Raw genomic sequence first — 54393 nt, forward strand, 5'->3', positions numbered from 1 at the left:
CCGGGATCGCTTAGCCAGGCCTAGTATAATCCAAAAGGGAGGTTCGGCAAAGGGCTTTGCGGTGGTTTTGCTTGGTATACTGAGGTCATAAGGTTATGGATAGCACTTTTCGCTTTCTTTACGCGCTAAGCTGGATGGGCCTTGTGGGCGGCCTTATGATTCGGCTTATCACCCTGCCCCCCAGAGGATGGGAGCTCGTGGGTTATTTGGCTGTGGGCGCCGTGTTTGCCTATGCCTTTGCTCAGGGGCCTAGAAGGGCTCCCAGGTACTTGGTTCACGGGGCTGGGCTTTATTTCTTTTTGGAAATCGCCCGCTCGCTACATCGCGGGGTGGAGAGTTGGCAATTCCTGTTGCTTGGCCCTTGGATCCCAGCCCTCTACGTGCTCGCTGCCTTTGCCCATCCCGTGGCGGCCGCCTGGCGATACTCGCTTATCTGGACCCTTTTGCTATACGGCATGGTGTCTTGGGGCCTGGAACGGCGGGAGGGGAGCGCCATTTTGGCGTATGTGGCTACTGCGCTTGTGGGCCAGCTTACGGTGGCTTCTCTTATTATCCTGTTAGCGCGCTTTAGGGAGATGTATGGGCAGACCCGTTTTTGGAGGGAGCAGGCCCTCACGTGTGCCCTTACGGGCTTACCCAACCGCCGGGCCTTTGAGCTCGCTCTTGCTCGGGAGATTTCTAGGGCAGAGCGTTACGGAACGCCTTTTAGCCTGGTTCTTGTGGACCTGGATCACTTTAAGAGAATCAACGATACCTTGGGCCACGACTATGGAGACGAGCTCTTACGCCGGGTAGCCCGGTTGCTTGTGGATCAGGTGCGCCGGGAAGATGTGGTGGCTCGGTGGGGTGGGGAAGAGTTTGCGCTTCTTTTGCCTTCCACGCGGGCGGAGGATGCCCAGCGTATAGCCGAACGGCTTCGCCAAGTTCTTCAGGCGCAAAACCTGGGGCTGACGGCGAGCTTCGGCGTGGCGGAATACGTGCTTGGGGAAGAAGAAGATAGCCTCTTCCGGAGAGCGGATCAGGCGCTTTACCGGGCTAAGGACGCTGGAAGAAACCGCGTGGAGGTAGCGGAATGAGGGCGATGGATCTTGCCTATTACCCTTACCCTTCCCGCCGCCACGTGGTCTTGGGGCGTCGGGGGGCGGTGGCCACGAGCCAGCCCCTGGCGGCCCTGGCGGGGATGGAGATGCTCCTCAAAGGAGGGAGCGCCGTGGACGCCGCCATCGCCATGGCCGCCTGCCTCACCGTGGTGGAGCCCACCTCCAACGGCATCGGGGGCGACCTCTTTGCCCAGGTTTGGGACGGGAGGCTCCACGGCCTGAACGCTTCCGGGAGAAGCCCCATGGCCCTTACCCCCGAGCGGCTTCCTGAGGGGAGGATGCCGGAGCGGGGCTGGCTTCCCGTGACGGTGCCCGGGGCGGTTTCGGGGTGGCGGGCGCTCCACCAAAGGTGGGGAAGGCTCCCCTTTCCCGAGGTCCTGGCCCCCGCCATCCGCTACGCCGAGGAGGGCTTCCCCGTGGGGCCGGAGACGGCGCGGGCTTGGAAGCGGGCGGAAGGCGTCTACCTTCCCCTCGAGGGCCCGGAGTTCGCCGCCTTCAAGGAGGTCTTCTTCCCCGGGGGCAGGGCGCCCAACGCGGGGGAGGTGTGGCGTAGCCCCTTCCACGCCAAGACCCTTAGGGAGATCGCCGAAACTTACGGGGAAAGCCTCTACCGGGGCGCTTTGGCCGGGGCCCTGGCCCGCTTTAGCGCCAACACAGGAGGCCTCCTCACGGAGGAGGACCTGAAGGCCCACGCCCCGGAGTGGGTGGAGCCCCTTTCCCTGGACTATAGGGGCCTCACGGTCCACGAGCTTCCCCCCAACGGCCAAGGGGTAGCGGCCCTTCTCGCCCTGGCCATCCTGGAGGGATTTGAACTAAGGCCCGAGGACCCCTTTAGCTACCACCTGCAGGTGGAGGCCATGCGCCTCGCCCTGAAGGACGCCTTCCGCTTCGTGGCCGACCCGAGGCACATGGAGCTAGACCCCCGGGCCTTCCTTTCCAAGACCTACGCCGCCGAAAGGAGGCGCCTCATTGGGGAAAGGGCCTTGCCCAAGGTGCTTCCCGGATTAAGGCCGGAGGGGACCGTCTACCTGGCGGCGGCGGACGGGGAGGTCATGGTCTCCCTCATCCAGTCCAACTACCAAGGGTTTGGCGCCGGGGTCCTGGTGCCGGGGACGGGGATCGCCCTGCACAACCGGGGCCTGGGCTTTTCCCTGGAGGAGGGGCACCCGAACCGGGTGGGGCCGGGCAAAAGGCCCTACCACACCATCATCCCCGGCTTCCTCACCCGGGAGGGGAAGCCCTTAGGGCCCTTTGGGGTGATGGGGGGGTTTATGCAACCCCAGGGGCACGTGCAGGTGGTGGTGGCCCTGGCGGACTTCGGCCTAAACCCCCAGGCGGCCCTGGACCGGCCTAGGTGGCAGGTGGTGCCGGGGCGTGAGGGGGACGAGGTGCTCTTGGAGCCGGGCATCTCCCAGGCCACGGCCCTTTTCCTCAAGGACCTGGGCCACCGGGTGCGCTACGAGGCGGAGTATGGGCTTTTCGGCCGGGGGCAGGTGATCCTGAGGGAGGGGGAGGTCCTGGTGGCCGCCAGCGACCCCCGGGCCGAAGGGCTCGCGCTTGCGCTTTAGCGTGGTATCCTTGGCCCGGGGCCTTTGCCCCTCCCATGCTGCGATTGGAAAACATCACCAAGCGCTTTGGACCCGTGGTGGCCAACCGGGGCATCACCCTCGAGGTGGGCCGGGGCGAGGTCCTCGCCCTTCTCGGGGAGAACGGGGCGGGGAAGACCACCTTGGTGAGCGTCCTCTATGGCCTCTACGCCCCCGATGAGGGGCGGATCCTCCTGGACGGGAAGGAGGTGCGCATCCCCTCCCCCAGGGCGGCCCAGCGGCTTGGCATCGCCCTCGTGCCCCAGCACCCCGAGCTCATAGAGGCCCACACCGTGGCGGAAAACCTGGCCCTGGGGCTAGACCTCCCGCCCTTTTTCGCCCGGCGGGCCTTGGTGGGGCGGCTTAGGGCCTTGCTTCAGGACCACCCTTTGGGGGTGGACCTCGAGGCCAAGGTGGAAAGGCTTTCCGCCGGGGAAAAGCAACGGGTGGAGCTCCTAAGGGCCCTCCTAAACCGTCCCCGGATCCTCATCCTGGACGAGCCCACGAGCGTCCTTACCCCCAAGGAGGCGGAAGAGCTTTTTCAGGAGATCGCCCGCCTGAAGGCCGGGGGCCTTGCCGTCATCTTCATCAGCCACAAGCTGGACGAGGTCTTGGCCATCGCCGACCGCATCGCCGTGCTCCGGGCGGGGGAGAAGGTGGGGGAACTCCCGCGGCAGGAGGCGGACAAGGAGCGCCTGGTGCGCCTCATGGTGGGCCGGAGCCCTAGTCCCCCGCCCAAGGCCCCGCCGCCCCGGGAGGAGGTGGTCTTGGAGGTGGAGGACCTCCTGGTCCCCCGGCACGGCTTTCCCGTCCAAGGGGTTTCCTTCGCCCTCCGGGCGGGGGAGGTCTTGGGCGTGGCCGGGGTGGCGGGAAGCGGCCAGAAGGAGCTCGTGGAGGCCCTGGCGGGGCTTAGGCCCTATCGGGGCACGGTGCGCTTTTTGGGGAGGCCCCTGCCCAAAGACCCCGCCCAGGTTTTCTCCCTGGGCGTGGCCCATATCCCCGAGGAACGGGCCATGGGCGTGGTGGGGGGGATGAGCGTGGCGGAGAACCTGGCCCTTAGGACGTATCCCGCCTATGCCCGGTTTGGGCTTTTGGACTACCGGAGCTTGGAGGAGGAGGCTCGGGCCCTCATGGCCGCTTACGCCATCAAGGCCCCTTCCCCGAGGACCCCGGTGCGCTTCCTTTCGGGGGGCAACGTGCAAAAGGTGATCCTGGCCCGGGAGCTCAAGGGGGGCCCCCGGCTTGTCCTGGCCATGCACCCCACCTACGGGGTGGACGTGGGGGCGGCGGAGGAGGTGCACGGGAGGCTTTTGGACCTGGCCCGGCAAGGGGCCGCCATCCTCCTGGTGAGCGAGGACCTGGACGAGATCCTGGCCCTCTCCCACCGGGTGGCCGCCTTGTACCACGGAAGGCTGGTGGGGCCCGTTCCCCGGGAGGAGGCGGACCGGGAGCGGCTTGGCCGCATGATGGCGGAAGGACGGGCATGAGACTGGAGCTAGACCCCGCCCCTACCCCCAGGAAGGTGGCTTTAAGCTACGGGGCTTTCTTGCTCCTGGCCTTCCTCCTTTTGGGCCTTCTCTTCCTCGCCTATGGGGTCTCCCCCCTAAAGGCCTATGGCCTCCTCCTTTCCCCGCTTTTAGACCCCTTGGGCCTGGCGGAGGTGGCCCGCAGGGCCATCCCCCTCCTCCTCATCGGGGCGGGGCTCAGCCTTGCCTTCCGGGTGGGGTTCTTCAACATCGGGGCCGAGGGGCAGCTCCTCATGGGAGCGGTGGGGGCGGCCTACGTGGCCCTTTTCCTGCCCCCGGGGCCCTATACCCTCCTCCTCATGTTCTTCCTTGGGGGGGCGCTTGGGGCCTTGTGGGCGGGGTTTGCCGCTTGGCTTCGGGTGCGCTTCGGGGCGAGCGAGATCCTCACCACCCTGATGCAGAACTACCTGGCCTACTACTTGGTGGTCTACTTGGTGGCGGGGCCTTGGAAGGGGCAGTTCGTCTTCGGCTTCCTCTACACGGACCGCTTCCCCGAGGCGGCCAGGCTTCCTAGGCTTGGGGAAACCCTCGTCCACTGGCCCACCCTGCTCCTTGGGGTGGGGGCGGCGCTGCTTCTCCACCTCCTCCTCTTCCGCACCCCCTTGGGCTTCGCCTTGCGCATCCTGGGGGAGAACCGGGAGGCGGCGCGGTACCTGGGGCTTAAGGAGGGGCGGCTTCTCCTCCTGGTGGCTGTGGCCTCGGGCCTCCTTGCCGGGTTTGCCGGGGTGGGGGAGGTGGCGGGGATCCACGGGAGGCTTTTGGAACCCGCCCAGATCTCCCTGGGCTACGGCTTCACCGCCATCCTGGTGGCCTGGCTCGCCCGGGGAAGGCCGGGGCTTACCCTCCTCACCGCCCCCCTCCTCGGGCTCATCCTGGCGGGGGGGGACGCCTTGAAGCTGGCCTTCTCCATGCCCTTTCGGGTAGTGGACGTGGTGGCGGGGCTTTTGCTCCTGGCCTGGATCGGGGCGGAGGCGGCAAGCCGCCACCGGATCCTTTGGAGGCGCTGATGGAAGAGGCGTTGGTGCGTGCCGTGCTTTTCGGTACCCCTATCCTCCTCGCCGCCTTGGGGGCCCTCCTGGCCGAGCGGAGCGGGGTGGTGAACCTGGGGGTGGAGGGGATCATGGCCCTTTCGGCCCTCGCCGCCTTCGCCGCCGCCTTGGGGGCGGGGCCTTGGGTGGGGGCGGTGGCCGGGGTGGGGGCGGGGGTGCTCCTTTCCCTTTTCCTGGGGCTTTTCGCCATCACCTTGAGGGCCAACCCCTTCGTGGCGGGGTTGGCGGTGGCTGCCCTGGGCCTTGGGGCCTCGGGGATCTTGGGGAAGCGCTACGAGGGGGTGCCCCTAGAAAACCCCTTGCCCGAGGTGCCTTTGGCCCTCCTTTCCCTCCTCTTGGCCTTTCTCCTCCACCTCCTCCTCTACCGGAGCCGGTTTGGCCTTTACCTGAGGAGCGTGGGGGAGAACCCCAAGGCGGCGGACCTCTTTGGGGTGGGCGTGGAGGGGGTGCGCTACCTGGCCTTGGGGCTTGGGGGTGGGCTGATCGGCCTTGGTGGGGCGTACCTTTCCTTGGCTTACCGCCCTTCCTGGACGGACGGGATGACCTCGGGGCTTGGCTGGGTGGCCATCGCCTTGGTGATCCTGGCCGCCTGGGAGCCCCTGCGGGCGGTCTTTGGGGCCTACCTCTTCGGCCTCCTCTTCTTCCTGCAGTTTCGGCTTCAGGGCAGTGTACCTATACCGTCCGAGGCCTTCGCCGCCATGCCCTACCTTCTGGTTATCCTGGTCCTGGCCCTCTCGGGCCGGTCCCGGGCCCCCAGGGCCCTGGGCCAGCCCTTTGAGCGGGGGAGGTGAAGGATGCGGAAACTGGTTTGGCTTTTGGCCCTCCTTTTGGGGATGGGCCTGGCGCAAGGGGAGAAGCTCAAGGCCTGCTTCATCTATGTGGGCCCCGTGGGGGATGCTGGCTGGACCTACGCCCACGATGTTGGGCGGAAGAAGGCGGAGGCGGCGCTCCCTTGGTTGGAGACCCGCTACGTGGAAAGCGTTCCGGAGGCCCAGGCCTTGCCCGTCATTGACCGCTTCGTGAAGGAGGGGTGCCAGGTCATCTTCGCCACCAGCTTCGGCTACATGGAGGCGGTACTCGAGGCGGCCAAGAAGTACCCGGACGTCATCTTCGCCCACGCCACCGGGTTCAAACGGGCCCCCAACGTGGCCACCTACATGGCGGACTTCTACCAGGTCTACTACCTGAACGGCCTCGCCGCCGGGGCCCTCACCAAGACGGGCAAGGTGGGGTACGTGGCCGCCTTCCCCATCCCCGAGGTGAAGCGGCACATCAACGCCTTCGCCCTGGGGGTGCGGGCGGTGAACCCCAAGGCCCAGGTCCTGGTGCGTTGGATCAACGCCTGGTACGACCCCGCCAAGGCCCGGGAGGCCACGGAGGCGCTCCTTTCCCAAGGGGCGGACGTCTTCGCCTTCACCGAGGACACCCCCACGGTGATCCAGACGGCCGCCAAGAAAGGGGCCTACTCCTTCGGCCACTACACCCCCATGCTCAAGTTCGCCCCCGACCACGTGGTTTCCGGGCAGATCGTCCACTGGGACGTGATCTACATTGACTTCCTCAAGAAGGTGAAGGAAGGCGTCTACACCGCCAAGAACCTGCAGAACGTGGACTACTTCTGGCTCCTGCAGCACAAGGCGGTGGAGATGGGGGCGGACTATGGCGTCCCCATCAACCCCAAGCACGTGCCCCTGTTGCAGAAGGCCAAGATGCGGGTGGCGGGGAAGGAGGTTGCGGTCTACGACCGCATCATGGCCCTTCTCAAGGACATGTCCAGCCCCAAGCCCACCTTTGACCCCTTCACCGGGCCCATCCGGGACCGCAAGGGGGTGGTGCGCATTCCCGCCGGGCGCAAGGCCACCTTGGAGGAGCTCCTCACCATGGAGTGGGCCGCCCCTGGGGTGGTGGGGGACTGGCCGGGGGAGCCGAAGTAGGGAAAGCATGGGGGGGCCGGGCCTAGGCCCGGCCCCTTTTCTACAGGCTCTGGAAGACTTCTTCCAGGATCTCTAGCCCGAGGGCCGCCTCTTCCCGCGTGAGGATGAGGGGTGGGGCGATGCGGAGGGCGGAAGGGCCTGCTGGGAGGAGGAGAAGGCCCTTGTGGAACGCCCTTTCCACGGCCTTATCCCGGAGGTCCGGCCGCTCCTCCTCGGGCGTGCCGAAGTCCAGGCCGATCATAAGCCCCCGGCCCCGCACGTCCCCGAGGAAGGGGAAGCGCTTCTGCATGCCCTTAAGCTCCTCCAGGAGGTAGGCCCCCACCCGGGCGGCGTTTTCCATGAGGCCCCCTTCCAAGAGGTCCAGGGTGGCGTGGGCGGCGGCCGCCGCCACCGCCTGGCCGCCGAAGGTGGTGCCGTGGGCCCCGGGGCGCCAGCTCCCGAGCTCCTCCCGGAAGAGGAGGGCGCTTAGGGGGTAGCCCGAGGCCAGGCCCTTGGCCAGGACGTAGACGTCCGCCTCCACCCCCTCGTGCTCCAGGGCGAAGAAGGTTCCCGTGCGCCCGGCCCCGGACTGCACCTCGTCCGCCACCAGGAGGATGCCGTGCCGCTCCAGGAGGGCTTTGAGCCTGGGGAGGAAGCCCTTGGGGGGCACCACGTACCCCCCCTCGCCCTGGATGGGCTCCAGGAAAAAGGCGGCCACCTCCTCCGGGGGAAGGGTGGTGCGGAAGAGGTGCTCCAGGTAGCCCAAGACCGCTTCCCCCACCTCCTCGGGCTTCGCCCCTAGGGGCGGGCGGAAGGGGTTGGGGAAGGGGATGTGCACTACCCCGGGCAAAAGGGGGGCAAACCCCTTGCGGTAGGCGCTCTTGCTGGCGGTGAGGGAAAGGGCCCCAAGGCTCCTGCCGTGGAAGGCCCCGGTGAAGGCGAGGAGGTAGGGCCGGCCCGTGTGGTGGCGCACCAGCTTGATGGCGGCCTCAATCCCCTCGGTGCCGGAGTTGCCGAAGAAGACCCGATACCTTCCGCCAAGCTTCGCCACCAGGCGCTCGGCCAGGGAGAGGGTGGGCTCGTGGGTGAAGTCGGAGAAGCAGACGTGGGCGAAGCGCTCCGCCTGGGCCCGCACCGCCTCGAGGACCTTGGGGTGGGCGTAGCCCGTGGTGTTCACGGCGATGCCCGCCATGAAGTCCAAGAAGACGTTCCCGTCCACGTCCTCCAGGAAGACCCCTTGCCCTTTGGCGGGGACGAAGGGGTAGGGGCGGATGTAGGAAGGGGAGAGGACCCGCTCGGCCCGCTCGGAGAGGGCCTGGGCCATGGGTCCAGGGAGGGGCGTTTTCACTTCGGGTTTCATACGGGGCCAGTCTACCAGGCCCGAAAAGGGCCTCCCACCCGCTCTTTATGCGGGTGGGTGCAAAGCTATGCCTAAAGGAGGCCCAGGGAGTGCAGGTGGGGCCTGGCGTAGAAGAGGGTGAGGGCGGTGGCGGCGTCCTGGACCTCGCCCCTTTCCAGAAGGGCGTAGAGCTCCCGAAGGGAAAGCTCCACGGGTTCCAAGAGCTCCCCGTCCTCGAGGCTCGGGGCCGCCACCACCTCCGCCCCCAGGGCCAGGAAGGGGTGGAAGACCACGGCGGTGAAGGAGGGCTGGGGGTGGAAGGGGGGAAGGGGGATGACCTCCTTGGCCCGTGCCCCCACCTCCTCCAGGAGTTCCCGCCGCGCCGCCTCCTCCGGGGTTTCCCCGGCGTCCACCTTGCCCGCCGGCACCTCCAGGAGGAACTTCCCCGTGGGGTGGCGGTACTGGCGGATGAGGAGGGCGGTGGCCCTTTCCGTAACCGGCAGCACGAAACTCGCCGCCACCGGCCCTGGGCGGTAGATGTAGGTGAGTTCCTTACCCGTGTGGGTCCTTACCCGTTCCCGCACCAGGCGCACGGGCTCGGAAAGGATCTCCTCCAGGGAAAGCCGCTTCCAGGGGTTCATGAGGTCATGCGCTCAATGACCCGCCGGACCCTCTCCCCAGGGGCCCTGGGGCCCAAGGCCTTGGTCACGGCCCCGATGGCCGCTAAAGGGTTTTTGAACTGGGAGAGGTCCAGGTTTTCCCGGATCCAGGCCTCTATCTCCTCCTCGGTCATCTCCTTGGGCAGGAAGCGGTCCAGAAACGCCACCTCAAAGGCGTTCCCCTGCTCCAGGGCGATCTCCCGAAGCGCCTTTAGCACCTTCACCGCCTCGGCGTCGGGGAGGGGCTTGCCGTCCCCTTTGCGGTCCAACTCCGCCTTCACCACCCGGGCGAAGTCCAGGGTCTTCTGGTCCCGGGCCTTCATGGCCTCCTTGATGGTTTCCTTGATGGCCTCGTAGATGGTCATCCCCTTCAGTCTAGCGGGTACAATCCCTCTCATGTGGGCGCTCCTTTCCGTTTCCGACAAGCGGGGGATCGTGGACTTCGCCCAGGGGCTTCTGGCGTTAGGGTTTCGCCTCCTCGCCACCGGGGGCACGTATAAGGCCTTGGCGGAGGCGGGGCTTCCCGTCACCTACATCTCCGAGTTCACGGGCTTCCCCGAGATCCTGGAGGGCCGGGTGAAGACCCTCCACCCCAAGGTGCACGCTGGGCTTCTCGCCCGGCCCGACCAGGAGGCGGAGCTTAGGGCCTTGGGTCTGGAAAGGATCGGGGTCTTGGCGGTGAACCTCTACCCCTTCCGGGAGGCCGTGGCCCGGGGGGCCTCCTACGAGGAGGCCCTGGAGCAGATTGACATCGGGGGGCCCGCCATGCTCCGGGCCGCCGCCAAGAACCACCTGGCGGTCCTTCCCGTCTGCGACCCGGAGGACTACCCGCGGGTCCTGGAGGCCCTGCGGGAAGGGCCAAGCCCCGAGTTCCGCCGGGCCCTCGCCCGCAAGGCCTTCGCCCACACCGCCCGTTACGACGCCGCCATCGCCGAGTGGCTTTCCGGGGAGAAGTTCCCCGAGGAGAAGTTCTTGGCCCTGGAGCGGGTTTCCCCCTTGCGCTACGGGGAAAACCCCCACCAGGAGGCGGCGCTTTACCGGGTGGCGGGGGAGGAGGGGCCTCTCCTTGCGGCCCGGGTCCTCCAGGGCAAGGCCATGAGCTTCAACAACTACCTGGACGCCGAGGCCGCCTGGAACCTGGTTTCCGAGTTCGGTGAGCCCGCCTGCGTGGCGGTGAAGCACCAAAACCCCTGCGGGGTCGCCCTGGGGGAAACCCCCCTCGAGGCCTACCAAAAGGCCTACCAGGCGGACCCGGTTTCCATCTTCGGGGGCATCGTGGCCTGCAACCGGGAGGTGGATGGCCCCACGGCGGAGGCCATGGCGGAGGTTTTCCTGGAGGTGGTCCTGGCCCCGGGCTTTAGCGAGGAGGCCCTAAGGGTCTTTGCCCGGAAGAAGAACCTGCGCCTCCTCGAGGTCCCCGCCCTGGCCCAGGGCCCCTACCTGGACCTGAGGCGCATCCGGGGCGGGGTGCTCCTCCAGGACGCCGACACCCTAGACCCCATAGACCCCAAGGTGGTGACGCAAAGGGCCCCCACGGAAGCGGAGTGGCGGGACCTCCTCTTCGCCTGGAAGGTGGTGAAGCACGTGCGCTCCAACGCCATCGTGGTGGCCAAGGGGGGGATGACCTTGGGCATCGGGGTGGGCCAGACCAACCGCTACGCCGCCGCCAAGCACGCCCTGAAGACCGCCAAGGAGGGGGCGAAGGGAGCGGTCTTGGCCTCGGACGCCTTCTTCCCCTTTGACGACGTGGTGCGCCTGGCGGCGGAGTTCGGCATCGCCGCCATCATCCAGCCCGGGGGGAGCGTGCGGGACAAGGACTCCATCCAGGCGGCGGACGAGGCGGGGATGGCCATGGTCTTCACGGGGGTGCGCCACTTCCGGCACTAGAGGGAAAGCTTGCCCCGGGCGGCCTTAAGCCGCCTTTGCGCCTCCTTGAACCCCACCAGCTTGCGGCTTTCCTCGTCGTGCAGGTGCAGGTCGGCGAAGGCGATTTGGAAGGCGTCCTTCAGGGTCACCGTGGGGGCCACCTTCACCAGGTCCACCTCCTCCTGCACCTTGGGCAGGAGGTAGTTGGGGATCTTGGGGGCCAGGTGGTGGATGTGGTGGAAGCCGATGTTTCCGGTGAGCCACTGGAGGACCTTGGGGAGCTTCAGGTAGGTGCTCCCCTCCATGGCCGCCTTCAGGTGCTCCCAACGGGGGTCGTGCTCCCAGTAGGCGTCTTCAAACTGATGCTGCACGTAGAAGAGGAAGATGCCCACCATCCCCGCCAGGTACTGGATGGGGAGGTAGACGAAAAGGAGGGTTTTGGGGCCCAAGAAGACCCCGATGCCCACGAGGAGAAGGACCAAGGCCAGGTTGGTGAGGGCCACGCTGTTCCGCACCGAGGGGCGGTCCGACCCGTAGCCCAAGGGCAGGCGGTAGGAGAGCATGAAGACGTAGATGGGCCCGAGGAAGAACATGACGAAGGGGTTGCGGTAGAGCCGGTAGCCGAGGCGCTCCCGGGGCGTGGCCCGCAGGTACTCCTCCAGGGTCATGGTGTAGATGTCCCCCACGCCCCTTTTGTCCAGGTTGCCGCTCGTGGCGTGGTGCCGGGCGTGGGAAAGTTGCCAGTGATGGTAGGGCACCAGGGTGAGGACCCCGGCGAAGAAGCCCAAGAGGTCGTTCATCCACTTCTTGGGGAAGAAGGAGCCGTGTCCGGCGTCGTGTTGCAGGATAAAAAGCCTTACCAGAAAAAGCGCCGCCACGAAGTCCAGGGCCAGGGTGAGGAGGAGGGAAACGGAAAGGGCCTTGTGGGCGAGGAAGAAGAGGGCGAGGAGGGGGAGGAGGGTGTCCGCCACCTGGCGGAGGCTTCGCAGGGTGTTGGGCTTGGCGTAGGGCTTGATGAGGGGGATCCAGTCTTTGGGTTCTACCTTATGCATAGGCGCTCCTCTTTCGGGGAGTGCCTTACCTTAGCCTGGAAAAGGATGAGAGGGATGAGCCTACCGGGGTTTTAGGCGGTCTTCCGAGTCCAAGAGGAGGGTCACGGGGCCGTCGTTTACCAGATGGATGCGCATGTGGGCCCCGTACACCCCGGTTTCCACGTGGACCCCTTGGGCCAGGAAGGCCTCAATGGCCTCCTCGTAAAGCCTTCGCCCCACCTCGGGCGGGGCGGCCTGGAGGAAGGAGGGGCGGTTTCCCTTCCGGGTGTCGGCGTAAAGGGTGAACTGGCTCACGAGAAGCACCTCGCCCCCCACGTCCTTCAGGGAGAGGTTCATCTTGCCATCGGCATCGGCAAAGACCCGGAGGTGGACGATCTTGCGGGCCAGGTACTGGGCGTCCTCTGGGGTATCCCTTTGCCCCACGCCCAAGAGGACCAGGAGCCCCAGGCCAATCCTTCCCACCACCTCGCCCTCCACCTCCACGAAGGCCTCCGTGACCCGTTGCACCACCGCCCGCACCCTTACCTCCTTTCCCCGGCGAAAAGGGCCACGGTGCCGGGCCCGGCGTGGACGCTCACCGCCGCCCCGGCGAAGAGGGTGCCTTGGAGCTCCACGCCTTCCGCCCTTACCGCCTCTGCTAGGGCCCTCGCCCCTTCGGGGTTCCCCACGTGGGCCACGTAGGCCAAGGCCCCTTTAGGGAAGCGGTGGCGGAAGAGCTCGGCCACCTTCTTGAGCCCTTCGGCGAAGCCCCGGACCCTGGGGCCTGGCACCACCTCGCCCCCCCGGACCTCGAGGACCGGCAGGATGCGAAGCAGGCTTCCCACCAGGTGCGTGATCCCGGAAATCCGCCCCGAGCGGTGCAGGTAGGTGAGGGTCTTGGGGAGGACGAAGCCCATGACCCGCTCCCGGTAGGGAGCCAAGGCCTCTTCCAGACGCTCCCAAGGGGTGCCCGTGGCGAGGAGCCGCCTCGCCTCCTCCAAAACCAAAAGAAGCCCACCATTTAAGGACCAGGAGTCCACCACCTTCACCCGCCCGCCAAAAGCCTGGGCCACGCTTTGGGCGGTGGCCACGGTGCCGGAGAGCTTCCCGGAAACGTGGACGGAAACCACCCGCTCGTGGGTCTTCAAGAGCGCCTCGTAGGCCCTTCTCAGGTCCTCGGGGGCCACCTGGCTCGTGGTGAGGTGTTCGCCCCTTTCCAGAAGCTGGACCACCTCTTCCGGGGTGATCTCCAGGAGGTCCCGGAAGGCGCGCTCCTTCCAAACCACCTGCTGGGGCACCAGGTGGATGCCCCGGGCCTTGGCCTCCTCCGGGGTAAGCCCCAAGGTGGAGTCGGCCACGAAGGCCACGTTAGAGGCTATAGGCGTAGAAGCCATAGGTTCCAGGCCCCGTGTGGCTAGCGATCACCGCGCCCAGCTCGCTCACCAAGGCCTCCTCCACGGGAAGGCCCGAGGCGAGGACCATCTCCTTGAGTTCCCGCACGGCACCCTCCTCGGCGCTATAGAGGAAGAAGGCCCGGATGCGCCCGCGGCCTTCCCCCCAGGTGCGGAAGTCCTTGACGATTTCCTCCCGGGCCTTCCTCTCCCCGCGGGCCCGGCCTGCCGCCTCCACGCGCCCTTCCTTCAGGGTGAGGATGGGCTTGATGCCGAGGAGGGTGCCCAAGAGGGCCTGCGCCCCGCCGATGCGCCCGCCCCGGCGCAAGAACTCCAGGGTGGCCACGCTAAAGCGCACGAAGTGGTCCTGGCGGATGCGCTTGAGCTCGTCCAAAACGGAGGCAAGGGGCTGGCCTTCCTCTAGGAGCTCGTGGGCCCTCAGGACCATCATGCCGATGCCCAAGGAGGCGGCCAGGGAGTCAAAGACGGTCACCCGGCCCGGGAAGTCCTTGGCGGCGAGCTCCGCCGACTGCACGGTGCCGGAGAGCTTGCTGGAGATGTGAATGGAAAGCATGTGGTCGGCGTTTTGGAGAGCTTCTTGGTACACCTTGAGGAAGTCTTCGGGGGAGGGCTGGCTGGTGGTGGGGAAGGCGCTTCCCTCCCGGACCTTCCTGAAGATTTCCTCCGGGGCAATCTCTTCCCAGTCCCGGTAAACCCGTCCGCCCAAAGACACGTACAGGGGGACGACGCGGATGCCCAGGCGCTCCCGTAGGGGCTTGGGCAGGTCGGCGGTGGAGTCCGTCACCAAGGCTACCCTCATCCAAACCTCCGTGTTGTCCGGGACAGGATACCACAGGGGTGGTGTAGTGTAGCGGGCAAGTTGCCCTGGGCGCTCGTTTTTGCTAGGGTCAAGGGTATATGTGGCGGGTCCTGGTCTCCGACGATATGCGGCTTGGGGACGTGAAATACCCCGGGGTTCTCCTGGACTACCGGCCGGGCATCTCGCGGGAGGAGCTTTTGGAGATCATCCCCGCCTACGATGCCCTCATCACCCGCAGCCGCACCCGGGTGGACGCCGAGCTTTTGGAGCGGGGCAAGCGGCTTAAGGTAGTGGGCCGGGGCGGGGTGGGGGTGGATAACGTGGACCTCGAGGCGGCAAGCCGCCTGGGCATCCTGGTGGTGAACGTGCCCGAGGCCAACACCCGCTCGGCGGCCGAGCTCGCCTTCGGCCTCCTCCTTGCCGCCGCCCGGGGCATCGCCCTCTCGGACCGCAAGATCCGCCAAGGGGAGTGGGACCGGAAGTTTTTGGGGCTTGAGCTTAAAGGGAAGACCCTGGGCATCGTGGGCCTCGGGCGGATTGGAAGCCAGGTGGCCCGCTTCGCCAAGGGGTTTGAGATGCGGGTCTTGGCCTACGACCCCTACATCCCGAGGACCCGGGCGGAAAGCCTCGGGGTGGAGCTACAAGAGCACCTGGAGGACCTCCTCCGCCAAAGCCACTTCCTCACGGTGCACACCCCCCTCACCGAGGAAACCCGGGGGATGATTGGGCGGCGGGAGCTTTACCTCTTGCCCCGGGGGGCCGTGGTGGTGAACGCCGCCCGGGGCGGGATCATTGACGAGAAGGCCCTTTTGGAGGTGTTGGAGGAGGGCCACCTCTTCGCCGCCGGCCTGGACGTCTTCAGCGAGGAGCCGCCCCCCAAGGACCACCCCCTCCTCGCCCACCCCAAGGTGGTCCTCACCGCCCACCTGGGGGCGAACACCCTGGAGGCCCAGGAGCGGGTGGGTGAGGCCATTTTGGAGCGGGTGGTGCGCACCCTCGAGGGGGACCTGTCCTACGCCCTGAACACCGGCTTTGACCCCGAGGCCCTAGAGGCCCTGCGGGGCTTCCTGCCCCTGGGGGAGGCCTTGGGGAAGCTCCTCGCCCAGATCACCAAAGGCCGTCCCGAGGCCTTGGAGGTGAGCTTCCTCGGCCAGTTTGAGAAGGACCCCGAGCCCATGGCCAACGCCGTGGCCAAGGGGTTTCTTTCCCGGGTCCTGGGGGGTGAGGCGGTGAACCTGGTTTCCGCCAGGCCGCTTCTCAAGGACCGGGGGATCCGCCTCGTTACCCGCCGCTCGGAGGAGGCGGGGGAGTACGCCCGCTTGGTGGAGGTGCGCCTCACCACCGACCAGGAGGAGCGCCGGGCCCGGGGGGTGGTGATGGGGGGGAAGCCGAGGCTCGTGGGGATAGACGACTACGCCCTCGAGGTGGTGCCCGAGGGGTACATGCTGGTCTGCGTGAACTACGACCGCCCGGGCGTGGTGGGCCAGGTGGGGACGCTTTTGGGCGAGGCTGGGGTGAACATCGCCGGGATGCAACTGGGGCGGGACGTGCCCGGGGGGAGGGCGCTTTTCGTCCTCACCGTGGACCAGAAGCCCTCGGCGGAGGTGTTGGAGGCCTTGCGGGCGCTCCCCGTACTGGAGCGGGTGGACCTGGCGGAGATGGGGTGAAGGGGAGGTTGGGCTAGGCGGAGAAGACGCTCACGAGCGAGTAAAATCGTGCGGGAATTCACATATAATTGTCGTATGGTTCAGAATTGACCGAACATTCGGAACTTGGTAGCCTAACCCTGTGGACCCCGAGCTCAAGCGCTGGCTAGAGGAAACCGCCCTCCTCTTTGAGGAGGCGGGCCTGCCCCGCATGGCGGGCCGGGTTCTGGCCTGGCTCCTGGTGGCGGAACCCCCGGAGCAGACGGCCCGGCAGATGGCCGAGGCCCTGGGGGCGAGTAAGGGGGCCCTGAGCCCGGCGCTTCACCTCCTCACCCGGCTTCACCTGGTGGAGCGGCAGCGCCGCCCTGGGGAGCGGTCCGACCGCTACAGCGTCCGCCCTGGGACCTGGCGGCGCCTTCTGGGCGAGCAGGTGCGGGTCTTGGGGCGGTACCGGGAACAGGCGGAACGGGGGCTACGTCTGGTGGGGGAGGAGAGGGGTGGGCGGCTTCGGGAAATGGGGGCCTTTTACGCCTTTTTGGAGCGGGAGCTTCCCCAGTTGCTCGCCCGCTTTGAGGAGGAAGTATGACCCTCTTGCGGCTGGCCTGGCGAAACGTCATGCGGCAACGGCGGCGCACGGCGCTCTTGTCCTTGGTGGTGGTCTACGTCACCGTGGCCACGCTTTTCCTCTTCGGTTTCCTGGACGGGTATGGGGAGAGCCTGGTGGACGCCTACGCCGGCTACGTGGAGGCCCCGGTGGTGGTGGCCAAGGAGGCCTGGTGGGAGGACCCTGACCCGGAAAACGGCCTCATGGCCCTTCCCTCCCTGCCCGAGCCCTTCACGCCCAGGCTTTCCCTCTACGCCCTCCTGCGCTCGCCCTACCGCTCGGAGGGGGGCGTGGTGCTGGGGGTGGACCCGGACGGGGAAAGGAGGCTTTCCCGGGTCCCCGCCAAGGTGAAGGAGGGGAGGTGGCTTTCGGGCCCTGGGGAGGTGGTCCTGGGGCACCGCTTGGCGGAGCGCCTGGACGTGCGGCTTGGGGAAAGGCTCGTGCTGGAAACGGGCAAGGCGGCCCTAGGCCTTAGCGTGGTGGGAATTGTGCGTTCCGGGGTTTCCAACGTGGACTTCGCCGGGGTCTACCTCCACCTGGAGGACGCCCGGCGCCTGGCGGGCCAGGGCATCCTCGCCACCCACCTGGCGGTGTGGGCTCCCCGGGGCCGGGAGGAGGCCACCGCCCTGGCGCTCAACGCCTTGCTGCCCCAGGGCCTAAGGGCCAAGGGGGTTTGGGATCTCATGGGGCCCATCCGGGCGGACTACGAGGGAAGCCGGCTCTTCTACATCCCCCTCATGGGCCTTTTCATGCTCCTCGCCGCCGTGGCCGTGGTGAGCACCACGTACGTGAGCGTGCGGGAAAGGCTTAGGGAGTTCGCCGTGGGCGAAAGCCTGGGCCTCACGCCCCTTCGCCTTGCGGTGGGGGTGGCCCTCGAGGCCGCCCTGGCGAGCGGCGTGGGCCTCGTGCTGGGCCTTCTCCTGGGCTACGCGCTCCTCGCCTACACCGCTACCCACGACGTCTTCGGGCCCCTCATGCGGCTTAGCGTGGAGCTCTTGCCGGAGTCGGGGCTTTCCGAGCACCTGTACACCGCCGTGCGCCCGGTTTACGCCCTGTACGCCTTCTTGGTGGTGGCCTTCTCGGGCCTCCTCGCTTGGCTTTTCCCGGGGCGGCTGGTGCTCGGGTTGGACCTGCCGCGATACCTAAAGGGGGAGTGAGGATGAAGCGTGCCTTAGCGCTGGTTGTCATTCTGGCCTTGGTCCTGGCCCAAAGCCCTTTGGCCAAGCTCAAAGCGGCCTTGGACCGCCTTCGGGGCCCCGCCCACCAAGGGGTCTACCTGGTCCAGGTGGAGCGGCCCGGGAGCACGAAGTCCTACCGGCTTCGGGTATACACGGATGGGGAGCGGGCCCAGATCCGGGTTCTGGAGCCCAAGGGCGAGGCGGGGCAGGCCTACCTTTCCCTGGGGCAGGACCTCTACCTCTACGACCCCCGCTTGGGGCGGACCCTGCGCCTGCCCCCCACGGGGCGCACGGAGCGCTTCCTGGGCTCGGACCTCACCTACCAGGACCTCATGGGCCGGGACCTGGAGGACCTCTTTGAGGTCTCGGAGGCGGATGGGGTCTTGGTCCTCACGCCCAAGCCGCAGGCAGCCACCCCTTACGGCCGGGTGGAGGTCTACCTAAAAGAAGGCCTGATAGAGCGGGTGCGCTACCACGACCAGCGGGGCCAGGCGGTGCGGGAGCTCCTCCTCCTGGGCTACCAGCGCCTGGATGGGGCCTTTTTGCCCAAGGTCATGGAGGTGCGGGACCTCCTTAAGGAGGGGTACCGCACGCGGGTGGAGATCGTGGAGGTAAAGGTGGGGCCGGTGCCGGAAAGGTGCTTCAACCCGCTTTACCTGGAAAGGGGGTGCTAGGTGCTTCGCCTTGCCTGGCGGAACCTCTTAAGGACGCCTGGGCGGAACCTCACCACGGGCGGGGTGGTGGCCCTCGTGGTCTTCCTCTCCTTGGTGTTCCTCTCGGTGTACGCCGGGGCCTTTGACGCCTTCTTCCAGACCACCCTGGACCGCACGGGGCACCTGGTGGTGCGGGTGGAGGGCTACCAGGAGAAGGAGGATCTGGAAAGCCTCACCTTCGTGCCCCCCCTCCTTTCCCTGCCGGAAGGGGCCAAGGCGGAAGGGGTGTTGGAAGGGGGCGGGCTCCTCCTCGCGGGGGAAAGGAGCCGGGCGGTGATCCTCACGGGGCTTACCCGGGAAGGTTTTGCCCGGCAGAAAAACCTCCTCAAGGAAGGCCGCTTCCCTGAGGCCTCGGGGGAGACCCTGTTGGGCGAGGCCTTGGCCAAGGCCCTGAAGGTGGGTTTGGGGGGCGAGGTGGTGGCCTACGCTCCCGGAAGCCTGGGGCTTGGGGTCTACGCCTTCCGGGTGGTGGGGCTACTGGACCTACCGGAAACCCACCTGGAGGCCCGCACCGCCATGGTCCTTTTGGAGGACGCCCAGGCCCTTCTGGCCCCGGGGCGGGTGAGCCGGCTAGAGATAAGGCTTCCCTGGGTGGGCCTTTACGACCTTAAGCCCCTGGAAGACCTGAAGGCGCGCCTGGCGCCCGAGCTTCCCGGCCTCGTGGTGGAAACCTGGCTGGAGGCGAACCCTCTCTACGCCGCTCTTCTTCCCCTCTACGACACGGTGATGAGCGTCTACGTGGGGATTTTCTTCATCCTTGGGGGGCTTATCCTCCTCAACGCCCTTTACCTTTCCTTGGTGGAGCGGGTAAGGGAGTTTGGGCTCCTTGCGGCCTTGGGGCTCACGGGGAGGCGGCTTATGAGCCTGGTCTTTTGGGAAAGCTTCCTCCTCGTGGGGGTGGCGGCCCTGGTGGGGGTGGCGGCGGGGCTTATGGTTCACCTGGAGCTCGCCGATGGCTTCCGTTTGCCGCTACCCGCTTGGATCCTGGAGCAGTACAAGGAGTTCGGCCTGCCGGAGGTCCTCTACGGGCGGCTCGGGGTGGAGGGGGTTCTCCTCACCCTGGGCTACGCCGTGGGGGTGGCGCTTTTGGCCGCCTTGTGGCCGGGGTGGCTGGCCTCGAGGCTGGAGCCCGTGGACGCCATGCGCTACGTGCCGTAGGAGGGTGGTATGCCCATCGTGGAAGCCAAGGGAGTGCGGAAGGTGTACCGGGGGGACGGGGTGGAAACCGAGGCCCTGCGGGGGGTGAGCCTGGCGGTGGAAAAGGGGGAGTTCACCGCCTTGGTGGGGCCTTCGGGGAGCGGCAAGAGCACGCTCCTCCACATCCTGGCGGGCCTGGACCTGCCCACGGAAGGGGAGGTCTATGTGGGCGGGGTGCGCCTGGACCGCCTGAACCGCTCGGCCAGGGCCCGCTTCCGCCTGGAACGCATCGGCCTCGTCTTCCAGGCCTACAACCTCTTGCCCGTCCTCACCGCCTTGGAGAACGCCGCCTTCGTCCTGGAGCTTCGGGGGGTCCCCAAGGCCGAGCGGGAGCGGCGGGCCTTGGAGGCCCTGGCCGCCTTGGGCTTAAAGGACAAGGCCCACCGCTTTCCCCGGCAGCTTTCCGGCGGGGAGCAGCAACGGGTGGCGGTGGCCCGGGCCTTGGCGGCCGAGCCCGTCATCGTCTTGGCGGACGAGCCCACCGCCAACCTGGACTCCCGCACGGGCCTCGCCCTCATTGAGCGGATGAAGGCCCTGAACGAGGCCCAGGGGGTCACCTTTCTCTTTTCCACCCACGACCCGAGGCTTTTGGAGCATGTGCGGCGGGTGGTGCGCCTGGAGGACGGGCGCATCGTGGGGGAGGAGGTGCGCTAGGTGCGCTGGCTTTGGCCCTTCCTGCTCCTTCCCGCCCTGGGCCAAGGGTGGGAGGCGGGGGTGTACGGCCTGGGGCCCGCGCCCACGTTTTTCCTGCGCTTCTCGGGGGAGCTAGGGGAGGGGGTGCGGGTTTCCTACGCCCTCGCCCCCTACCTGCGGGAGGGAGAGGGCGGGCTTTCCTTGGAAAGGCTTTACTTGGTGGCGGAGGAGGGGGAGTGGAGGCTTCTTCTGGGGCGCTTTCCCTTGACGCTTGGGGAGGGGCGGCTTTTCCCATACACCTGGAATGCCCCAAGCCCCACCGGGGGCGAGGAGGGGGTGTGGGGCGGTGCGCTCACCTGGTACGGCCCTTGGCGCCTCCGCTTAGGCTACGCCTGGGACCGGGGGGGCTTCCTGGAGGCGGCGTGGCCCGAGGTGCGGGTTTGGCTGGAGAGGGAGGGCGGGGGCGTGGCGGGGAGCGTGCGGCTGGGAGAGGCGGTGGCCTACGGGGAGGGCCGGCTTGGGGCAGGAGGCCCCTTTGCCCTCGTGGGGGCGACCCTGGCCTTGGGGGAGGGGATGGTGACCCTCGAGGGCACCTACCCCTGGGGCGGGGCCTTGGGGGCGGTCTGGCCTTTAGAAGGCTTGAGGCTTGCGGGGGCGTTGGGGTACGGGGCGGGGTGGTGGGGTTCGCTTGCGTTGGAGGGGGAGGAGTTTTGGGTAAGGGTGGGCTGGGGGTCTGGGGTGTGGACGTGGGGCATGGGGTTTAGAGGAGAGTTTTAGCACAAGCAAGTTACATCGTGAAAAGTCTCACTTACGCTTGCCAAACCCGTACACCAACTCATCCCCCTTCCGCACCACCAGGAGGAGGGCCGGCCGTCCTAGGCTGTCCTTGAGCACGTACTTGGTCCGCACCTCCCCGTCCACCACCCGCTCCTCCTGGCTTTCCACGAAGTACCCAGCGGCGGCGAAGGCGGTGAGCACCTGCTGGACGAAGGTGGCGTGGAGCCTGGCGGCTAGGCCCTTGGCGGCGAAGGCCTCGAGGGCGTACCCCTTGGCCTCGGGAAAGCGGGCGAGAAGGGGTTCGGGGCTGCGGGCCTTGTAGGAGCCTGCGGGAAGCCGCACGGCCGGGTCCAGGCTTGAGCTCAGGGCGGCCACCGCCGTCACCTCCACCAGGGTTTGGGCCAAACCTACCCCTAGCGCCAAGAAGGCGAGCAAGACCTTGAGCTTTCCCATAAGGGCATCTTAGCCCAAAAGGAGGTCGCGGGCCCGGAGGGCGAGGTGCACCCGGGCCAGGGTTTCCGGCTGGCCCAAGGGGCCCACCACGGCCTCAATGCGCTTCAGGCGGTAGCGCAGGGTGTTGGGGTGGACGTGGAGCCTGCTCGCCGCTTCCTCCACGCTCCCCGAGGCCATGTAGGCCTCGAGGGTCCGAAGGAGCTTGGGGGGAAGGGGGAGGTAACGCTCCACCAGGGCCCTGAGGTCCTCCGGGGACTGTTGCAGGAGGACGAAGGCCACGGGGTCCAGGCCTGTGAAGGAGAGGGCCTCCCCCGCCCGCGCCGCCTTGAGGGCGATGAGGGCCTCGCGGTAGGCCTCCTGCACCGCCCGGTCGGCGTGGACGGCGGAGTAGCCCAGGCGGCTTCCCGGGATGAGGGCTTTGAGAAGCCCTTCCGCCTCCTTTTTGGGGCTATGCACCTGCCACATGGCTGCCACCCGGTTCCCCCGGGTGGCGAGGAGGTAGGGGACGCCGAGCCGGTCCAGGTAGGCCCCCGCCTGGCGCCTCAGTTCCAGGGTGGCCTCCCTGCGCCTTTCCTCCGCCAGGCGGTGGCGGCCCGGGACCTCGGGGGGCTCGGCCAAGGCCAGGACCCACTCCACCCCCTCGGCGAAGCCGAAGGCGAAAAGCCTTTCCGCCTCCGCCTCCCCCAGGATGAGGCCCTCCAGAAGCGCCGCCCCCAAGGACTCCTCCCGCATCCTTTCCAGGCTTTTCTCCAAGGAGCGCACCTTGAGGAGCCGGGCCGCCACCTCCAGAAGCCCCCTCGCCCGCTTGAGCGCCCCCTCCTCCCCGTAGGCCACCAGCACCCCTTCCCCGGCCTCGAGGGCAAGCCACCCCCGGCCCTCCCCCGGAGCCTCGGGGTGCCTGGGGGGCACGGGGCCGGCGAAGCCCAGGACCTCCCCCCAGGGGGCCACCCGGGCCAGGGGCAGGCCCGTGGCCTGGTGCAGGACCTCCAGGAAGGGGCGGTCCGGAAGCTTCAGGAGGAGGTCCACGAGGCTTGCCAAGGCTAGGCCCGGCGCCAGGGCGAAGAGGCGGAGGGCGAGGGCCTTCTCCACCTCCTCCCGGCCGAGCCAAGGGGGGTAAAGGGCCAGGCCCAGGCCCTCGCTTTGGGCGAAGGCCTCCACCTCGGGGTCGGGCCCGGGGAGGAGGAAGCCCGTGGCCGCCCGGTAACGGAAGAGGCTCCCCTCGGGGCGGAAGAGGAGGAGGGCCCCCTCCAGGGGGAGGAGCGGGCGGGGCTCGGGGAGGACGAAGAGGGCGGGGCGGGAGGTGGGGACCCGGAGGGTTAGGCCCAGGGCCTCCGCCAGGGCGGTGAAGGAGATGGGGTCTTGACCAAACTCTGCCTCGGGCATTGTGTATTTCACCAATACCACCTGCCTTTGTCCGGGGCAAGGCGGAGAAGAGTGTGTATCTAAACAAATGACGCCGAAACTTTGTTTGTCCGTACGATTGCCCGAAGCCCGCCCCCTAGGCATCCTGGGAAACGAAAGGAGAAGCGCATGTTCCAGGGTTCCATACCGCCCTTACCCACACCCTTTCGCAAGGGCAAGCTAGACGAGGAGGCCTTGCGCCGCCTGGTGGAGCGGGTGGTGCAGGGGGGGTCCCACGGGGTGAGCGTGGGGGGAACCACGGGGGAGCCCGGCACCCAGACCCTGGAGGAGCGAAAACGGGCCCTAGAGGTGGTCCTGGACCAGGTGGCGGGGAGGGTGCCCGTCATCCCGGGAACGGGGGCCTTGCGCCTGGAGGAAACCCTGGAGCTCACCCGCTTCGCCCGGGAGGCGGGGGCGCAAGGGGCCATGGTCATCGTCCCCTACTACGTGAAGCCCAACCAGGAGGGCCTTTACCGCTACTTCGCCGAGGTGGCCAAGGCGGTGCCCGACTTCCCCCTCCTCATCTACAACATCCCCGGGCGGGCGGGGGTGGAGATCGCCCCTAAGACCGTGGCCCGCCTCCGGCGGGACTTCCCCAACATCGTGGGCCTCAAGCACTCCTCCAAGGACCTGGAGTACCTCTCCCACCTCTTCGCCGAGGCGGGGCGGGACTTCCTCGTCTTCTGCGGCCTGGAGAGCCTCACCCTGCCCATGATGAGCCTGGGGGCGGTGGGCACCATCGCCGCCACTGCCAACTGGCTCCCCAAGGAGGTGGCCCTCCTCTGCGAGAGGGCCCTGGCGGGGGACTACGAGGGGGCCAGGGAGATGCACTACTACCTCCTCGAGGCCAACGAGGCCATCTTCTGGGACACGAACCCCATCCCCCTCAAGACCGTGCTCGCCTGGATGGGGCTTTTGGAGAAGGAGTGGCGGCCCCCCTTGGGCCCCACCACCCCCGAGGTGGAGATGCGGCTTCGGCGGATGGCGGAGCGCTACGGCCTCGTCCCCGTGGAGGCGGCATGAAGCTCGCCCGCTTTCTCGCCAAGGGAAGGGTGCACCAGGGGGTCTATAGGGACGGCCTCCTCCTGGACGAGGCGGGGGAGGCCCACGACCCCGAGGGGGTGACCTGGCTCCTCCCCTTCACCCCGGGGAAGATCCTGGGGGTGGCCCTGAACTACGCCGACCACGCCGAGGAACTGGGCCTCGCCCGCCCCGAGGAGCCCGCCCTCTTCTGGAAGCCCAACACGAGCCTCCTCCCCCACAAGGGGGTGGTGCTTTACCCCAAGGGGGCGCGGTTCGTCCACTACGAGGTGGAGCTCGCCGTGGTGGTGGGGAGGCCCATGAAGCGGGTGAAGGCCAAGGACGCCCTGGACTACGTCCTCGGCTACACCATCGCCAACGACCTGGTGGCCCGGGACTACGTGACGAACACCTTCCGCCCCCCCATCCGGGCCAAGGGGCGGGACACCTTCTTGCCCCTTGGGCCCTTCCTGGCGGTGGGGGAGGTGGAGGACCCCCAGAACCTCTGGCTAAGGGCCTACGTGAACGGGGAGCTCCGGCAGGAGGGGCACACCTCGAGGATGCTCTACTCCGTGGCGGAGCTTTTGGCGTTCATCTCCGAGTTCATGACCCTGGAGCCCTACGATGTCCTCCTCACCGGCACCCCCAAGGGGATCAGCCAGGTCCACCCGGGGGACGTGATGCGCCTGGAGATTGAGGGCCTGGGGGCCCTGGAAAACCCCATAGAGGAGGAAGCATGAGGTACGCCGACGCCGTGGCGGGAATCCCTTGGGAAACCATTGAGGCGGTGCGGCGGCGCCTCCAGGAGAAGCCCGCCCTCCACTTCATCAAGGGGGAGTTCCTCCCCTCGGAAAGCGGGGAAACCTTCCCCTCCCTGGACCCCGCCAGCAACGAGGTCCTGGGCCATGCGGCGAGGGGCGGGGAGCGGGAGGTGGACCGCGCCGCCCGGGCGGCCCACGAGGCCTTCGCCACGTGGAGCCGCACCAAGGCCAAGGAGAGGAAGCGCTACCTCCTCAAGGTGGCGGAGCTCATAGAGAAGCACGCCGACGAGCTCGCCGTGATGGAGTGCCTGGACGCCGGGCAGGTCCTGCGCATCGTGCGGGCCCAGGTGGCCCGCGCCGCCGAGAACTTCGCCTTCTACGCCGAGTACGCCGAGCACGCCATGGAGGACCGCACCTACCCCGTGGACCGGGACTGGCTCTACTACGCCCTTAGGGTCCCCGTGGGCCCCGTGGGCATCATCACCCCCTGGAACGCCCCCCTGATGCTCTCCACCTGGCGCATCGCCCCCGCCCTGGCCTTCGGGGATACCGTGGTCCTGAAGCCGGCGGAGTGGAGCCCCTTCACCGCCAGCAAACTGGCGGAGATCTTCCAGGAGGCGGACCTGCCCCCTGGGGTCTTCAACCTGGTCCAGGGCTTCGGGGAGGAGGCGGGGGCGGCCCTGGTGGCCCACCCCCTGGTGCCCCTCATCACCCTCACCGGGGAGACGGAGACGGGGAAGGTGGTGATGCAGAACGCCGCCCGTCACCTCAAGCGGCTTTCCTTGGAGCTCGGGGGGAAAAGCCCCGCCTTGGTCTTCGCCGACGCCGACCTGGAAAGGGCCCTGGACGCCGTGGTCTTCCAGATCTACTCCTTCAACGGGGAAAGGTGCACGGCGAGCTCCCGCCTCCTGGTGGAGGAGGGCATCTTTGAGGAGTTCGTGGCCAAGGTGGCGGAAAGGGCCAGGGCCATCCGCGTGGGCCACCCCTTGGACCCCGAGACGGAGGTGGGGCCCCTGATCCACCCCGAACACCTGGAGCGCGTCCTGGGGTACGTCCGGGTGGGCCTCGAGGAAGGGGCAAGGCTCCTCGTGGGGGGCAGGCGGGCCACCCGCTCCTTCCGGGGGGAGGACCTCTCCCAGGGCAACTACCTGGAGCCCACCCTCTTCGTGGGGGAGAACCACATGAGGATCGCCCAGGAGGAGATCTTCGGGCCGGTGCTCTTGGCCATCCCCTTCAAGGACGAGGAGGACGCCCTCAGGAAGGCCAACGATACCAAGTACGGCCTCGCCGCCTACGTCTTTACCAAGGACCTGGAGCGGGCCCACCGCCTGGCCTTGGAGTTGGAGGCGGGCATGGTCTACCTCAATAGCCACAACGTGCGCCACCTGCCCACCCCCTTCGGCGGGGTGAAGGCGAGCGGGGACCGGCGGGAGGGAGGGTTCTACGCCCTGGAGTTCTACACCGACCTGAAGAGCGTGGCCCTCCCCTTGCGGCCCCCCCACATTCCGAGGTTCGGCAAGTGAGGAGGTGAAGGATGGCGAGGACGGGAGCGGAGTACATAGAGGCCCTGCGGGAGAGGCCCCCAAACCTCTGGTACAAGGGGGAGAAGGTGGAGGACCCCACCACCCACCCGGTCTTCCGGGGGATCGTGCGCACCATGGCGGCCCTTTACGACCTGCAGCACGACCCCCGGTTCCAGGAAGCCCTCACCTACGAGGCGGAGGGGAAGCGCCACGGCATGAGCTTCCTCATCCCCAAGACCAAGGAGGACCTGAAGCGGCGGGGCCAGGCCTACAAGCTCTGGGCGGACCAGAACCTGGGCATGATGGGCCGAAGCCCCGACTACCTGAACGCCGTGGTCATGGCCTATGCGGCGAGCGCCGCGTACTTCGGGGAGTTCGCCGAAAACGTCCGGAACTACTACCGCTACCTGCGGGACCACGACCTGGCCACCACCCACGCCCTCACCAACCCCCAGGTGAACCGGGCCAAGCCCCCTTCCGCCCAGCCCGACCCCTACATCCCCGTGGGAGTGGTGCGGCAGACGGAGAAGGGCATCGTGGTGCGGGGGGCCCGGATGACCGCCACCTTCCCCTTGGCGGACGAGGTCTTAATCTTCCCCTCCACCCTCCTCAAGGAGGGGCCAGGGAGCGAGAAGTACGCCATCGCCTTCGCCCTTCCCACCTCCACCCCTGGGCTCCACTTCGTCTGCCGGGAGGCCCTGGTGGGGGGGGATAGCCCCTTTGACTACCCCCTCTCTAGCCGCCTCGAGGAGATGGACTGCCTCGTCATCTTTGACGACGTCCTGGTGCCCTGGGAGCGGGTCTTCATCCTGGGGAACGTGGAGCTTTGCAACAACGCCTACGCCCAGACGGGCGCCCTGAACCACATGGCCCACCAGGTGGTGGCCCTGAAGACGGCCAAGACGGAGGCCTTCTTGGGGGTAGCGGCCCTCATGGCCGAGGGCATCGGGGCCGACGCCTACGGCCACGTGCAGGAGAAGATCGCCGAGATCATCGTCTACCTCGAGGCCATGAAGGCCTTCTGGACCCGGGCGGAGGAGGAGGCCAAGGAAAACGCCTATGGCCTCCTGGTGCCGGACCGCAAGGCCTTGGACGGGGCCCGGAACCTCTACCCGAGGCTTTACCCGAGGCTAAGGGAAATCCTGGAGCAGATCGGGGCCTCGGGCCTCATCACCCTGCCCTCGGAAAAGGACTTCAAGGGCCCCTTGGCGCCCCTTCTGGACAAGTACCTCCAAGGGGCCACCCTGGACGCCCGGGAGCGGGTGGCCCTCTTCCGCCTGGCCTGGGACATGACCCTTTCCGGCTTTGGGGCCCGGCAGGAGCTTTACGAGCGCTTCTTCTTCGGCGACCCCGTGCGCATGTACCAGACCCTCTACCAGGTGTACGATAAGGAGCCCTACAAGGAGCGGATCCGGGCGTACCTCAGGGCCTCCCTCGGCGTCTTCGCCCAGGAGGAGGTGGAGGCGTGACCTCCCTGGAGGAGGCCTTCAAGGAGGCCCTAAGCCGCTTCGCCAGCGGCGTCACCGTGGTGGCGGCCCGGGCGGGGGAGGAGCGGGGCATGACCGCCACCGCCTTCATGTCCCTAAGCCTCAGGCCCCCCTTGGTGGCCTTGGCGGTGAGCGAGGGGGCGAAGCTTTTGCCCCTTTTGGAGCGGGCGGGGGCCTTCACGGTGAGCTTTCTGCGGGAGGGGCAGGAAGGGGTTTCCGAGCACTTCGCCGGGAGGCCGAAGGAGGGGGTGAGCCTGGTGGAGGGCCGGGTGGAGGGGGCCTTGGCGGTCCTTAGGTGCCGCCTCGAGGCCCTCTACCCGGGCGGGGACCACCGGATCGTGGTGGGGCGGGTGGAGGCGGTGGAGCTTGGGGCAATGGGCCCGCCCCTCGTCTACTTCGCCCGCGGCTACAGGAGGCTTGTATGGCCATCGTAAGGGTAGGTTTCCTGGAACTTTGGGTTCAGGACCTGGAGAGGAGCCTGGAGTTTTACCAGGGGCTTTTGGGAATGCTCCTGGAAAGGCGGGAGGGCAAGGCGGCCTACCTCAGGGGCTACGAGGAGCGGGAGTGGAGCCTGAAGCTTACGGAGGCCCCTTTTGCGGCGGTGGCCGCCCTAGGCTTCAAGGTGGACTCGGAGGAGGGCCTTTCCGCCCTTAAGGCCTGGGCGGAGAGGGAAGGGCTTTTCCACCGGGAGGAGGCGGACTGGGGCCGTCCCAGGGTCCTCCGGGTGCAGGACCCCTTCGGCTACCCCTTGGCCTTCTACTTCCAGGCGGAAAAGCTTCCCCGGATGCTCCAGGAGTACCACCTCTACCGGGGGCCCGGGGTCCTCCGCATAGACCACGTCAACCTCTTCTCCCCGGAGGTGGACCGGGCCACCCGCTACTACCAGGAGGCCTTGGGGTTCCGCCTCACGGAGTACACGGAGGACGAGGAGGGGAGGCTTTGGGCGAGCTGGCTCCACCGCAAGGGGAACGTGCACGACGTGGCCTTCACCAACGGGGAGGGCCCCAGGCTCCACCACTTCGCCTACTGGCTTCCCGACCCCATGGCGGTGATCCGGGCGGCGGACATCCTGGCGGGGGCGAGGCGCACGGACGCCATTGAGCGGGGCCCCGGGCGCCACGGCATCTCCAACGCCATGTTCCTCTACCTGCGGGACCCGGACGGGCACCGGATGGAGCTTTACACCTCGGACTACCTCACCGTGGACCCCGACCTGCCCCCGGTGCGCTGGAGCCTCAACGACCCCAGGCGCCAGACCCTTTGGGGCCACCGCACGCCCAAGAGCTGGTTCCTGGAGGGGAGCCTGCTTCTAGACCCTTCGGGGAACCCCGTGCCCAGGCGGGCCTCGAGGCTAGCGGGCATCCCCGAACACGTGATCTAGCTTGACGGGACACTTGTCCCTAAGTAGACTGGAAGCCAAACGACCGTTAGTTAGACCCTATCCGGGGCACCCCGGTGGGAAAAAGGAGGTAGGAGATGAAGCGTTGGTTGGCGGTAGCGTTGGCCCTGGCCCTTTCCGCTTGGGCGCAGGGCACCTTGAAGGTGGGGGTGGTGGTCTCGGCCACGGGGCCCGCCGCCTCCTTGGGCATCCCTGAGCGCAACACCTTCCTCATGTTGCAAGAGCTCCTGGACCGCCAGGGAGGGGTGGCGGGGAGGAAGGTGCAGTTCGTCATCCTGGACGACGCCTCGGACACCACCCAGGCGGTGCGGAACACGAGGCGCTTGGTGGAGGAAGGCGTCGTGGCCATCGTGGGCACCACCACCACCCCCGCCTCCTTGGGCATGATCCCCGTGGTGGCGGAGGCCAAGGTGCCCATGATCTCCCTGGCGGCCAGCAAGGACATCATCTACCCGGTGGACGCCCAGCGCTTCTGGGTCTTCAAGACCCCGCAGACGGAGGAGCTCATGGCCCGGGCCATCGTGGCGGACATGGTGGCCCGGGGGGTGAAAACGGTGGGCTACATCGGCTTTAACGACGCCTACGGGGAAGGCTGGGCCCGCTTCTTTGAGGCGGAGGCCAAGGCCAAAGGCCTCCAGGTGGTGGCCAGCGAGCGCTACAACCGCACGGACACCAGCGTCACTGGCCAGGCCCTGCGCCTCATCGCCCGCCGGCCCGACGCCATCCTCATCGGGGCGAGCGGTACCCCGGCGGTCCTTCCCCAGCGCACCCTGAAGGAGCGGGGCTACCCGGGCCTCATCTACCAGACCCACGGGGTGGCGAACCCCGATTTCCTGCGGGTGGGCGGCCAGGACGTGGAGGGGACCCTCCTTCCCGCCGGGCCCATCCTGGTGGCGGAGCAGCTTCCCGGCACCTTCCCCTCCAAGCGGGTGGCCCTGGACTACATCCAGCGCTACGAGGCCAAGTACGGCATCGGAAGCTACTCCACCTTCGGGGCCCACGCCTGGGACGCCTGGCTCATCCTGCGCCCGGCCCTGGAGAGGGCCTTGAAGAAGGTAGACCCCGACAAGGACCTTTCCGCCTTCCGCGCCGCCCTGAGGGACGAGATTGAGGCCACCAAGAACCTGGTGGCCACCCACGGGGTTTTCACCTTCACCAAGGAGGACCACCTGGGCCTGCGCTTTGAGGACGCCGCCGTCATGGTCCGGGTGGAGAAAGGGCGCTGGAAGCTGGAGCGCACCTTCCGCTAAGCCATGGACGCTAGCATCCTGGGCTTCCTCCTCCTAGATGGGCTCCAGAACGGGGTCATCTACGGGCTCTTGGCCATCGCCATGGTGTTGGTCTTCGCCGTGACCCGGGTGATCCTGGTGCCCATCGGGGAGCTCCTCATGTTCGCCCCCCTTTCCCTGGTCTGGCTCCTGGAGGGGAAGATCCCGGGGACGCTCTGGCTGGCCTTGGTCTTGGGGCTCGTCTGGGCGGGGGTTGCGCGGGGGCGGGGGGCTTTGGGGCCCATCCTGGGGGCTTTGGGGCTTTCCGCCCTCTTTTTCCTCGCCCTCTTCCTGAAGCCCCTGGCTTACCCGGCGGCGGTCCTCCTGGTGGTCTACCTGGGGGTGGCCACGTACCGGGTCTTCTTCCAGCCCATGCGGGAGGCCACGGTGCTTTCCCTCCTCATCATGGCAGTGGGCCTACACGTGGCCTACCAGGGCTTGGGCCTCGTCTTCTTCGGCCCGGAGCAGTTCCGCCCCGAGCCCCTCCTTAGGGGAGAGGTGGTGGTGGGCCTTTCCTGGCAGGGGGTCTTGGTCCTCCTCTTCGCCCTCTTGAGCGTCCTTGGCCTCTACGCCTTCTTCCGCTTTTCCCTTTACGGGAAGGCCCTTCTGGCGGCAGCGGAGAGCCGGCTTGGGGCCAGGCTTACGGGCATCTCCCCGGAGGAGGCGGGGATGGTGGCCTTTGGCATCGCAAGCCTGATGGCGGGCCTCTCCGGCCTCCTCCTCGCCCCCCTCATCAACGCCGCCTACTTCATGGGCTTCATGCTGGGGCTCAAGGGCTTCGTGGCCGCCATCCTGGGGGGGCTTGCCAGCTACCCGGTGGCCTTCTTGGGGGCGCTTTTGGTGGGGTTTTTTGAGAGCTTCACCAGTTTCTTCGCCAGCGCCTACAAGGAGGCCCTGGTCTTTCTCCTTTTGGTGCCCGCCCTCTTTTACCAAAGCCTCAAGGCGCGGGCGGTGGAGGAGTGATGCGCCACCTTTGGTTTCTCCTGGTCCTTTTGCCCTTTGCCTTCCTGCCCTTTCCCTTCTACCTCACCCTCCTCAACTTCTTCGCCCTCTCGGCCCTGGTGGCCCTTTCCCTCTACGTGCTCACGGGCCTGGCGGGGATGACCAGCTTCGCCCAGGCGGCCTTCATGGGGATGGGGGCCTACGCCACCGCCCTCGTCACGGTGAAGGCGGGGCTATCGCCCTGGCTTGGCCTCCTTCTCGGCCTCCTCCTCTCCCTCCTCCTGGCCTTGGTCCTGGGGGGGCTCACGGTGCGGCTAAAAGGGCACTTCCTGCCCCTCTCCACCATCGCCTGGCAGGTGGCCCTGTACATCCTGGCGGGGAACCTGGTGGGCCTCACCGGGGGGCACACGGGGATCACCGACCTCCCCCCCTTGACCCTCTTCGGCCTTCCCTTAGACACGGGCTTCCGCTACGCCCTCTTTAGCCTTTTCCTCCTGGTCCTTTTCCTCCTCGCCCTGGACAACCTGCGGGCTAGCCGCCTGGGCCGGGCGCTGCTCGCCCTGCGGGGGGACGCCCTGGCGGCGGCGAGCTTCGGGGTGGACCCGGCCCGGCTCCGCCTCCAGGCCTTCCTCCTGGCGGGGGGCATGGCGGGGCTTGCGGGCTTCCTCTACGCCCACTTCCTGCGCTTCGTGAACCCCACGCCCTTCTCCCTGGAGGCCTCCATCAAGTACCTGGTCATGGCGGTGGCGGGCGGGGTGGGGACCATCCCAGGGGTGGTGCTGGGGGCGGCCTTCTTCACGGGGCTGGAGGACTGGCTCAAGGACCTCCTCCCCCTCCTCCTGGGCCGGCAGGGAAACTACGAGGTCATCGGCTACGGCCTCGTCCTGGCCCTCATCCTCCTCTTGGCCCCCAAGGGGCTTTGGCCCCTCCTTGCCGCGCGGCTTCCCCGGAAGGAAGGGCGCCTCCCCGAGGCCGAGCCCCTCCCCCTCGCCCCGCCCCAAGGGGCCCAGGGGGAGGAGGTGCTCCGGGTGGAGAACCTCAAGAAGGCTTTCGGCGGCCTCCTCGCCGTGAACGGGGTTTCCTTCGCCCTGAGGCGGGGGGAGATCCTGGCCCTCATCGGCCCCAACGGGGCGGGGAAGACCACGGTGTTCAACCTCATCACCGGGGCCCTGGCCCCGGATGGGGGCAGGGTCTTCCTCTTCGGCCGGGAGGTGACGGGCCTGGCCCCTTTCCGCATCCACCGCCTGGGCCTTGGGCGCACCTTCCAACACCCCCACCTCTTCCCCGAGCTTTCCGTCTTGGAGAACGCCGCCTTGGGCACCTACGCCCGCACCCGCGCGGACTTCCTTAGCGTCCTCCTGGGCCTCCACCGGAAGGAGGAGGCCAGGGCCCTCGCCACCGCCTACCGGGCCCTCAAGCGGGTGGGCCTCGAGTCCTTGGCCTGGGAGCGGGCGGAGCGGCTTAGCGTGGGGCAGCAAAGGCTTTTGGAGATCGCCCGCCTCCTCGCCTCGGGGGCGGAGGTCCTCCTTTTGGACGAGCCGGGGGCGGGGCTTCGGGCGGGGGAGAAGCGGGAGCTCGCCCACCTCCTCCGGGCCCTCGCCCGGGAGGGGTACACCCTCCTCCTCGTGGACCACGACATGGACCTGGTCATGGGCCTGGCGGACCGGGTGGTGGTGATGAACTACGGGGAGAAGATCGCCGAGGGAAGCCCGGCGGAGGTGCAGAGGAACCCCCTGGTGCGGGCCGCCTACCTGGGGGAGGAGGTGGCCTGATGCTCCGGGTGGAAGGCCTCACCGTGCGCTACGGGCCCCTGGAGGCGGTGCGGGGGGTGTCCTTCGCCCTGGAGGAGGGGGAGGCCCTGGCGGTGATCGGCCCCAACGGGGCGGGGAAGACGAGCGTCCTCCGCGGGCTCTTGGGCTTGGCCAAGGCGGAGGGCCGCGTCCTCCTGGACGGGGAGGTCCTGGCGGCGCGGAGCCCGGAGGGCCTCCTCAAGCGGGGCCTCGTCCTGGTGCCGGAGGGGCGCGCCCTCTTCCCCGGGCTTTCCGTGGAGGACAACCTCCGCCTCGGGGGGTTCCACCGGTTCCGGAGGGGGGAGGACCTGAGGCCCGATCTGGAGCGGGTCTATGGCCTCTTCCCTAGGCTGAGGGAAAGGCGGGGGCAGCTTGCGGGGACGCTCTCTGGGGGGGAGCAGCAGATGCTGGCCATCGGCCGCGCCCTCATGGCGCGGCCCCGCCTGCTCCTATTGGACGAGCCCTCCTTGGGGCTTGCCCCCTTGATGGTGCGGGAGATCTACCGCATCCTGGCCGGCCTAAAGGGGGAAGGGGTCACGCTCCTCCTGGTGGAGCAGAACGCCAAGGTGGCCCTGGAGCTCGCCGACCGGGGCCTGGTATTGGAGGCGGGGGAGATGGCCCTGGAGGGAACCGCCCAGGAGCTACGGCAAAACCCCAAGGTGGTGGAGGCCTACCTGGGCCTTAGACGGGAGGTGGAGGAGGGATGAGGGACCCCTTCATGGAGGCCTTGGGCCTAACGGTGCTCCACCTGGCCCCCGGGGAGGCCAGGGTGGGGGGCCGGGTGGAGAGGGCCCACCTCAACCTCCACGGCACGGCCCACGGGGGTTTCCTCTACGCCCTGGCCGACAGCGCCTTCGCCCTCGCCTCCAACTCCCGGGGGCCCGCCGTGGCCCTCTCCTGCCGCATGGACTACTTCCGGCCCCTCCAGGCCGGGGCCTGGGTGGAGGCGGAGGCGGTGGAGGTGAACCTCTCCCGGCGCACCGCCACCTACCGGGTGGAGGTGGTTTCGCAGGGCAGGCTGGTGGCCCTCTTCACGGGCACGGTGTTTCGCTTAGGAGGTGAGGATGTACCAACCGGAGTTGGAAACCCTTCCCAGGGAGAAGCTTAGGGCCTTGCAGGAGGAAAGGCTACGCCAGGTGGTGGCCTACGTTTACGAGAGGGTGCCCTTTTACCGGAGGCTTCTGGACGAGGCGGGGGTGAGGCCCGGGGATATCCGGGGCCTGATGGACCTCCCCAAGCTTCCCTTCACCAAGAAGGACCACCTTAGGGAAAACTACCCCTTCGGCCTCTTCGCCGTGCCCCGGGAGGAGGTGGCCCGCATCCACGCCTCTAGCGGCACCACCGGCAAGCCCACGGTGGTGGGCTACACCAAGAAGGACCTCGGCATCTTCGCCGAGGTGGTGGCCCGCTCCCTGGCCGCAGCGGGGGCGAGGCCCGGGATGATGCTCCACAACGCCTACGGCTACGGCCTCTTCACGGGGGGGCTTGGCCTCCACGGGGGGGCGGAGGCCTTGGGGATGACCGTGGTGCCCGTTTCCGGGGGGATGACGGAGCGCCAGGTCATGCTCATCCAGGACTTCCGGCCCGAGGTGATCTCCTGCACCCCCTCCTACGCCCAGACCTTGGCGGAGGAGTTCCGCAAGCGGGGGGTTTCCCCTGAGGCCCTGTCCCTGGAGTACGCCGTCCTGGGGGCCGAGCCCTGGACCGAGGCCATCCGCAAGCAGGTGGACGAGGGGCTTGGGGTTAGGAGCACCAACATCTACGGCCTATCGGAGATCATCGGCCCCGGGGTGGCCAACGAGTGCGTGGAGGAGCGCCAGGGTAGCCACATCTGGGAGGACCACTTCCTGCCCGAGGTGGTGGACCCAGACACCGGGGAGCCCTTGCCCGAGGGGAAGGTGGGGGTTCTGGTATTTACCACCCTCACCAAGGAGGCCATGCCCCTCCTCCGCTACTGGACGGGGGACCTGACCTTCCTCACCTACGAGGCCTGTTCCTGCGGCCGCACCCACGTGCGCATGGGGCCCATCCTGGGGCGCACCGACGACATGCTCATCATCCGCGGGGTGAACGTCTACCCCACGCAGGTGGAGGCGGTGCTCCTGGGCATTCCCGAGGTGGAGCCCTACTACCAGATCGTGGTGCGGCGGGAGGGCACCCTGGACGAGGCGGAGCTCAAGGTGGAGGTTTCCGAGGCCTTCTTCCAGGAGATCGGCAAAAAGGCCCTTTCCGACGAGGTCGTTGAGGCGGACCACCGCCTCCACGCCCTCAGGGAGAAGGTGGCCCACAAGATCAAGGACACCATCGGCGTCACCATGAAGGTGACCCTCCTCGCCCCCGGGGAGGCCCCGCGGAGCGAAGGGGGGAAGCTAAGGCGGGTTTTGGACCTGCGCAAGTAGCCATGCGCCCCATACCCGAAGGCTACGAGGCCACCTTTGAGACGGTGGTCACGGAGGAGATGACCGTGAACTTTGAGGAGCTCGGGCCCGTGCACCCCGTCTACGCCACCTACTGGATGGCCAAGCACATGGAGCTCGCCGGGCGGAAGATCATCCTTCCCTTTTTGGAAGAGGGGGAGGAGGGGATTGGGAGCTACGTGGAGGTGCGGCACCTGGCCTCGGCCCTCCCGGGGATGCGGATCCGGATCGTGGCCCGGCACGAGCGCACGGAGGGGAACCGGGTCCACGCCACCATGGAGGCCTACAACGAGCTGGGGGACCTGATCGGCGTGGGGCGCACGGAGCAGGTGATCCTGCCCAAGGCCAAGGTGGAGGCCCTCTTCCAAAAGCTCAGGGAGCGCTGGGCGAAGGCGGGGTAGGCTTCCCTTTGGGGGTATCCTCGAGGGGGAGGCCGTATGAAGCTCAGCGGCAAAGTGGTGGTGGTCACGGGCGCAGGAAGCGGCCTGGGCCAGGCCCTGGCCCTAGAGCTCCTGAGACGGGGGGCCAGGGTGGCGGCGGTGGACCTTAGGGAGGAGGGCCTAAGGGAAACCGAGGCCCAGGCGGGGAGCCTGGCCCCTGGGCTTAGCCTCCACCCCCTGGACATTACGGACAAGGCGAGGGTGGCGGCCTTGCCCGAGGAGGTGGAAAGGGCGCACGGGCAGGTGGACGGCCTCATCAACAACGCCGGCATCATCCAGCCCTTCAAGCGCCTCCTGGACCTGGACGAGGCGGCCATAGAGCGGGTGATGCGGGTGAACTTCTACGGGACCCTGTACATGACCCGTGCCTTCCTGCCGAGGCTTCTTAAGCGCCCTGAGGCCCACCTGGTGAACGTGTCCAGCATGGGGGCCTTCGTGCCGGTGCCGGGGCAGGCGGTCTACGGGGCTTCCAAGGCGGCGGTGAAGCTCCTCACGGAGGCCCTTTGGGCGGAGCTCCAGGGCACCCCGGTGCGGGTCACCCTGGTGTTGCCCGGGGCCATGCGCACGGGGATCGCCCAGCACTCGGGGGTGGAGGCCCCAAGAGCAGAAGGGGCAAATGTTCCCGTTCTGGAACCCCAGGCGGCCGCCCGCATCCTCCTGGACGCCGTGGAGCGGGATGCCTTCCGGGTCCTTTTGGGCCAGGACGCCCGCACCATGGACCTCCTCTACCGCCTAAGCCCCCTTTGGGCCACCCGGCTCATCCAACGGCGCATGGCCCATCTCCTGGGCTAGGCCCCCTCCTCGCACCCCGAGGGCGGCAAGCCCCATGAGCCCGGTGAGGAGGAGGGCGGTGGCGGCGAAGGCCAAGCCGTGGTGGGGGAAAAGCCGGTAAAAAAGCCCCAGGCTCCCCCCGGCCAGGGCGCTTCCCACAGCCTGCCCCAAGGAGCGGGCCACGGAGAGGGCCCCCGAGGCGAGCCCCTCCGTCCCCGGGGGCGCCAGGGAGAGGACCAAGGCGTTGTTGGCCGCCTGGAAAAGGGCGCGCCCTACCCCCAAGAGGGCAAGGCCCAGGGCCGCCCCCCAAAGGGGATGGAGGAGGGGCAAGAAGGCGAAGGCCACCCCCGCCCCCACCAGGAGGTAGGCCCCAAGGAGGGCCACCCGGCGGTAGCCGAGCCGGTCCGCCACCTTGCCCGCCCACGCCCCCAGGAGGAGAAGTTGCAAGGGCCCCAGGAGGAGAAGCCCCCCGATGGCCCTAGGGGATAGCCCCTCGGCTCCCAGGTGGAAGGCCAGGGCCACCGTGGTCCCTAGGGTGTGGAGGAAGTAAAGGCCCGTGGCCAGGAGGGCCCGGAGGAACCCGGGGGCGAAAAGGAGCCTCCCCAAAGAGCCTTCCTGTTTGGGAAGGTCCGGGAGGTTTCCCGAAAGGAGGAGGGCGAGGAGGGCGGCGGGGAGGGGCAGGAGGAAGACCCAGCGGAGGCTAACCCCGGCGGCAAGCCCTCCCAGGGCGGGGCCCAGGAGGGTGCCCGTGGCCACGGTGCTCGCCACCATACCCAAGGCGTAGCCCCGGGCCTGGGGAAAGGCGGTGGCGGCCAGGCCCGGCACGAGCCCCACCACCATGGCCGTGGCCACCCCCTGGAGGAAGCGGAGGAGGTAAAGGGCCCAAAGCCCTGGGGCCAGGGCGAGGAGGAGGGCGAAGAGGGCGTGGAGGAGGAGCCCGAGCCGAAAGAGCCTTCCCGCCCCTACCCGCCCCGCCAGGCCCGCCATGGGCAGGTAGGCCAGGGCCGCCCCCAGAAGCCCCATGGACACCACCCCTTGCGCCCTCTCGGGCCCCACGGCGAAGGCTTCTTGTAGGAGGGGCAGCGCGGGGGCCAGGCTGCTTTCGCTTATCGTCCCGAGGAGCACGCCGGAAAGGAGGGCGTATAGCCGCCGGTCCATGGGGTAAGCCTACTTCCCTTGGGGGGAAGGGGTGTGGCGGCTTTCCTTGTCCCAAAGGTGGCCTTGGGTGCACCATGGGGCCATGCTGGCCGAGCGTTGGGCCCAGGGGCTCACCTATGGGGCGCTCCTTTCCCGGCTTGGCACCAGGCGGAAGCGGGTGGAGGCCTTTTACCAGGCCCTGGAGCCCTTGCCCCCCCTGCCAGGGGTGGCCCGGGTCCTCGCCCTGGTGGAGGCCTGGTGCCCGGACTGCCTCCAGGCCATTCCCGTGCTGGCGAGGCTTCCCCTCGAGGCCCGCTTCCTCTTCCGGGACGAGAACCCGGATCTGGCCGAGCGCTACGCCAAGGAGGGCAAACGCATCGTCCCCACCGTGCTCTTCTTGGACGGGGCCTTCCAGGAGATCGCCCGATGGCACGGCCCCCCCGAGGAGGCCCGGGCCTTCCTGCGGGCGGCCAAGGAGGCGGGCTGGGAAAGGGCCGAGGCCTTGCGCCGCTACCACGAGGCCTTTCCCCGCTTCGCCCAGGCCATGCTCCAGGAGTGGCACACCCTCCTCGTTCCCCAAGGACGAACGGTGTAGGCTTCTTGGGAGTACACGTTTCCACGTTTCCACAACCCCCCGGATACTTTGGGTGTGGAAGACCGGGTATACCTGTTATCGGAGGCCCTAGGCCTTTCCAAGGACCTCCTAGGGGGTAAGGGGTACGGCCTTGCGGCCATGGCGGGGGCGGGCCTGCCCGTGCCCCCGGCCATGGTCATCACCACGGAGGCCTGCCGCGCCTACCTCCGCGCCGGCCAGGTGCCGGGCCTTGCGGAGGAGGTGCGGCGCAAGATGGCGGCCCTGGAAGGCCTAACGGGGAAGCGCTTCGGCCAGGGGGAGGGGAAGACCCCTCCCCTTTTGGTTTCCGTGCGGAGCGGGGCCCCGGTGTCCATGCCGGGGATGATGGACACCATCCTGAACCTGGGCCTCACCCTCGAGGGGGTGGAGGCCCTGGCCCGGGCCACGGGAAACCCCCGCTTTGCCTGGGATACCTTCCGCCGCCTCCTCGCCATGTACGGGGAAGTGGTCCTGGGGGAGCGGGCGGAGGTCTTTGAAGGCATGCTTTCCGCCCTCAAGCGGGAGCGGGGGGTGGAGGCGGACACCGCCCTTTCCGCCGAGGACCTGGAGGAGCTCGCCTTCCGCTACCTCCGCCACCTGGAGGCCAGGGGCACCCCCTTCCCCATGGACCCTTGGGCGCAGCTTTTCGCCGCCATTGAGGCGGTCTTTCGCAGTTGGCTCAACCCCCGGGCCAAGACCTACCGGCGCATCTACGGCATCCCCGAGGACCTGGGCACGGCGGTGGTGGTCCAGGCCATGGTCTACGGCAACCTGGGGGAGGACTCGGGCACCGGGGTGGGCTTCACCCGCAACCCCGCCACCGGGGAGAAGGGCCTCTACGGGGAGTACCTCAGGAACGCCCAAGGGGAGGACGTGGTGGCGGGGATCCGCACCCCCGAGCCCCTAGAGCGCCTCAAGGACTACGCCCCCGAGCTCCACGCCGAGCTGGAGCAGGTGGCGGAGCGTCTGGAGCGCCACTTCCGGGACATGCAGGACTTTGAGTTCACCGTGGAAAGGGGGCGGCTTTTCCTCCTGCAGACCCGCTCGGGGAAGCGCACGGCCAAGGCGGCGGTGCGCATTGCCGTGGAGATGGCGGAGGAGGGGCTCATCACCAAGGAAGAGGCGGTCTTAAGGGTGGAGGCCAACGCCCTCCCCGGCCTCCTCAAGCCGGCGGTGGACCGCAACCGGGCGCCCAAGCCCCTCCTTAGAGGGCTTCCCGCAAGCCCCGGCGCTGCCCTTGGCCACGCCGTCTTCTCCAACGAAGGGGCGGAGCGCTTCGCCGCCCAGGGCCTGCCCACGATCCTGGTCCGCCCGGAAACCACCCCCGAGGACATCACGGGGATGTACCTCTCCAGGGGCATCCTCACCGCCCGGGGCGGCCTCACCTCCCATGCGGCGGTGGTGGCCCGGGGCCTCGGGGTGCCGGCGGTGGTGGGGGCGGAGGCCCTGAGGGTTTTCCCCGAGGAAGGGCGTGCCCTGGTGGACGGGGTGGAGGTCCGGGAGGGGGACCTCCTCACCTTGGACGGGGGCACGGGGGAGGTCTACCTGGGGGCGGTGCCCCTGGTGGAGGCGGCGGAGGAGGCCCTTTTGGAGAAGCTCTTCGCCTGGGCCGAGCCCTATCGGCGCCTTGGGGTGCGGGCCAACGCCGACACCCCCCTGGACGCCCAAAGGGCCCGGGCCTTCGGCGCCCAGGGGATCGGCCTGTGCCGCACGGAGCACATGTTCTTCCAGGAGGAGAGGCTCCCTTGGGTGCGCCGCCTCATCCTCGCCCAGACCCCGGAGGAGGAGGAAGAGGCCCTGGAGAGGCTTTTCGCCTTCCAGAAGGAGGACTTCAAGGCCATCCTCCGGGTCATGGACGGCCTGCCCGTGACCGTGCGCCTCTTGGACCCGCCCCTGCACGAGTTCCTGCCGCCCATGGCCGAGCTGGAGGCGCGGGCCAAGGAGGGGGATGGGGAAGCCTTGGCCCTTCTGGAGCGGGCCAAGGCCCTTCACGAGGTGAACCCCATGCTGGGCTTTAGGGGGGTGAGGCTCCTTCTCCTTAGGCCCGCCATCTTCCGGATGCAGCTAAGGGCCCTCCTCGAGGCCGCCCGGGAGCTAAGGGAGGAGGGCTTTGACCCCCGGCCCGAGGTCATGGTTCCCCTGGTGGCGGACCCCAAGGAGGTGGAGCGGGCCCGCGCCTTGGCCGAGGAGCTCTTCCGGGAATACGGCCCCATCCCCTTCGGCACCATGATAGAAACCCCAAGGGCCGCCCTCCTCGCCGGCGAAATCGCCCCCTTGGTGGACTTCTTCAGCTTCGGCACCAACGACCTCACCCAGATGGCCTTTGGCCTCTCCCGGGACGACGCCGGGAAGTTCCTGCCCCGGTACGTGGAGGAGGGGCTATTCCCCTTTGACCCCACGGAGCGCCTGGACGAGAAGGGCGTGGGAAGGCTCATCCGGATGGCGGTGGAGGAGGGGCGGCGGGCCAACCCCAGGCTGAAGCTCGGCCTCTGCGGGGAGCACGGGGGCGAGGCGGGAAGCGTCCAGGCCGTGGCCGACCTCCTGGACTACACCTCGGCGAGCCCCTTCCGCATCCTCACCGCCCGCCTTGCGGCCGCCCAGGCGGGGCTTAGGGCCCGCCAGGCTCAGCCGGCTAGCTCGTAGGCCTGGGCCTGGAGGCGCACCGCGGTGTTGGCGGCGCCGTAGGCCTCGTAGCCGCCCCGGCGCTCCACCACCTCAAAGAAGAAGCGCCCCCGGAAGGTGGGGGTGTAGAGGTGGAGGAACTCGGCGCCCTCGAGGGTGCGGTCGTAGAGGAGCTGGTGGGCCTGAAGCCGCTCTACCTCCTCCGGCGAAAGGCCGTGGCGGGCGGCCAAGGCGCGGTAGTAGGAGGCGGGAATGCGTAAGGGGCGGAACCCTTCCTGGGCCGCTCGCCGGGCGAAGGCCAAGAGGTCAGGGGTGCGGAAGGCCACGTGTTGGATGCCTGCATGGCCAAGTCTTTGCAGGAAGCGGGAAGCCGCCGTACCCATGCCTTCGGAGGTGTTTACCGGGATGCGCACCCGGCCATCGGGGCTGCGCACGGAGCGGCTGTAGAACATCCCGTAGGGGTCAAAGACCTCCACCACCGGGTCCACCTGGAAGCCGAAGAGGGCCTTGTAGATGAGAAGCCAGCTGTAAAGCTCCCACCGGGGAACGACGTTGGTGAAGTGGTCCACCTCCAAGAGGGCATCCCCTTGGGGCTCTCCTAAAACCACAAGCCCATAGGCCTCTAGTAGAGGGCCATCCACCAAGTAAAGCCGGGTATGCCCCACCCCCTGGATGGCGGCGTAGCCTAAGGCCTCCTGGGGCCTGGGTAGGAGGGAAAGCCCAAGCTCCCGGGCCCGGGCCGCCACGGGGGCTGCTTTGCCCACCCGGAGGCCTACCCCGTACACAGACGGGAACTCCCGCACCCCATCCCCTTCCTCGGGGGGGTGGAGGAGGACCTGGGCCTGGCCCGCCCGGTAAAGGCAGAGCTCCAGGGCCGGGTGGCGGGCCTCCTGCCGGAAGCCCAAGGCCCGGAGGAGGTTTTGGAGGTCCTCGAGGTCTTCCTCCTCGCCGGCGATCTCCACGAACTCCACCCCCAGCACCGGGCTTCCTTTAGGCAAGGGAGGAAGGAGGAGCCCCAGCCGGTCAAAGAGGAATTTGAGGGCGCGGAGTCCATCCTGGGCCACCTGCTCCGGGTTTGCGCCCCGGAACCACTCGTTGAAGATTTCCAAGGAGATAGGGCCCCGATACCCCGTGGCCAGGACGCTTTGCAAAAAGGCCTCCACGGGCCAGTCCCCTTGCCCCGGCATGGCCCGGTGGTGGCGGCTTAGGGCCAGGGGGTCCATGAGGAGGTTAGGAGCATCGGAAAGCTGCACCAGGAAGATCTTTTCCCCGGGCAAGCGGGCGATGGACTCCAGGGGGTTCTGCCGCACGAAGCAGTGGAAGCTATCCAAAACGAGGCCGAGGTGGGGGTGGTCTGCCCGGCGCACCACCTCAAAGGCCTGGGGCCAGTCCCGGATGTGTCGCCCCCAGGCCAGGGCCTCGTATCCCACCCTAAGACCCCGGCTAGCGGCCTTCTCGGCTAGGGCGTGGAGATCGGCCGCCGCTTGTTCTAGGTCGTCCAGGGCCAGGGGAGAGGTGTTGGAGCAGACATAGGTGAGCTCTACCCCGAGCTCGGCCATCAGGTCAAACCAGCGCTCTGCCCGGACCAGGTTGCGGCTCCGGTAGGGCTCGGGCATGGCCTCATAGTCCCGCAAGGGCTGGAGGGCCACAAGGCGCAGGCCCAGATCCTCCGCCAGGGCCCGCAGCTCCCTGGGGGTTCCCCGGAACCCCGCTAGGTCCTCCTCAAAGATCTCCACGGCCCGGAACCCCGCCTTGGCGATGGCGAGGAGCTTCTCCTCCAAGGTGCCACCTAGGGCACAGGTAGCAATGGCCCATTCCATACTTCACCAAACCAGGACCACTTTGGGTTCGGGAACCCGGCCTTCCAGGAGGGCTGAAAAGGCTTCATCGGCCCGTTCGGCGGGCCAAAGGCGAACGAGGCTTTCGGGAAGCTGGGGCAGGAGGGACAGGGCTTCCTTGAACTCGCCCGGGGTGAAGAGGTAGCTTCCCAAGATGGCCTTTTCCCGGAGGACCAGGTCCTGAAGGTCCAAGGGCGCTTCTAGCCCCGATAGCCCCACCACCTCGGCCCTTCCCCCAGGAGCCAGGGCCCGGAGGCCCTGCACCAGGGTGGCCTCGAGGCCCACCGTATCCAGGACCAAGGGGTAGACGCCAGGAGAGAGGTCGCCCGCTTCCTGCATCCACACCTCCACAAGCCCTAGGGAAAGGAGAATCTGTCCCCGCTGTTCCTGGGGTTCCAGGAGGTGCACCCTCACCCCTAGGGCGTTGAGGAGCCAGGCGGCCAAAGCCCCCATGGCCCCACCTCCCACCACGAGCGCCCTTTCCCCGCTTTGGGGCTTGGCGAGCCTCACGGCGTGGAGGGTCACGGCCAAGGGCTCCGCCACGGCCCCCTTCCAGAGAGGTAGCCCTTCGGGCAAGGGGTAGGCCAGGGCTTCGGGGACCCGGATGCGCTCCGCTAGCCCTCCAGACAGGTGGAAGCCTAGGTGCAGGCGCTTCGGACAGAGATGGGGTTTACCCCCCTGGCAGGCCTCGCAATCCCCACAGGCCAGGGCAGGGTAGAGGGCCACTGGGCGGCCCACAAGGTTACTGGGCCCCTCCTCCACCAAACCCGCCACCTCGTGGCCTAGAACCAGGGGTGGACGCCACCGAGCCCGCATGGCGGGCGTGCCCTTGTACACGCTAAGGTCGCTCCCGCAGATCCCCACGGCCACCACCTTGAGGAGAAGGCCCTCTCCTGCGGGTTCCGGGCGCTCCTCCAGGGCCATTTGGCGGTAATCCTTCAGGACCCAACTCCTCATCCCTCCTCCCGTTGGGCTAGGGCCTCAAAGGCCTTTAACCGTCGGGCCTGCCGCAACCGCAACCAGACCAAGCCCACCAAGAAGAGCAGGTTTACGAGGGCCAGGAGCATGGCCACGGGGCGCTCAAAAAAGCTCCAGACGTTCCAGTGGGTCTTGATCATGCTTACCATGAGGTGTTGCTCCAAAAGGGGCCCTAGAACCATGCCCAAGACTACCTGGCCCAGGGGATAGTCCCCGAGGCGAAGGAGAAGGCCCAAGACCCCCAGTAGGGCCAGCACGTAGAGGTCAAAGGGGTTGTTGTTGATGGCATAGGCTCCAAGGAGGCTGAGCCCGGCGATTCCGCCGAGCAACACCCCTCTGGGCAAGCGGGAGGCCAGGCCCACCAGGAAGGAGCCCAGGTACCCCACCAAGGGCATGATGAGGACGCTGGCAAGGAGGAAGACTCCGTAGATCTCCACCACCAAATCCAGGTGGCGGGCGAAGAGCTCCGGGCCTGGCCGGATGCCCAGGGTGAGGAAAAGCCCAAGGACGATGGCGGTGAGGGTGTCGCCCGGAAGCCCTAAGGAAAGGGCGGGAATCCAGGTGCCCGCCACGGCGGCGTTGTTGCTGGATGCGCCCGCCAACACGACGGTTTCCTTAGTTCCCTTGGCCAGGCGCTGGAAATTGCTGGCGATCCAGGCGGCGAAATCGGAGCCCGCCCCCGGTAGGAAGCCGATAAAGGTGCCTAGGAGGGAAGAGCGCAAAAAGAGACCGCGTTGGCGCAGGATAAGACGAAGGGGCTCCAGGAAAAAGAGGGACGCCGACCCCCTGAGGGGGGCAGGCTGGACGCTGGAAGAACCGGGGCCCTTCAGGAGCTGGTACAACACCTCGCTTAAACCGAAGAGGCCGATCAGCGCCACGATGAAGTTGATGCCTCCGAGAAGGTTCACGTTGCCGAAGGTGAAGCGGGGGTTACCCAGGGCCGGATCGTAGCCCACCGTGGCCAGGAGCATCCCCAAGGCAAAGGCCACCAGCCCCTTGGCGATGTGGGGAGCGGCGAGGACCCCGCTCGTGACCCCTAGGAGGACGAGCCAAAAGTACTCAAAGGAAGAGAACTGCCGGGCTATAGCCGCCATTCCCAAGGACCCCACCACGAGGAGTCCCGTGCCCACCAGGCTTCCCAAGGCGGAGGCCAGGGCGGAAAGCCCAAGGGCGAAGGTAGGGCTCCGCTCCTTGCCCAGGTCATGAATCTCTTCGGCGTAGGCTGCGGAGGCTGGGGTTCCTGGGATGCGGGCCATCACCGCCCCGATGTCCCCGGCAAAGATGGCCGTGGCGCACAGGCTGATGATGGCGGCGAGGCCTACCTCGGGGGGGAGAAAAAGGGCGAAAGGGATGAAAAGGCTCAGGGCCAAGGTGGCGGTGAGCCCAGGGAGGGTCCCGAAAACCGCTCCATAGAGACCCCCGAGGAACATGGCGAGAAGGACTTCGGGAGAAAAGAGGCTCATGCCGGTACCCCCAGCAAGCGGACAAAAACCCCGTAGGCCAAGAGCCACAAACCCAGGGCGGTCAACAAAGCCCTGTACCAGCCTTCACCCGCTAGAAGGGTTCCTACCCCGGCGGCGATGGCCGTGGCCAGGGCGATGCCCGCACGGGGCACCAGGGCGGGAGCCAGGAGAAAAAGAAGGGTCAGAAAGAGGACGCGGAGCCACGCTCCCTCTAACCGGATGCGAAGTCCTTCCGCCTTTTCCCAAAGCAGGTAGAGCCCCCCAAGGACCAAGGCGGTGCCCAGGACCCGGGGAAAGAGTTCGGGGCCCGGCCCCTCCGCCTTGGGAAGCCCTAGGCTAAGCACCCAGGCGAGCGTCCCCAGGCCTGCGGCCAGAACCCCGACGAGGTTTCCCCACCCCATGTCTTCCTCAGAACTTCAGGCCTAGCTCCTGTACGATCTGGTTCATAGCCCGGGTTCTTTCCTGGAGGAAGGCCAGGCTGGCTTTGCGGTCCAGGTGGCGGATGACCAGGTTAGCGTTCTGCATGAATTTTACGAACTCGGGATCCTGCACCGCCTGGGCGAAGGCCTTGTCTAGCACGTCAATGACCGAGGGTAGCGTGAACTTGGGTGCCGCCGCCATGAGGAAGGAGGCAAAGGTCCAGTCCACGCCCACCTCTTTCAACGTAGGAACGTCCGGGAAGGCCGGGAAGCGGCTGTCGGTCATGAAGGCGAGGTAGCGGGCTTGGCCGGAGCGCACCAGGTTGGCTGCCTCGCCAATGGCCACGAAGGCCACGTTCACGCCCCCGGCAACGAGTTCCTGGAGCGCCGCTGCCGCACCTTGGGCCGGCACCCAGGGGAGCGCTTCGTCCTTGAGGCCGAGCTTCCAAAGGAAGCCTAGGCGGGCAAAATCGTAGGAACCCCACTTGGCGGTGCCCGAAGCCTTGTACTTTCCCGGGTTTTGCCGGATATCCTGAATGAGTTCCTGGATGGTCTTCCAGGGCGCATCCTGGCGTACCACCACGGCCACAGGGTTTAGCACCAGGAGGGAGATGGGAGAGAACATGTCCGCGCTGATTTTTGTTTGGGCCACCCACGGGGGTAAGACCACTTCCAGGGTAATGATCCCGATGGTGTAGCCGTCAGGCCGGGCCTGGGCGATGGCCCCGTGGCCCACCGCCCCACCACCCCCGGTGCGGTTCACCACCTGCACCGGAACCTTAAGGATTCGCTCCAACACGGGAGCCAAAGCCCGGGCGGTGAGGTCCGTGCTTCCACCGGGAGACCAAGGAACAATGAGGGTGATGGGCCGCGAGGGATAGCGTTGGGCCCAAACCTTGCCCATGGCCAGGGCTCCGGTGGTGCCGAGAAGCCACTTGAGAACGCGCCTACGCTGGAGCATACATTCACCTCCCGTGAGGGTTTAGCGAAAGTTTACCCGCTCTGGCCGCTGGAGCAAGGGGGGGGTTCAGTATGCCTGAACAGAAAGGTCTAAATATCCGAACCCTAGACCAGGCTTCCCACCCATCGGCCCGTGGTGTATTGCCCTGTGTAGTTGGTGGCCAGGAAGCGCTGGAGGGGCTCTGAGGCCAGTACCTGCTTGAGTTCGGCTTGGCGGAGGCCCTCGAGGAAGGGGTCAGGGTGGGTGTGAAGGAGGTGGGTCATCCAGTAGGAGAAGTACTCCCCCTGCCACACGTGTTCCAAGCAGGTTTCCGTGTAGCGGCTTAGTTTGGCCTCATCTCCCTTTTTGAAGAACGTCCAGAGGGCATGGAACAGGGCCACGGCATCGGATACGGCTAGGTTCATCCCCTTGGCGCCCGTGGGGGGCACCACATGGGCGGCATCGCCCGCAAGGAAAACCCGTCCATGCTGCATGGGCTCGGCCACGAAGGCCCGGTGGGGGGTGAGGCTCTTTTCCAAAAGCGGACCCGGCTTTACCGGAACTGCCCCCTCCAGGCGCAGGTTGAGCTCCTCCCAGATCCGTTCGTCTGGCCAGTCCTCTAGGTTTTCCCCGGGAGATACCTGAAGGTAGTTCCGGGCCAGGGTAGGGGAGCGCATGGAGAAAAGGGCAAAGCCTCGAGGGTGGCTGGCGTAGATCAGTTCCTCCGCTGCCGGCGGGGCCTCCGCCAGGATGCCGAGCCAGGCAAAGGGATAGGCGATTTCTTTAAGGGTGAGGCCAGGGATAAGCGCTCGCATGCGGCTATGGGAGCCATCGGCCCCCACCACGAAGGTGGCTTCTAGCTCCGCCTCTTGCCCCTCAGGGGTGCGGTAGCGAACCCTAGGCGTGCTCGTCAGGTTTTCCAGGCCCACCACCTCGTGTTCAAAAAAAATCTCCCCGCCCTCTTCTAAAAAGCGGGCGATCATGTCGCGTACGAGGTACTGCTGGCCGTAGACCCAGATGCGCCACCCATCGGCTAGGTTGGGAAAATCTATGCGGTGTAGCTCCCCCACATGGGCGAGGTAAATCCCTCGGTGCTCGTAGCCGCTTTGGAGGAGTCCTTCCCCGAGACCCGCCTGGAGCAAGATTTCCCTCGTGCCCCATTCCATGACCCCAGCGCGGATGCGGTGGGGACTGGTTTCTAGGTACTCCCGGGTCTTGGCCTCGAGGACCACCACCCTAATCCCCTCCCGGTAGAGGAGGTGGGCGAGGAGAAGGCCGGCAGGTCCTGCGCCCACAATGGCCACGTCCGTCTTGGCGGGCATACGCTTACCTCCCCAGGGTTCCCCAGTTGGGTAGCCAAAGCGCCAATTGGGGAAAGACGAAAAGAAGCCCAACCAGAGCAAAAAGGGGGATGAGAAAAAGCATCACCCAGCGGAAGATGCTTCCCAAGGGCACCTCGGGCAGCATGGCCTTAACCACGTACACGTTCACCCCCACCGGGGGCGTAATGACCCCCATCTCCGCAGTCAACACCACCAGAACCCCAAACCAAATGGGATCAAAGCCCAATTTCTGCACTACGGGGAAGAAGACGGGAACCAGGAGGGTAATCAAGGCCATGGAATCCATGAAAAACCCTCCCAGGAAGAAGATGAGGACAATGGCGAACAGGATGGTTTCTGGAGCCAAGGGAAGCCCTTCTACCCAGTCGGCAAGGTGAAAGGGTATACGGGTGAGGACGAGAAAGCGGCCAAACAAGGTGGCCCCAGCGATGAGGGTGAGAATCATAATGGACGTGCGCAGGCTTTCCGCCGTGGCGGCTACAAACCCTGCCCAGGTCAATCGGCGATTAAGGGCCGCGAAGGCCAAAGAGCCCGCTGCGCCAATCGCCCCTGCTTGGGTGGGGCTGAACCACCCCCAAAAGAGGCCCCCCACCACCAGGACGAACAAAAGGGGAACCTGCCACGCACCCAATAGGGCACGGAAACGTTCCCCCCAGGACAGGGGTTCTGCGGGAGGGGCCGAGCTGGGCCGCCAAAGAGCCACCCCGTAGGCGGTGGCTGCCAGAAGAAGGGTGAGAACAATGCCGGGAAGCACGCCCGCCAAGAAAAGGTGTCCCACGGGTTGGGTGGTCAGGAAGGCATAGACTAGAAAGACAGTGCTAGGGGGGATGAGAATGCCCAAGGCACCTCCCGCGGCCACGGTGGCCCCGGAAAAGGCGGGATCGTAGCCGTAGCGCCGCATTTCGGGAAGGGCCATGCGCCCCATGGCAGCAGCGGTGGCGGCGCTGGAACCCGAAACGGAGGCAAACCCAGAACAGGCCAAAATGGTGGCCACACCTAGCCCTCCCCGCACAGGCCCCACCAGGGCATAAAAGGCCCGGTAGAGCGCCTCGCCCATGCCCGCCATGGAGGCGTAGTAGCCCATTAGGACAAAAAAGGTGATGGCGCTAAGGCTATAACTGGAAAACTGGTTAAAGACATCGCGGGCGGCCAGGCTGGCGGCCGCATCCAGAGGTATGAGCACCGCCATGCCCCCAAGGCCCACCAACGCCATGGCGAAGGCTACCGGCACACCCAAGGCGAAGAGGGCCAGGAGAACAAGGATCCCTAGCAGTCCAAGCTCTGTTGGGTTCATCGGTGCTCCCTTAGCTTGACGAGTTGATCCAGGAAGAGATAGAGCCCATAGAGGGTACTCAACACCAGTAGCCCCCAAAAGGCATAGGCGAACGGATACATGGGGGTACGAAGGCCCGGTAGGACTTCCCCGGACTGGGCTAGCCCTTGGGCAAAGCGCCAGGTGTAGAGGGCGATGATGGCGAAGAAGATAGCAACCAGAAGGTAGCCCATGGCGCTAAGGAGTCCCCGGACCGGGCGGGGAAGGAGGTGGAGCCCATACTCTACATGGATGTGGCGGCCCAAGAGGAGGGTCATGCCCATACCGGCACCTACCGCCAAAAGCTGGGCAATGCTTACCAGTTCGGTGGCCCCGCTCAAGGGGGACTTGAACACCTTGGCCCCTATGACGTCCCAAAGCGTGGTGCCAAGCATGACCCAAAGGCAAAGCACTCCGAGTGCCTCGCCGAGTTTTCCCAAGGCATAGATGCGTTGCCGCAAGCCCATAAAGCGTCCTTTCGCAGGGGAAAGCCCCGCTTTGGGACTTGCGGGGCTTTCCCCAAAAAGGCTTAGAGTTGGACCCGAACGGAAGCGGGGCCGGTGGAGGACTTGATGCCCCGCCGCTCTTGTTCACGCAACCAGTAGGCAATGCGCTCGCGGATAAAGCGAAGGCGAGCCTGCACCTCGCCTTCGCTTACCCCTTTGGCCGCCAGGCTGCGGGTGTAGTCCTGGATAAGGCGGTCGGCCACCTGGGCGAACCGCGCGCTTTCCTCCTGGGGAAGTTGTATGACATCTACCTTCGTGTCCTTAACGGCATAACGGTAGCCATCAATATCCACTTGATTCCACATGGCGGCAAGCTTTTCCACGAACTCGTTCTTTACGTAATTGCTAATCACGTCCCGCAACTCCTGGGGAAGACCGTTCCACGCCTGCCGGTTAGCCACGATGTAGAAGGTGTGCACTTGGCCCACCTGCCAGATTTCCGTGACGTAGCGGATAACCTCGCCAAGGCGGAAGGTGACGAGGGTTTCGTAAGGGATCATCAACCCATCAATGACCCTTTTGGAGACGTTGTCGTAGGCCTCCGGCATGGGGATGGGGCGGGCCGTGGCACCCAAGGCTTCTACGAACCGGCCAATGTAACCTACGCCGCGGAGGGTCATTCCCTTGAGATCCTCTAGGCGCCGCACGGGCTTTTGTGCGCTGAAGATTTCCATGACTGGGGAGGCGTGCAGGGTGATTACCACGGTGTCGGCCCATTCCTTCGGACGATACCGCTCGTAGAACTCGTGGGCCACATGGGTGGCTACCCAAGCGTTGGGGAAGCCAAGCGGCAGGTCCAGGATCTCGGTTTCGGCGAAACGGCCAAAGTTATAGGCCAGGTTGGTGATACCCAGGTGGGCCACTCCTTGAACTACCCCGTCGTAGATGGCTGCGGGGCCCAAAAGGGTCCCGCCATGGTAGGTTTCCACGCGCACGCGCCCCTCGGTAAGCCTTTGGACATCGGCGGCAAACTGGTCTATAAGCTTGCTCTGGGCTGCGGGCGCCGGAAAGTAGTTGGCAAAGCGCAACGTGTACGTGCGGGGTTGAGCGTAAACGTTTACAAAGCGCGTGGAAGCAGTGGCCCCCAAAAGTCCGAGTCCTGCCTTGATAACCTGTCTGCGGCTTAGCCTGCGCATCTACCCCTCCTTGGATCTCGCGTTTAGCCTAGCATATGGGTGGCCAAAATGTCAACAATTTTGTTCTCACCGAGCCACGCCCTGGGCGACAGGGGGGGTTCCGTAGGTGTAGAAGGTTTCCGGAAGCTGCCCCCCAAACCAGATGGTGCTCTTTTCCAGGTCGTTTACGTTGGTCACGTCCCAGACCACCGTCTTCCAAGTAGGGTCAAAGATGAGGTAGCCGGTGTCGCCGAAAAGCTCCACGCGGGTTCCCCCCGGCTCAAAGACGTACATGAAGTAGGCCTGGGTGGTTCCGTGCTTGCCCGGCCCCGCCTCAATCCGCACATCGTACTCCACGCACAGATCCGCCAAATCCATCAGGTGCTGGGGATACCCGTACCAGAAGGCGATATGGTGGAAGCGCCCCTTGGAACCCGTGGCGTCGCGCATGAGGCCGATCTCGTGGACCAGGGGGCTCACGGAGAGCCAAGCCCCAAGCTCTTCACCTTCCCCGCGCACCTTTTGCTCCCGGAGCTTGAAGCCCAGGACCTCCTCAAAAAAGCGCCGGTTGGGCGTGACCTCGGAGCAGAGGCAGTTCACGTGGTCCAGGCGCCGGACCGGCACGCCCCTGAGGGGCCTTTTGGAGGGGCGGTTCTTGAGCTTGCTTCGCTTCTCAGGGGGCGCTTCGTAGTACGCCACCTCAAAGAGGAGTTCCATCCGGTGCCCGTCAGGGGTGACGAACTGGTAGGCAGGACCGTGGCCCAAGTCCCCTTCTATCCACCCCTTGCCCAGGCCGGAGGCCTCGAGGGCCTTGACCCGCCGTTCTAAGGCCTCGGGGGAGGCGGTCCGCCAGGCGATGTGGCCTAGGCCCGCCTCCTTGGCCTCGGTGATCTTAAGGGTGTGGTGGTACCAGTCCTCGTAGGCCCGAAGGTAGACGGAGCTCCCTTCACAGGCTGTGACCTCGAGGCCCAGAAGTTCCGTGAAAAACCACAAGGTGCCTTCGGGGTTAGGGGTCAGGATCTCTGCATGGGCCAGTTGCACCACATCAAACCCTTCCATCAAAGCCTCCCTTCCTCCTCCATGCGGAGGATCTCCTGGATCACCTCAGCCCCGCGGTTGGCAGCGGGCAGCCCCCGGAAAAGGAAGGCAAGCCCCACCACCGCATTGAGCTCCTCGTAGGTGGCCCCGGCCCGCCGGGCAGCGATGGCGTGGAGCTTGGCGGCATCGGAGAGGTCCATAAGGAGCATGCCAAAGAGCATGAGCTGGGCCGTCTTCACGTCAAAGCAGGGGGGGTACATGAGGCGGGCCCGGAGTTCTTCTTGCATCCGCAAGGTTTCGGGGTCCAGCCGGGCCAGGAGGTCAGTCCGGGCCTGGATTCTCGGGGGGACGAAACCGATGAGTTCCCGGTAGCGGTCGCGCAGGCGCTCTAACTCTTCTGTGGACATGCGGAGTTCCGGCTTGGGCACAGGCTCTACCTCCCTTGTGAATCCCTTGCGGGTGTTTCGCCCTCACCTTAGGCCCATGCGCCGCGGGACCGCAAGGGTGGCGTTCATTTATGCCGAACCGAACGTTCGTATATTCTGAAACAAGGTATCGGCACCCAAGGCAGGAGGGATTACCCTCGGAGGTGAGGCCCATGCTGGGAACGGTACAGAAGGTTGGCGAGGTCCTGGAACTCTTCTCCCAAGACCGCTCGGAGTGGGGGGTAAGCGAGGTGGCCAAAGCGTTGGGTATCCCCAAGTCCAGCGCCCACGCGCTCCTCGCCACCATGAGCCAGATCGGTCTACTCAAGCGGACCCGGGAAGGGCGGTACCGCCTAGGGTGGCGCATTCTGGCCCTCTCCCAAGTGCTTCTCTCCACGAGCTCGTGGCGACAGGAGGCCAGGCGGGCCATGGAGGAGCTGGTGGCCCGCTACGGGGAAACCACCCATCTGGCGGTCCTGGAGTGCGGCCGGGTGGTCTACGTGGAGAAGCTGGAGGGTACCCGGGCGGTGCGGGTGGTGAACACCGGGGTGGGCGTGGAGCTTCCCGCTCACTGTAGCGGCGTGGGCAAAGTGCTCCTTGCCTTCCGCCCATGGGAAGAGGTGGAGAAGATCGTCTCCCAACGGGGCATGCCCGCCTTTACCCCCAACACCATCACCACCTTGGACGAGCTCAAGACCGAGCTCCAGGCGGTGCGGGAACGGGGCTACGCCTACGACATAGAAGAGGTGGTGCCGGAGCTTTGTTGTGTGGCAGCGCCCATCCGGGACCACACGGGGGAGGTCATCGCCGCCATGAGCCTGTCTGTACCCTTTTACCGTTTCCAGCAGATGAAGGAGGAGTACCGGAGGGCCATCCTCGAGGCCACCCGGGCCGTTTCCGAGCGGCTTGGGTACATGGGGGAAACAGCATGGACAAGGTCAAGGTAGCCATCCTGGGGTCAGGCAACATCGGCACGGACCTGATGTACAAGCTTTTGAAAAACCCCGGGCACATGGAGCTGGTGGCCCTGGTGGGGATTGACCCGAACTCGGAGGGCCTGGCCCGGGCCCGGGCCTTGGGGTTGGAGGCGAGCCACGAGGGAATCCAGTACATTCTGGAGCGGCCCGAGATCAAAATCGTCTTTGACGCCACCAGCGCCAAGGCCCACGTGCGCCACGCCAAGCTTCTCCGGGAGGCGGGGCGGATCGCCATTGACCTGACCCCGGCGGCCCGGGGCCCCTACGTGGTCCCCCCGGTGAACCTGAAGGCGCACCTGGAGGAGGACAACGTGAACCTCATCACCTGTGGGGGCCAGGCCACCATCCCCTTGGTCTACGCGGTGCACCGGGTGGTGCCGGTCCTTTATGCGGAGATGGTGTCCACGGTGGCTTCCCGCTCCGCGGGGCCGGGTACGCGGCAGAACATTGACGAGTTCACCTTCACCACGGCCCGGGGCTTGGAGGCCATCGGGGGAGCGAAGCGGGGGAAGGCCATCATCATCCTGAACCCGGCGGAGCCGCCCATCATCATGACGAACACGGTGCGGGTCATCCCGGAGACGGAGGCCTTTGAGCGGGAGGCGGTGGTGGAAAGTGTCCGGGCCATGGAGCGGGAGGTGCAGGCCTACGTGCCGGGGTACCGGCTGAAGGCGGACCCGGTGTTTGAGAGGCTCCCCACGCCTTGGGGGGAGCGGACGGTGGTGTCCATGCTCTTGGAGGTGGAAGGCGCCGGGGACTACCTGCCCAAGTACGCGGGGAACCTGGACATCATGACCGCCTCGGCCCGGCGGGTGGGGGAGGTCTTTGCCCAGCACCTTTTGGGGAAGCCGGTGGAGGAGGTGACGGCATGAGCTGGGACCTTTCCTTGGCCAAGCCTCCCGTGGTGGTGGACACCACCCTTCGGGACGGCTCCCACGCCCACCGGCACCAGTACACGGTGGCAGAG

At 67.0% G+C, this 54393-nt stretch carries 54 protein-coding genes (1 of these 54 cut by a window edge); 33 read left to right on the forward strand and 21 right to left on the reverse strand.

Translation table 11 applies throughout. The features are described 5' to 3' along the window. Positions 1 to 155 precede the first annotated feature (155 nt). Genes LXN00_RS09485 through LXN00_RS09510 form a run of 6 tightly spaced genes read left to right on the forward strand, consistent with a single transcriptional unit; the run spans position 156 to position 7195 of the window. A complete protein-coding gene (locus LXN00_RS09485; protein ID WP_326491136.1) occupies positions 156 to 1076 on the forward strand; it encodes a GGDEF domain-containing protein in 921 nt (306 codons plus the stop codon). A 5-nt stretch (positions 1077 to 1081) separates the two neighbouring features. Further along, a complete protein-coding gene (locus LXN00_RS09490; protein ID WP_234507796.1) occupies positions 1082 to 2668 on the forward strand; it encodes a gamma-glutamyltransferase family protein in 1587 nt (528 codons plus the stop codon). Positions 2669 to 2703: 35 nt separating this feature from the next. Beyond that, the gene (locus LXN00_RS09495) at positions 2704 to 4173 is read left to right on the forward strand and encodes an ABC transporter ATP-binding protein (RefSeq protein WP_234507657.1); all 1470 of its coding nucleotides are present in this window, start codon (positions 2704 to 2706) and stop codon (positions 4171 to 4173) included. Beyond that, the gene (locus LXN00_RS09500; protein ID WP_234507659.1) at positions 4170 to 5219 is read left to right on the forward strand and encodes an ABC transporter permease; all 1050 of its coding nucleotides are present in this window, start codon (positions 4170 to 4172) and stop codon (positions 5217 to 5219) included. The genes LXN00_RS09495 and LXN00_RS09500 overlap by 4 nt, the downstream gene beginning before the upstream one ends. Continuing rightward, a complete protein-coding gene (locus LXN00_RS09505) occupies positions 5219 to 6052 on the forward strand; it encodes an ABC transporter permease (RefSeq protein WP_234507660.1) in 834 nt (277 codons plus the stop codon). Before LXN00_RS09500 ends, LXN00_RS09505 begins: the two co-directional genes overlap by 1 nt. A gap of 3 nt (positions 6053 to 6055) precedes the next feature. Continuing rightward, positions 6056 to 7195, forward strand: a complete 1140-nt coding sequence (locus tag LXN00_RS09510) for a BMP family ABC transporter substrate-binding protein (protein WP_234507662.1) — start codon at positions 6056 to 6058, stop codon at positions 7193 to 7195. 40 nt (positions 7196 to 7235) lie between these two features. On the opposite strand, the gene LXN00_RS09515 is transcribed toward LXN00_RS09510, so the two are convergent. The 3 genes from LXN00_RS09515 to LXN00_RS09525 form a co-directional block, all read right to left on the reverse strand. Continuing rightward, positions 7236 to 8534, reverse strand: a complete 1299-nt coding sequence (locus LXN00_RS09515) for an acetyl ornithine aminotransferase family protein (RefSeq protein ID WP_234507664.1) — start codon at positions 8532 to 8534, stop codon at positions 7236 to 7238. A gap of 71 nt (positions 8535 to 8605) precedes the next feature. After that, on the reverse strand, positions 8606 to 9154 hold the full coding sequence (locus tag LXN00_RS09520) for an NUDIX hydrolase (protein WP_234507665.1): 549 nt from the start codon (positions 9152 to 9154) through the stop codon (positions 8606 to 8608). Continuing rightward, positions 9151 to 9537 carry a GatB/YqeY domain-containing protein gene (locus tag LXN00_RS09525; protein WP_234507667.1) on the reverse strand — a complete coding sequence of 129 codons (387 nt, stop codon included), beginning with the start codon at positions 9535 to 9537 and terminating at the stop codon, positions 9151 to 9153. The genes LXN00_RS09520 and LXN00_RS09525 overlap by 4 nt, the downstream gene beginning before the upstream one ends. A 31-nt stretch (positions 9538 to 9568) precedes the next feature. Here LXN00_RS09525 and purH point away from each other — a divergent pair, with 31 nt between their 5' ends. Then, positions 9569 to 11059: a bifunctional phosphoribosylaminoimidazolecarboxamide formyltransferase/IMP cyclohydrolase gene (purH, locus tag LXN00_RS09530; RefSeq protein WP_234507669.1), complete on the forward strand. Its 1491-nt coding sequence runs from the start codon at positions 9569 to 9571 to the stop codon at positions 11057 to 11059. On the opposite strand, the gene LXN00_RS09535 is transcribed toward purH, so the two are convergent. The 4 genes from LXN00_RS09535 to LXN00_RS09550 are packed head-to-tail and all read right to left on the reverse strand — an operon-like array spanning position 11056 to position 14280. Next, a complete protein-coding gene (locus tag LXN00_RS09535; RefSeq protein ID WP_234507671.1) occupies positions 11056 to 12090 on the reverse strand; it encodes a fatty acid desaturase in 1035 nt (344 codons plus the stop codon). The genes purH and LXN00_RS09535 overlap by 4 nt on opposite strands. A gap of 60 nt (positions 12091 to 12150) precedes the next feature. Then, a complete protein-coding gene (gene dtd, locus LXN00_RS09540; RefSeq protein ID WP_234507673.1) occupies positions 12151 to 12609 on the reverse strand; it encodes a D-aminoacyl-tRNA deacylase in 459 nt (152 codons plus the stop codon). A gap of 2 nt (positions 12610 to 12611) precedes the next feature. Continuing rightward, on the reverse strand, positions 12612 to 13436 hold the full coding sequence (locus LXN00_RS09545; RefSeq protein ID WP_234507675.1) for a DegV family protein: 825 nt from the start codon (positions 13434 to 13436) through the stop codon (positions 12612 to 12614). 1 nt (position 13437) lies between these two features. Beyond that, positions 13438 to 14280, reverse strand: coding sequence for a DegV family protein (locus LXN00_RS09550; protein WP_234507677.1), 843 nt, complete (start codon positions 14278 to 14280; stop codon positions 13438 to 13440). Between the two features lie 98 nt (positions 14281 to 14378). Between LXN00_RS09550 and serA the strand changes: the two genes are divergently transcribed. The 7 genes from serA (at position 14379) to LXN00_RS09585 (ending at position 21028) form a co-directional block, all read left to right on the forward strand. Further along, positions 14379 to 15947 (forward strand): phosphoglycerate dehydrogenase, encoded by a 1569-nt coding sequence (serA, locus tag LXN00_RS09555; protein WP_234507679.1) that lies wholly within the window; start codon positions 14379 to 14381, stop codon positions 15945 to 15947. 121 nt (positions 15948 to 16068) lie between these two features. Next, positions 16069 to 16512, forward strand: coding sequence for a GbsR/MarR family transcriptional regulator (locus LXN00_RS09560; protein ID WP_234507682.1), 444 nt, complete (start codon positions 16069 to 16071; stop codon positions 16510 to 16512). Further along, entirely contained in the window at positions 16509 to 17687 is a 1179-nt protein-coding gene (locus LXN00_RS09565) for an ABC transporter permease (RefSeq protein WP_234507684.1), read from the forward strand. The genes LXN00_RS09560 and LXN00_RS09565 overlap by 4 nt, the downstream gene beginning before the upstream one ends. 2 nt (positions 17688 to 17689) lie before the next feature. Further along, positions 17690 to 18382, forward strand: a complete 693-nt coding sequence (locus tag LXN00_RS09570; RefSeq protein ID WP_234507686.1) for an outer membrane lipoprotein-sorting protein — start codon at positions 17690 to 17692, stop codon at positions 18380 to 18382. Continuing rightward, positions 18383 to 19579: an ABC transporter permease gene (locus tag LXN00_RS09575; protein WP_234507688.1), complete on the forward strand. Its 1197-nt coding sequence runs from the start codon at positions 18383 to 18385 to the stop codon at positions 19577 to 19579. Between the two features lie 9 nt (positions 19580 to 19588). Further along, a complete protein-coding gene (locus LXN00_RS09580; protein WP_234507690.1) occupies positions 19589 to 20272 on the forward strand; it encodes an ABC transporter ATP-binding protein in 684 nt (227 codons plus the stop codon). After that, the gene (locus tag LXN00_RS09585; RefSeq protein WP_234507692.1) at positions 20273 to 21028 is read left to right on the forward strand and encodes a hypothetical protein; all 756 of its coding nucleotides are present in this window, start codon (positions 20273 to 20275) and stop codon (positions 21026 to 21028) included. A 27-nt stretch (positions 21029 to 21055) separates the two neighbouring features. On the opposite strand, the gene LXN00_RS09590 is transcribed toward LXN00_RS09585, so the two are convergent. Together LXN00_RS09590 and LXN00_RS09595 are read right to left on the reverse strand one after the other, a co-directional pair. Continuing rightward, positions 21056 to 21481, reverse strand: coding sequence for a hypothetical protein (locus LXN00_RS09590; protein WP_234507694.1), 426 nt, complete (start codon positions 21479 to 21481; stop codon positions 21056 to 21058). A 9-nt stretch (positions 21482 to 21490) separates the two neighbouring features. Then, positions 21491 to 22864, reverse strand: a complete 1374-nt coding sequence (locus tag LXN00_RS09595; RefSeq protein ID WP_234507797.1) for a PucR family transcriptional regulator — start codon at positions 22862 to 22864, stop codon at positions 21491 to 21493. Positions 22865 to 23011: 147 nt separating this feature from the next. Between LXN00_RS09595 and hpaI the strand changes: the two genes are divergently transcribed. The 14 genes from hpaI to LXN00_RS09665 all read left to right on the forward strand — a co-directional run bounded on the left by hpaI (position 23012) and on the right by LXN00_RS09665 (position 36721). Further along, entirely contained in the window at positions 23012 to 23905 is an 894-nt protein-coding gene (gene hpaI / locus LXN00_RS09600; protein WP_234507695.1) for a 2,4-dihydroxyhept-2-ene-1,7-dioic acid aldolase, read from the forward strand. Beyond that, entirely contained in the window at positions 23902 to 24642 is a 741-nt protein-coding gene (locus tag LXN00_RS09605; RefSeq protein ID WP_234507697.1) for a fumarylacetoacetate hydrolase family protein, read from the forward strand. Before hpaI ends, LXN00_RS09605 begins: the two co-directional genes overlap by 4 nt. Beyond that, positions 24639 to 26186, forward strand: coding sequence for a 5-carboxymethyl-2-hydroxymuconate semialdehyde dehydrogenase (gene hpaE, locus LXN00_RS09610; protein ID WP_234507699.1), 1548 nt, complete (start codon positions 24639 to 24641; stop codon positions 26184 to 26186). Before LXN00_RS09605 ends, hpaE begins: the two co-directional genes overlap by 4 nt. A gap of 11 nt (positions 26187 to 26197) precedes the next feature. Next, complete coding sequence (gene hpaB / locus LXN00_RS09615) at positions 26198 to 27655, forward strand: 4-hydroxyphenylacetate 3-monooxygenase, oxygenase component (protein ID WP_234507701.1); 1458 nt, start codon at positions 26198 to 26200, stop codon at positions 27653 to 27655. A gap of 5 nt (positions 27656 to 27660) precedes the next feature. Further along, positions 27661 to 28107 carry a 4-hydroxyphenylacetate 3-monooxygenase reductase subunit gene (hpaC, locus tag LXN00_RS09620; protein ID WP_234507798.1) on the forward strand — a complete coding sequence of 149 codons (447 nt, stop codon included), beginning with the start codon at positions 27661 to 27663 and terminating at the stop codon, positions 28105 to 28107. Then, positions 28095 to 29054, forward strand: coding sequence for a 3,4-dihydroxyphenylacetate 2,3-dioxygenase (hpaD, locus tag LXN00_RS09625; RefSeq protein ID WP_234507703.1), 960 nt, complete (start codon positions 28095 to 28097; stop codon positions 29052 to 29054). Before hpaC ends, hpaD begins: the two co-directional genes overlap by 13 nt. A 95-nt stretch (positions 29055 to 29149) precedes the next feature. Next, positions 29150 to 30322, forward strand: a complete 1173-nt coding sequence (locus LXN00_RS09630) for an ABC transporter substrate-binding protein (RefSeq protein WP_234507705.1) — start codon at positions 29150 to 29152, stop codon at positions 30320 to 30322. A 3-nt stretch (positions 30323 to 30325) separates the two neighbouring features. After that, positions 30326 to 31303, forward strand: a complete 978-nt coding sequence (locus tag LXN00_RS09635) for a branched-chain amino acid ABC transporter permease (protein WP_234507707.1) — start codon at positions 30326 to 30328, stop codon at positions 31301 to 31303. Then, positions 31303 to 33054 carry an ABC transporter permease subunit gene (locus LXN00_RS09640; protein WP_234507709.1) on the forward strand — a complete coding sequence of 584 codons (1752 nt, stop codon included), beginning with the start codon at positions 31303 to 31305 and terminating at the stop codon, positions 33052 to 33054. The genes LXN00_RS09635 and LXN00_RS09640 overlap by 1 nt, the downstream gene beginning before the upstream one ends. Continuing rightward, positions 33054 to 33779: an ABC transporter ATP-binding protein gene (locus LXN00_RS09645; RefSeq protein ID WP_234507711.1), complete on the forward strand. Its 726-nt coding sequence runs from the start codon at positions 33054 to 33056 to the stop codon at positions 33777 to 33779. The genes LXN00_RS09640 and LXN00_RS09645 overlap by 1 nt, the downstream gene beginning before the upstream one ends. Then, entirely contained in the window at positions 33776 to 34180 is a 405-nt protein-coding gene (gene paaI / locus LXN00_RS09650) for a hydroxyphenylacetyl-CoA thioesterase PaaI (protein ID WP_234507713.1), read from the forward strand. Before LXN00_RS09645 ends, paaI begins: the two co-directional genes overlap by 4 nt. Beyond that, entirely contained in the window at positions 34137 to 35471 is a 1335-nt protein-coding gene (locus LXN00_RS09655) for a phenylacetate--CoA ligase family protein (RefSeq protein ID WP_234507715.1), read from the forward strand. The genes paaI and LXN00_RS09655 overlap by 44 nt, the downstream gene beginning before the upstream one ends. Before the next feature lie 2 nt (positions 35472 to 35473). Continuing rightward, the gene (locus tag LXN00_RS09660; RefSeq protein ID WP_234507718.1) at positions 35474 to 35890 is read left to right on the forward strand and encodes a thioesterase family protein; all 417 of its coding nucleotides are present in this window, start codon (positions 35474 to 35476) and stop codon (positions 35888 to 35890) included. 36 nt (positions 35891 to 35926) lie between these two features. Continuing rightward, positions 35927 to 36721, forward strand: a complete 795-nt coding sequence (locus LXN00_RS09665; protein WP_234507720.1) for an SDR family NAD(P)-dependent oxidoreductase — start codon at positions 35927 to 35929, stop codon at positions 36719 to 36721. Here the strand turns inward: LXN00_RS09665 and LXN00_RS09670 are convergent. Further along, positions 36662 to 37858, reverse strand: coding sequence for an MFS transporter (locus tag LXN00_RS09670; protein WP_234507722.1), 1197 nt, complete (start codon positions 37856 to 37858; stop codon positions 36662 to 36664). The two genes, LXN00_RS09665 and LXN00_RS09670, sit on opposite strands and share 60 nt — an antisense overlap. 82 nt (positions 37859 to 37940) lie before the next feature. On the opposite strand from LXN00_RS09670, the gene LXN00_RS09675 reads away from it, so the two are divergent. After that, positions 37941 to 38432 (forward strand): thioredoxin family protein, encoded by a 492-nt coding sequence (locus tag LXN00_RS09675; RefSeq protein ID WP_234507724.1) that lies wholly within the window; start codon positions 37941 to 37943, stop codon positions 38430 to 38432. A 54-nt stretch (positions 38433 to 38486) separates the two neighbouring features. Beyond that, positions 38487 to 41093, forward strand: a complete 2607-nt coding sequence (gene ppdK / locus LXN00_RS09680; protein ID WP_234507727.1) for a pyruvate, phosphate dikinase — start codon at positions 38487 to 38489, stop codon at positions 41091 to 41093. Here ppdK and LXN00_RS09685 read toward each other — a convergent pair. The 11 genes from LXN00_RS09685 to LXN00_RS09735 form a co-directional block, all read right to left on the reverse strand. Next, on the reverse strand, positions 41075 to 42892 hold the full coding sequence (locus LXN00_RS09685) for a bifunctional sugar phosphate isomerase/epimerase/4-hydroxyphenylpyruvate dioxygenase family protein (protein ID WP_234507729.1): 1818 nt from the start codon (positions 42890 to 42892) through the stop codon (positions 41075 to 41077). The genes ppdK and LXN00_RS09685 overlap by 19 nt on opposite strands. Positions 42893 to 42895: 3 nt before the next feature. After that, complete coding sequence (locus LXN00_RS09690; RefSeq protein WP_234507731.1) at positions 42896 to 43867, reverse strand: zinc-dependent alcohol dehydrogenase; 972 nt, start codon at positions 43865 to 43867, stop codon at positions 42896 to 42898. Beyond that, positions 43864 to 45351: a tripartite tricarboxylate transporter permease gene (locus LXN00_RS09695; RefSeq protein ID WP_234507733.1), complete on the reverse strand. Its 1488-nt coding sequence runs from the start codon at positions 45349 to 45351 to the stop codon at positions 43864 to 43866. Before LXN00_RS09695 ends, LXN00_RS09690 begins: the two co-directional genes overlap by 4 nt. After that, on the reverse strand, positions 45348 to 45752 hold the full coding sequence (locus LXN00_RS09700) for a tripartite tricarboxylate transporter TctB family protein (RefSeq protein WP_234507735.1): 405 nt from the start codon (positions 45750 to 45752) through the stop codon (positions 45348 to 45350). The genes LXN00_RS09695 and LXN00_RS09700 overlap by 4 nt, the downstream gene beginning before the upstream one ends. A 7-nt stretch (positions 45753 to 45759) precedes the next feature. Continuing rightward, positions 45760 to 46731, reverse strand: coding sequence for a tripartite tricarboxylate transporter substrate binding protein (locus tag LXN00_RS09705; protein ID WP_234507737.1), 972 nt, complete (start codon positions 46729 to 46731; stop codon positions 45760 to 45762). 104 nt (positions 46732 to 46835) lie between these two features. Beyond that, entirely contained in the window at positions 46836 to 48032 is a 1197-nt protein-coding gene (locus LXN00_RS09710) for a 4-hydroxybenzoate 3-monooxygenase (protein ID WP_234507739.1), read from the reverse strand. Positions 48033 to 48036: 4 nt separating this feature from the next. Next, positions 48037 to 49347 (reverse strand): TRAP transporter large permease, encoded by a 1311-nt coding sequence (locus tag LXN00_RS09715; protein WP_234507742.1) that lies wholly within the window; start codon positions 49345 to 49347, stop codon positions 48037 to 48039. Next, positions 49344 to 49760, reverse strand: coding sequence for a TRAP transporter small permease (locus LXN00_RS09720; RefSeq protein ID WP_234507743.1), 417 nt, complete (start codon positions 49758 to 49760; stop codon positions 49344 to 49346). The genes LXN00_RS09715 and LXN00_RS09720 overlap by 4 nt, the downstream gene beginning before the upstream one ends. 134 nt (positions 49761 to 49894) lie before the next feature. Continuing rightward, positions 49895 to 51007, reverse strand: coding sequence for a TRAP transporter substrate-binding protein (locus LXN00_RS09725; protein ID WP_234507745.1), 1113 nt, complete (start codon positions 51005 to 51007; stop codon positions 49895 to 49897). Between the two features lie 66 nt (positions 51008 to 51073). Continuing rightward, complete coding sequence (locus LXN00_RS09730; RefSeq protein WP_234507747.1) at positions 51074 to 52045, reverse strand: catechol 2,3-dioxygenase; 972 nt, start codon at positions 52043 to 52045, stop codon at positions 51074 to 51076. Further along, positions 52045 to 52431, reverse strand: a complete 387-nt coding sequence (locus tag LXN00_RS09735) for a carboxymuconolactone decarboxylase family protein (protein WP_267962786.1) — start codon at positions 52429 to 52431, stop codon at positions 52045 to 52047. Before LXN00_RS09735 ends, LXN00_RS09730 begins: the two co-directional genes overlap by 1 nt. A gap of 191 nt (positions 52432 to 52622) precedes the next feature. Here LXN00_RS09735 and LXN00_RS09740 point away from each other — a divergent pair, with 191 nt between their 5' ends. The 3 genes in view from LXN00_RS09740 to dmpG are tightly spaced (each overlapping or abutting the next) and all read left to right on the forward strand, a layout consistent with a single transcriptional unit that may run on beyond the window. Then, on the forward strand, positions 52623 to 53396 hold the full coding sequence (locus tag LXN00_RS09740; protein ID WP_234507751.1) for an IclR family transcriptional regulator: 774 nt from the start codon (positions 52623 to 52625) through the stop codon (positions 53394 to 53396). Beyond that, positions 53378 to 54298 (forward strand): acetaldehyde dehydrogenase (acetylating), encoded by a 921-nt coding sequence (locus tag LXN00_RS09745; protein ID WP_234507753.1) that lies wholly within the window; start codon positions 53378 to 53380, stop codon positions 54296 to 54298. Before LXN00_RS09740 ends, LXN00_RS09745 begins: the two co-directional genes overlap by 19 nt. Further along, positions 54295 to 54393 carry the beginning of a 4-hydroxy-2-oxovalerate aldolase gene (gene dmpG / locus LXN00_RS09750; protein WP_234507754.1) on the forward strand. The gene runs 945 nt beyond the window's last position, so the window shows 99 of its 1044 coding nt (coding positions 1-99); its start codon is at positions 54295 to 54297; its stop codon lies off the right edge, out of view. The genes LXN00_RS09745 and dmpG overlap by 4 nt, the downstream gene beginning before the upstream one ends.

Source organism: Thermus brockianus (assembly GCF_021462505.1).
Taxonomy (GTDB): Bacteria; Deinococcota; Deinococci; order Deinococcales; family Thermaceae; genus Thermus; species Thermus hydrothermalis.

What these genes read in the sequence shown, in the direction of transcription:
- LXN00_RS09485 (WP_326491136.1), top strand. Translation starts at nt 156, where the DNA reads ATGATTCGGCTTATCACCCTGCCCCCCAGAGGATGGGAGCTCGTGGGT.
- LXN00_RS09490 (WP_234507796.1), top strand. Translation starts at nt 1,082, where the DNA reads ATGGATCTTGCCTATTACCCTTACCCTTCCCGCCGCCACGTGGTCTTG.
- LXN00_RS09495 (WP_234507657.1), top strand. Translation starts at nt 2,704, where the DNA reads ATGCTGCGATTGGAAAACATCACCAAGCGCTTTGGACCCGTGGTGGCC.
- LXN00_RS09500 (WP_234507659.1), top strand. Translation starts at nt 4,170, where the DNA reads ATGAGACTGGAGCTAGACCCCGCCCCTACCCCCAGGAAGGTGGCTTTA.
- LXN00_RS09505 (WP_234507660.1), top strand. Translation starts at nt 5,219, where the DNA reads ATGGAAGAGGCGTTGGTGCGTGCCGTGCTTTTCGGTACCCCTATCCTC.
- LXN00_RS09510 (WP_234507662.1), top strand. Translation starts at nt 6,056, where the DNA reads ATGCGGAAACTGGTTTGGCTTTTGGCCCTCCTTTTGGGGATGGGCCTG.
- LXN00_RS09515 (WP_234507664.1), bottom strand. Translation starts at nt 8,534, where the DNA reads ATGAAACCCGAAGTGAAAACGCCCCTCCCTGGACCCATGGCCCAGGCC.
- LXN00_RS09520 (WP_234507665.1), bottom strand. Translation starts at nt 9,154, where the DNA reads ATGAACCCCTGGAAGCGGCTTTCCCTGGAGGAGATCCTTTCCGAGCCC.
- LXN00_RS09525 (WP_234507667.1), bottom strand. Translation starts at nt 9,537, where the DNA reads ATGACCATCTACGAGGCCATCAAGGAAACCATCAAGGAGGCCATGAAG.
- purH (WP_234507669.1), top strand. Translation starts at nt 9,569, where the DNA reads ATGTGGGCGCTCCTTTCCGTTTCCGACAAGCGGGGGATCGTGGACTTC.
- LXN00_RS09535 (WP_234507671.1), bottom strand. Translation starts at nt 12,090, where the DNA reads ATGCATAAGGTAGAACCCAAAGACTGGATCCCCCTCATCAAGCCCTAC.
- LXN00_RS09550 (WP_234507677.1), bottom strand. Translation starts at nt 14,280, where the DNA reads ATGAGGGTAGCCTTGGTGACGGACTCCACCGCCGACCTGCCCAAGCCC.
- serA (WP_234507679.1), top strand. Translation starts at nt 14,379, where the DNA reads ATGTGGCGGGTCCTGGTCTCCGACGATATGCGGCTTGGGGACGTGAAA.
- LXN00_RS09565 (WP_234507684.1), top strand. Translation starts at nt 16,509, where the DNA reads ATGACCCTCTTGCGGCTGGCCTGGCGAAACGTCATGCGGCAACGGCGG.
- LXN00_RS09570 (WP_234507686.1), top strand. Translation starts at nt 17,690, where the DNA reads ATGAAGCGTGCCTTAGCGCTGGTTGTCATTCTGGCCTTGGTCCTGGCC.
- LXN00_RS09580 (WP_234507690.1), top strand. Translation starts at nt 19,589, where the DNA reads ATGCCCATCGTGGAAGCCAAGGGAGTGCGGAAGGTGTACCGGGGGGAC.
- LXN00_RS09590 (WP_234507694.1), bottom strand. Translation starts at nt 21,481, where the DNA reads ATGGGAAAGCTCAAGGTCTTGCTCGCCTTCTTGGCGCTAGGGGTAGGT.
- LXN00_RS09595 (WP_234507797.1), bottom strand. Translation starts at nt 22,864, where the DNA reads ATGCCCGAGGCAGAGTTTGGTCAAGACCCCATCTCCTTCACCGCCCTG.
- hpaI (WP_234507695.1), top strand. Translation starts at nt 23,012, where the DNA reads ATGTTCCAGGGTTCCATACCGCCCTTACCCACACCCTTTCGCAAGGGC.
- LXN00_RS09605 (WP_234507697.1), top strand. Translation starts at nt 23,902, where the DNA reads ATGAAGCTCGCCCGCTTTCTCGCCAAGGGAAGGGTGCACCAGGGGGTC.
- hpaE (WP_234507699.1), top strand. Translation starts at nt 24,639, where the DNA reads ATGAGGTACGCCGACGCCGTGGCGGGAATCCCTTGGGAAACCATTGAG.
- hpaB (WP_234507701.1), top strand. Translation starts at nt 26,198, where the DNA reads ATGGCGAGGACGGGAGCGGAGTACATAGAGGCCCTGCGGGAGAGGCCC.
- hpaD (WP_234507703.1), top strand. Translation starts at nt 28,095, where the DNA reads ATGGCCATCGTAAGGGTAGGTTTCCTGGAACTTTGGGTTCAGGACCTG.
- LXN00_RS09630 (WP_234507705.1), top strand. Translation starts at nt 29,150, where the DNA reads ATGAAGCGTTGGTTGGCGGTAGCGTTGGCCCTGGCCCTTTCCGCTTGG.
- LXN00_RS09635 (WP_234507707.1), top strand. Translation starts at nt 30,326, where the DNA reads ATGGACGCTAGCATCCTGGGCTTCCTCCTCCTAGATGGGCTCCAGAAC.
- LXN00_RS09640 (WP_234507709.1), top strand. Translation starts at nt 31,303, where the DNA reads ATGCGCCACCTTTGGTTTCTCCTGGTCCTTTTGCCCTTTGCCTTCCTG.
- LXN00_RS09645 (WP_234507711.1), top strand. Translation starts at nt 33,054, where the DNA reads ATGCTCCGGGTGGAAGGCCTCACCGTGCGCTACGGGCCCCTGGAGGCG.
- paaI (WP_234507713.1), top strand. Translation starts at nt 33,776, where the DNA reads ATGAGGGACCCCTTCATGGAGGCCTTGGGCCTAACGGTGCTCCACCTG.
- LXN00_RS09655 (WP_234507715.1), top strand. Translation starts at nt 34,137, where the DNA reads ATGTACCAACCGGAGTTGGAAACCCTTCCCAGGGAGAAGCTTAGGGCC.
- LXN00_RS09660 (WP_234507718.1), top strand. Translation starts at nt 35,474, where the DNA reads ATGCGCCCCATACCCGAAGGCTACGAGGCCACCTTTGAGACGGTGGTC.
- LXN00_RS09665 (WP_234507720.1), top strand. Translation starts at nt 35,927, where the DNA reads ATGAAGCTCAGCGGCAAAGTGGTGGTGGTCACGGGCGCAGGAAGCGGC.
- LXN00_RS09670 (WP_234507722.1), bottom strand. Translation starts at nt 37,858, where the DNA reads ATGGACCGGCGGCTATACGCCCTCCTTTCCGGCGTGCTCCTCGGGACG.
- LXN00_RS09675 (WP_234507724.1), top strand. Translation starts at nt 37,941, where the DNA reads ATGCTGGCCGAGCGTTGGGCCCAGGGGCTCACCTATGGGGCGCTCCTT.
- LXN00_RS09685 (WP_234507729.1), bottom strand. Translation starts at nt 42,892, where the DNA reads ATGGAATGGGCCATTGCTACCTGTGCCCTAGGTGGCACCTTGGAGGAG.
- LXN00_RS09690 (WP_234507731.1), bottom strand. Translation starts at nt 43,867, where the DNA reads ATGAGGAGTTGGGTCCTGAAGGATTACCGCCAAATGGCCCTGGAGGAG.
- LXN00_RS09695 (WP_234507733.1), bottom strand. Translation starts at nt 45,351, where the DNA reads ATGAGCCTCTTTTCTCCCGAAGTCCTTCTCGCCATGTTCCTCGGGGGT.
- LXN00_RS09700 (WP_234507735.1), bottom strand. Translation starts at nt 45,752, where the DNA reads ATGGGGTGGGGAAACCTCGTCGGGGTTCTGGCCGCAGGCCTGGGGACG.
- LXN00_RS09705 (WP_234507737.1), bottom strand. Translation starts at nt 46,731, where the DNA reads ATGCTCCAGCGTAGGCGCGTTCTCAAGTGGCTTCTCGGCACCACCGGA.
- LXN00_RS09710 (WP_234507739.1), bottom strand. Translation starts at nt 48,032, where the DNA reads ATGCCCGCCAAGACGGACGTGGCCATTGTGGGCGCAGGACCTGCCGGC.
- LXN00_RS09715 (WP_234507742.1), bottom strand. Translation starts at nt 49,347, where the DNA reads ATGAACCCAACAGAGCTTGGACTGCTAGGGATCCTTGTTCTCCTGGCC.
- LXN00_RS09720 (WP_234507743.1), bottom strand. Translation starts at nt 49,760, where the DNA reads ATGCTTGGCACCACGCTTTGGGACGTCATAGGGGCCAAGGTGTTCAAG.
- LXN00_RS09725 (WP_234507745.1), bottom strand. Translation starts at nt 51,007, where the DNA reads ATGCGCAGGCTAAGCCGCAGACAGGTTATCAAGGCAGGACTCGGACTT.
- LXN00_RS09730 (WP_234507747.1), bottom strand. Translation starts at nt 52,045, where the DNA reads ATGGAAGGGTTTGATGTGGTGCAACTGGCCCATGCAGAGATCCTGACC.
- LXN00_RS09735 (WP_267962786.1), bottom strand. Translation starts at nt 52,431, where the DNA reads ATGTCCACAGAAGAGTTAGAGCGCCTGCGCGACCGCTACCGGGAACTC.
- LXN00_RS09740 (WP_234507751.1), top strand. Translation starts at nt 52,623, where the DNA reads ATGCTGGGAACGGTACAGAAGGTTGGCGAGGTCCTGGAACTCTTCTCC.
- LXN00_RS09745 (WP_234507753.1), top strand. Translation starts at nt 53,378, where the DNA reads ATGGACAAGGTCAAGGTAGCCATCCTGGGGTCAGGCAACATCGGCACG.